The 56,100-nt window shown below is 69.1% G+C and carries 53 protein-coding genes (2 of these 53 cut by a window edge); 27 read left to right on the forward strand and 26 right to left on the reverse strand.

What is annotated here, in order from left to right:
- The 4 genes from DAT35_RS15130 to DAT35_RS15145 all read right to left on the reverse strand — a co-directional run.
- Positions 1 to 94: the 5' end (the start) of a YciI family protein gene (locus DAT35_RS15130; RefSeq protein WP_108067691.1), read on the reverse strand. Its footprint begins 308 nt before the window's first position; 94 of the gene's 402 nt are visible here — the first part of the coding sequence; the start codon lies at positions 92 to 94; the stop codon falls past the left edge of the window.
- A gap of 148 nt (positions 95 to 242) precedes the next feature.
- Positions 243 to 2,069, reverse strand: a complete 1,827-nt coding sequence (locus tag DAT35_RS15135) for a WGR domain-containing protein (RefSeq protein WP_108067692.1) — start codon at positions 2,067 to 2,069, stop codon at positions 243 to 245.
- Positions 2,070 to 2,145: 76 nt separating this feature from the next.
- Positions 2,146 to 3,387: a cytochrome P450 gene (locus DAT35_RS15140; protein ID WP_108067693.1), complete on the reverse strand. Its 1,242-nt coding sequence runs from the start codon at positions 3,385 to 3,387 to the stop codon at positions 2,146 to 2,148.
- Between the two features lie 202 nt (positions 3,388 to 3,589).
- Positions 3,590 to 4,228, reverse strand: a complete 639-nt coding sequence (locus DAT35_RS15145; protein WP_108067694.1) for an SRPBCC family protein — start codon at positions 4,226 to 4,228, stop codon at positions 3,590 to 3,592.
- Positions 4,229 to 4,338: 110 nt separating this feature from the next.
- On the opposite strand from DAT35_RS15145, the gene DAT35_RS15150 reads away from it, so the two are divergent.
- The gene (locus DAT35_RS15150; protein WP_108067695.1) at positions 4,339 to 5,832 is read left to right on the forward strand and encodes an HAD-IG family 5'-nucleotidase; all 1,494 of its coding nucleotides are present in this window, start codon (positions 4,339 to 4,341) and stop codon (positions 5,830 to 5,832) included.
- 14 nt (positions 5,833 to 5,846) lie between these two features.
- Here DAT35_RS15150 and DAT35_RS15155 read toward each other — a convergent pair whose 3' ends face one another.
- Together DAT35_RS15155 and DAT35_RS15160 are read right to left on the reverse strand one after the other, a co-directional pair.
- Positions 5,847 to 6,959: a phosphatase PAP2 family protein gene (locus tag DAT35_RS15155; RefSeq protein WP_108067900.1), complete on the reverse strand. Its 1,113-nt coding sequence runs from the start codon at positions 6,957 to 6,959 to the stop codon at positions 5,847 to 5,849.
- A gap of 86 nt (positions 6,960 to 7,045) precedes the next feature.
- Entirely contained in the window at positions 7,046 to 7,501 is a 456-nt protein-coding gene (locus tag DAT35_RS15160; protein WP_158501708.1) for a DUF2267 domain-containing protein, read from the reverse strand.
- A 155-nt stretch (positions 7,502 to 7,656) separates the two neighbouring features.
- On the opposite strand from DAT35_RS15160, the gene DAT35_RS15165 reads away from it, so the two are divergent.
- The 5 genes from DAT35_RS15165 to DAT35_RS15185 all read left to right on the forward strand — a co-directional run bounded on the left by DAT35_RS15165 (position 7,657) and on the right by DAT35_RS15185 (position 10,209).
- Positions 7,657 to 8,154 carry a zinc ribbon domain-containing protein gene (locus tag DAT35_RS15165; RefSeq protein ID WP_108067697.1) on the forward strand — a complete coding sequence of 166 codons (498 nt, stop codon included), beginning with the start codon at positions 7,657 to 7,659 and terminating at the stop codon, positions 8,152 to 8,154.
- A 96-nt stretch (positions 8,155 to 8,250) separates the two neighbouring features.
- Positions 8,251 to 8,517 (forward strand): hypothetical protein, encoded by a 267-nt coding sequence (locus tag DAT35_RS15170; protein WP_199242894.1) that lies wholly within the window; start codon positions 8,251 to 8,253, stop codon positions 8,515 to 8,517.
- A gap of 59 nt (positions 8,518 to 8,576) precedes the next feature.
- Entirely contained in the window at positions 8,577 to 9,245 is a 669-nt protein-coding gene (locus tag DAT35_RS15175) for a hypothetical protein (protein WP_108067698.1), read from the forward strand.
- Between the two features lie 86 nt (positions 9,246 to 9,331).
- Positions 9,332 to 9,610 (forward strand): hypothetical protein, encoded by a 279-nt coding sequence (locus tag DAT35_RS15180; RefSeq protein WP_108067699.1) that lies wholly within the window; start codon positions 9,332 to 9,334, stop codon positions 9,608 to 9,610.
- Between the two features lie 74 nt (positions 9,611 to 9,684).
- Positions 9,685 to 10,209: a hypothetical protein gene (locus DAT35_RS15185; RefSeq protein WP_108067700.1), complete on the forward strand. Its 525-nt coding sequence runs from the start codon at positions 9,685 to 9,687 to the stop codon at positions 10,207 to 10,209.
- 30 nt (positions 10,210 to 10,239) lie between these two features.
- Here DAT35_RS15185 and DAT35_RS15190 read toward each other — a convergent pair whose 3' ends face one another.
- The 5 genes from DAT35_RS15190 to DAT35_RS15210 all read right to left on the reverse strand — a co-directional run bounded on the left by DAT35_RS15190 (position 10,240) and on the right by DAT35_RS15210 (position 14,335).
- Complete coding sequence (locus DAT35_RS15190) at positions 10,240 to 11,466, reverse strand: trypsin-like serine protease (protein WP_233261488.1); 1,227 nt, start codon at positions 11,464 to 11,466, stop codon at positions 10,240 to 10,242.
- Between the two features lie 19 nt (positions 11,467 to 11,485).
- Entirely contained in the window at positions 11,486 to 12,082 is a 597-nt protein-coding gene (locus tag DAT35_RS15195; RefSeq protein ID WP_108067701.1) for a hypothetical protein, read from the reverse strand.
- 34 nt (positions 12,083 to 12,116) lie between these two features.
- On the reverse strand, positions 12,117 to 12,503 hold the full coding sequence (locus tag DAT35_RS15200) for a hypothetical protein (protein ID WP_233261489.1): 387 nt from the start codon (positions 12,501 to 12,503) through the stop codon (positions 12,117 to 12,119).
- Positions 12,503 to 13,408: a hypothetical protein gene (locus tag DAT35_RS15205; protein WP_108067702.1), complete on the reverse strand. Its 906-nt coding sequence runs from the start codon at positions 13,406 to 13,408 to the stop codon at positions 12,503 to 12,505. The genes DAT35_RS15200 and DAT35_RS15205 overlap by 1 nt, the downstream gene beginning before the upstream one ends.
- Before the next feature lie 99 nt (positions 13,409 to 13,507).
- Positions 13,508 to 14,335 (reverse strand): protein-glutamate O-methyltransferase CheR, encoded by an 828-nt coding sequence (locus DAT35_RS15210; RefSeq protein WP_108067703.1) that lies wholly within the window; start codon positions 14,333 to 14,335, stop codon positions 13,508 to 13,510.
- 230 nt (positions 14,336 to 14,565) lie between these two features.
- Here DAT35_RS15210 and DAT35_RS15215 point away from each other — a divergent pair, with 230 nt between their 5' ends.
- The 9 genes from DAT35_RS15215 (at position 14,566) to DAT35_RS15260 (ending at position 24,403) form a co-directional block, all read left to right on the forward strand.
- The gene (locus DAT35_RS15215; RefSeq protein WP_108067704.1) at positions 14,566 to 15,981 is read left to right on the forward strand and encodes a hypothetical protein; all 1,416 of its coding nucleotides are present in this window, start codon (positions 14,566 to 14,568) and stop codon (positions 15,979 to 15,981) included.
- A 323-nt stretch (positions 15,982 to 16,304) separates the two neighbouring features.
- Positions 16,305 to 17,954 (forward strand): DUF1592 domain-containing protein, encoded by a 1,650-nt coding sequence (locus DAT35_RS15220; protein ID WP_233261490.1) that lies wholly within the window; start codon positions 16,305 to 16,307, stop codon positions 17,952 to 17,954.
- Positions 17,951 to 19,285 (forward strand): DUF1552 domain-containing protein, encoded by a 1,335-nt coding sequence (locus DAT35_RS15225; protein ID WP_108067705.1) that lies wholly within the window; start codon positions 17,951 to 17,953, stop codon positions 19,283 to 19,285. Before DAT35_RS15220 ends, DAT35_RS15225 begins: the two co-directional genes overlap by 4 nt.
- A gap of 133 nt (positions 19,286 to 19,418) precedes the next feature.
- Entirely contained in the window at positions 19,419 to 21,560 is a 2,142-nt protein-coding gene (locus tag DAT35_RS15235) for a PD40 domain-containing protein (RefSeq protein ID WP_158501709.1), read from the forward strand.
- Positions 21,561 to 21,734: 174 nt separating this feature from the next.
- Complete coding sequence (locus DAT35_RS15240; protein ID WP_158501710.1) at positions 21,735 to 22,253, forward strand: DUF2378 family protein; 519 nt, start codon at positions 21,735 to 21,737, stop codon at positions 22,251 to 22,253.
- 26 nt (positions 22,254 to 22,279) lie between these two features.
- Entirely contained in the window at positions 22,280 to 22,855 is a 576-nt protein-coding gene (locus tag DAT35_RS15245) for a CAP domain-containing protein (RefSeq protein ID WP_108067709.1), read from the forward strand.
- 3 nt (positions 22,856 to 22,858) lie between these two features.
- Entirely contained in the window at positions 22,859 to 23,764 is a 906-nt protein-coding gene (locus tag DAT35_RS15250) for a cobalamin biosynthesis protein CbiG (protein ID WP_108067710.1), read from the forward strand.
- A 10-nt stretch (positions 23,765 to 23,774) separates the two neighbouring features.
- Complete coding sequence (locus DAT35_RS15255) at positions 23,775 to 24,122, forward strand: DUF4288 domain-containing protein (protein ID WP_158501711.1); 348 nt, start codon at positions 23,775 to 23,777, stop codon at positions 24,120 to 24,122.
- A complete protein-coding gene (locus DAT35_RS15260) occupies positions 24,119 to 24,403 on the forward strand; it encodes a hypothetical protein (protein WP_108067712.1) in 285 nt (94 codons plus the stop codon). The genes DAT35_RS15255 and DAT35_RS15260 overlap by 4 nt, the downstream gene beginning before the upstream one ends.
- 12 nt (positions 24,404 to 24,415) lie before the next feature.
- Here the strand turns inward: DAT35_RS15260 and DAT35_RS15265 are convergent, their stop codons facing one another.
- Positions 24,416 to 25,264 (reverse strand): dienelactone hydrolase family protein, encoded by an 849-nt coding sequence (locus tag DAT35_RS15265; RefSeq protein WP_233261491.1) that lies wholly within the window; start codon positions 25,262 to 25,264, stop codon positions 24,416 to 24,418.
- A gap of 191 nt (positions 25,265 to 25,455) precedes the next feature.
- Positions 25,456 to 26,268, reverse strand: a complete 813-nt coding sequence (locus DAT35_RS15270; RefSeq protein WP_108067714.1) for an FKBP-type peptidyl-prolyl cis-trans isomerase — start codon at positions 26,266 to 26,268, stop codon at positions 25,456 to 25,458.
- A 202-nt stretch (positions 26,269 to 26,470) separates the two neighbouring features.
- On the opposite strand from DAT35_RS15270, the gene DAT35_RS15275 reads away from it, so the two are divergent.
- The 6 genes from DAT35_RS15275 (at position 26,471) to DAT35_RS15300 (ending at position 32,677) form a co-directional block, all read left to right on the forward strand.
- On the forward strand, positions 26,471 to 28,903 hold the full coding sequence (locus DAT35_RS15275) for a PAS domain-containing protein (protein WP_108067715.1): 2,433 nt from the start codon (positions 26,471 to 26,473) through the stop codon (positions 28,901 to 28,903).
- 58 nt (positions 28,904 to 28,961) lie between these two features.
- Entirely contained in the window at positions 28,962 to 29,435 is a 474-nt protein-coding gene (locus tag DAT35_RS15280; RefSeq protein ID WP_108067716.1) for an SRPBCC domain-containing protein, read from the forward strand.
- 124 nt (positions 29,436 to 29,559) lie between these two features.
- Complete coding sequence (locus tag DAT35_RS15285) at positions 29,560 to 30,288, forward strand: hypothetical protein (RefSeq protein WP_146209722.1); 729 nt, start codon at positions 29,560 to 29,562, stop codon at positions 30,286 to 30,288.
- Positions 30,289 to 30,536: 248 nt separating this feature from the next.
- Positions 30,537 to 30,944, forward strand: coding sequence for a hypothetical protein (locus tag DAT35_RS15290; protein ID WP_108067718.1), 408 nt, complete (start codon positions 30,537 to 30,539; stop codon positions 30,942 to 30,944).
- Positions 30,941 to 31,495, forward strand: a complete 555-nt coding sequence (locus DAT35_RS15295; RefSeq protein ID WP_108067719.1) for a hypothetical protein — start codon at positions 30,941 to 30,943, stop codon at positions 31,493 to 31,495. Before DAT35_RS15290 ends, DAT35_RS15295 begins: the two co-directional genes overlap by 4 nt.
- 75 nt (positions 31,496 to 31,570) lie before the next feature.
- Positions 31,571 to 32,677 (forward strand): GNAT family N-acetyltransferase, encoded by a 1,107-nt coding sequence (locus DAT35_RS15300; protein WP_108067720.1) that lies wholly within the window; start codon positions 31,571 to 31,573, stop codon positions 32,675 to 32,677.
- 13 nt (positions 32,678 to 32,690) lie between these two features.
- On the opposite strand, the gene DAT35_RS15305 is transcribed toward DAT35_RS15300, so the two are convergent.
- A complete protein-coding gene (locus DAT35_RS15305; RefSeq protein WP_108067905.1) occupies positions 32,691 to 33,506 on the reverse strand; it encodes a GNAT family N-acetyltransferase in 816 nt (271 codons plus the stop codon).
- An 88-nt stretch (positions 33,507 to 33,594) separates the two neighbouring features.
- Here DAT35_RS15305 and DAT35_RS15310 point away from each other — a divergent pair, with 88 nt between their 5' ends.
- The 3 genes from DAT35_RS15310 (at position 33,595) to DAT35_RS15320 (ending at position 37,130) form a co-directional block, all read left to right on the forward strand.
- Positions 33,595 to 34,803, forward strand: coding sequence for a tetratricopeptide repeat protein (locus DAT35_RS15310; protein WP_158501712.1), 1,209 nt, complete (start codon positions 33,595 to 33,597; stop codon positions 34,801 to 34,803).
- A 75-nt stretch (positions 34,804 to 34,878) separates the two neighbouring features.
- Positions 34,879 to 35,508, forward strand: a complete 630-nt coding sequence (locus tag DAT35_RS15315) for a hypothetical protein (RefSeq protein WP_108067722.1) — start codon at positions 34,879 to 34,881, stop codon at positions 35,506 to 35,508.
- A 5-nt stretch (positions 35,509 to 35,513) separates the two neighbouring features.
- Positions 35,514 to 37,130: a TIM44-like domain-containing protein gene (locus tag DAT35_RS15320; protein ID WP_108067723.1), complete on the forward strand. Its 1,617-nt coding sequence runs from the start codon at positions 35,514 to 35,516 to the stop codon at positions 37,128 to 37,130.
- 28 nt (positions 37,131 to 37,158) lie between these two features.
- Here DAT35_RS15320 and DAT35_RS60685 read toward each other — a convergent pair whose 3' ends face one another.
- The 4 genes from DAT35_RS60685 to DAT35_RS15340 form a co-directional block, all read right to left on the reverse strand.
- Positions 37,159 to 38,973, reverse strand: coding sequence for an ATP-binding protein (locus DAT35_RS60685; protein ID WP_233261507.1), 1,815 nt, complete (start codon positions 38,971 to 38,973; stop codon positions 37,159 to 37,161).
- Positions 38,974 to 39,147: 174 nt separating this feature from the next.
- Complete coding sequence (locus tag DAT35_RS15330) at positions 39,148 to 40,779, reverse strand: sensor histidine kinase (RefSeq protein ID WP_108067725.1); 1,632 nt, start codon at positions 40,777 to 40,779, stop codon at positions 39,148 to 39,150.
- 169 nt (positions 40,780 to 40,948) lie between these two features.
- On the reverse strand, positions 40,949 to 42,277 hold the full coding sequence (locus DAT35_RS15335; protein ID WP_108067726.1) for an MFS transporter: 1,329 nt from the start codon (positions 42,275 to 42,277) through the stop codon (positions 40,949 to 40,951).
- Between the two features lie 38 nt (positions 42,278 to 42,315).
- Positions 42,316 to 42,792, reverse strand: coding sequence for a hypothetical protein (locus tag DAT35_RS15340; protein WP_146209723.1), 477 nt, complete (start codon positions 42,790 to 42,792; stop codon positions 42,316 to 42,318).
- Between the two features lie 320 nt (positions 42,793 to 43,112).
- Between DAT35_RS15340 and DAT35_RS15345 the strand changes: the two genes are divergently transcribed.
- A complete protein-coding gene (locus tag DAT35_RS15345) occupies positions 43,113 to 44,174 on the forward strand; it encodes a HAMP domain-containing sensor histidine kinase (RefSeq protein WP_158501714.1) in 1,062 nt (353 codons plus the stop codon).
- Positions 44,175 to 44,231: 57 nt separating this feature from the next.
- Here the strand turns inward: DAT35_RS15345 and DAT35_RS15350 are convergent, their stop codons facing one another.
- The 5 genes from DAT35_RS15350 to DAT35_RS15370 all read right to left on the reverse strand — a co-directional run bounded on the left by DAT35_RS15350 (position 44,232) and on the right by DAT35_RS15370 (position 51,874).
- Positions 44,232 to 45,221: a type VI immunity family protein gene (locus tag DAT35_RS15350; protein WP_233261492.1), complete on the reverse strand. Its 990-nt coding sequence runs from the start codon at positions 45,219 to 45,221 to the stop codon at positions 44,232 to 44,234.
- A 131-nt stretch (positions 45,222 to 45,352) separates the two neighbouring features.
- Entirely contained in the window at positions 45,353 to 46,540 is a 1,188-nt protein-coding gene (locus DAT35_RS15355) for an aromatic ring-hydroxylating dioxygenase subunit alpha (protein WP_108067730.1), read from the reverse strand.
- Positions 46,537 to 48,243 carry a GH3 auxin-responsive promoter family protein gene (locus DAT35_RS15360; RefSeq protein ID WP_233261493.1) on the reverse strand — a complete coding sequence of 569 codons (1,707 nt, stop codon included), beginning with the start codon at positions 48,241 to 48,243 and terminating at the stop codon, positions 46,537 to 46,539. The genes DAT35_RS15355 and DAT35_RS15360 overlap by 4 nt, the downstream gene beginning before the upstream one ends.
- Positions 48,240 to 49,013: a hypothetical protein gene (locus DAT35_RS15365; protein ID WP_108067731.1), complete on the reverse strand. Its 774-nt coding sequence runs from the start codon at positions 49,011 to 49,013 to the stop codon at positions 48,240 to 48,242. Before DAT35_RS15365 ends, DAT35_RS15360 begins: the two co-directional genes overlap by 4 nt.
- An 8-nt stretch (positions 49,014 to 49,021) precedes the next feature.
- Entirely contained in the window at positions 49,022 to 51,874 is a 2,853-nt protein-coding gene (locus DAT35_RS15370; protein ID WP_108067732.1) for an FG-GAP-like repeat-containing protein, read from the reverse strand.
- Between the two features lie 231 nt (positions 51,875 to 52,105).
- Between DAT35_RS15370 and DAT35_RS15375 the strand changes: the two genes are divergently transcribed.
- Entirely contained in the window at positions 52,106 to 52,744 is a 639-nt protein-coding gene (locus DAT35_RS15375) for a hypothetical protein (RefSeq protein ID WP_108067733.1), read from the forward strand.
- A 325-nt stretch (positions 52,745 to 53,069) separates the two neighbouring features.
- On the forward strand, positions 53,070 to 54,635 hold the full coding sequence (locus DAT35_RS15380) for a S8 family peptidase (protein ID WP_108067734.1): 1,566 nt from the start codon (positions 53,070 to 53,072) through the stop codon (positions 54,633 to 54,635).
- Between the two features lie 78 nt (positions 54,636 to 54,713).
- On the opposite strand, the gene DAT35_RS15385 is transcribed toward DAT35_RS15380, so the two are convergent.
- From DAT35_RS15385 to DAT35_RS15395, 3 genes are all read right to left on the reverse strand, one after another.
- Positions 54,714 to 55,103: a hypothetical protein gene (locus DAT35_RS15385; protein WP_108067735.1), complete on the reverse strand. Its 390-nt coding sequence runs from the start codon at positions 55,101 to 55,103 to the stop codon at positions 54,714 to 54,716.
- A gap of 123 nt (positions 55,104 to 55,226) precedes the next feature.
- Positions 55,227 to 55,718 (reverse strand): CinA family protein, encoded by a 492-nt coding sequence (locus DAT35_RS15390; protein ID WP_108067736.1) that lies wholly within the window; start codon positions 55,716 to 55,718, stop codon positions 55,227 to 55,229.
- Positions 55,718 to 56,100: the 3' portion of a GRAS family protein gene (locus DAT35_RS15395; RefSeq protein ID WP_304466050.1), read on the reverse strand. The gene runs 682 nt beyond the window's last position; only the last 383 of its 1,065 coding nucleotides appear in the window; its start codon lies beyond the right edge, outside the window; the stop codon is at positions 55,718 to 55,720. Before DAT35_RS15395 ends, DAT35_RS15390 begins: the two co-directional genes overlap by 1 nt.

Here is a 56,100-nt window from a genome sequence, read left to right on the forward strand (position 1 = left end):
TGGACTGCTCCCGCTGCGCCGGAGACATCGCGTGGTAGGCCTCGGGCGTCGAGTCGCGGAAGATCAGCATGTAGGAGGAGGGCTTTGCTTCCATGGGAGACCTCGCAAGCTTCGAGCGGGAACAGGCGCGCGTCGTCTACACCGAACGAGGCGCGCCCGGAAGTCCACCGATCGGACCCCACTGCCCTCGTGCCATCCACCGGTCACACGCATTGTGCGGACACCGGTGGGATGTCCGCGAATCAGGCGGCGTGGGCCGCGAAGAGGGTCCGCAGGCCGGCGATGAGCGCGTTGCCGGGGTAGGGCTCGCCGAGCGTGTCCAGCGCATCGCGCAGTGCGCCAAACAGCGCGCGCACGTGATGGCCCTCCTTGCCGTCCCAGTTGAGACGTTTGGCGAGGTATCCGCTCTGCTTCTCGAACTCCGTCAGCGACGCGTCGTACGGCGCCGCCGTGGGGATGTTGATGCGCAGGAGCAGTCCCAGCAGCGCGATGACCTCCTTGAAGTCGTAGCGCTGCGCCTTGAAGTCGTAGAAGTCCTCGAGATGAATATCGTCGGTGTCGAACCAATACCGGATGTAGTTGACGGCGCGCTGGGCGCTGTCCTCCACGGCCACGCTGAGTTGCGAGTGGAGCTCCGGGTCGACCTGCGTCACGAGTGAGTTCTTGACGATCGCCTTTCGGAGGGTGGTGCTGTCGAAGCGCCGCGTGGGCAGCGTGCGCAAGAACGTTCCGTCAAAGGTCAGCTCCTCGAGCTTCGGCAGGCGCGTGAGTACCTCGGGGAAGTCCCACATCAGCTCGATCTTCTGCCAGCCGCCAAAAGAGGCCCGAACGTAGGAGTACGGGTTGTTGGTGAGGTTCACCGTTCGCAGCTCGACGCACCGGGCGAGCGACTCCGGGAGACGCCAGATGCAGTTGGCCTCGAGGTTCAGGAAGCGGAGCTTCGTCAGCGCGCCGATGGACTCGGGCAGCGTCTGCAGGCCGTTGCCCCGGAGGCGGAGCTCGCGAAGCTCCGTGAGGAGTCCGAGCTCCTCGGGCAACGTCCGGAGCTTGTTGTGCGTGAGGTCGAGCTTCTCGAGGCGGCGAAAGCGGAAGAGCTCCTCCGGCAGCGACGTGAGGTCCTTCCCTGCCAGGGAGAGACTCTTGACCTTGTCGGGTTCCTCGAGCTTCTTGGCGACGAGCTTCCGGAACGCGCCCCGGACGCTGGTGAATTCGGGCCGGGAGATGGGCTTGCCGGCGGCCAGGAGCTCCCGCGCCTTGCGAAGGTCGACACGCTCGTCTTTCACCACCGCTGGGACGAACACGCCCTTCGCCTCGTAGGGGTCCTGCCTGTCTTCGACGCCGCCCGAGACGGCGTAGACCTTCGCACCCCAGCCGAGGTACCGGTGCGCGTCGAGCTGGCCCCCGGCCGAGATGGTGTGCTCGGTGGCGATGGTACGGGCCAAGAGGTTGCCACCGGCCGCGAAGCAGCCGTGGTTGTAGACGCCGACCATGTCCCCGGTCGTGACGTCCCCGTCGACCCGCATCAGGGAGCCGCCGGTCGCGATTCCCAGTGCGGTGAGGTTGCCGTGGACCTGCAGGAATGGCCCGAAGTCGTTCTCGTAATTGAGGAGGCAGCCCTCGATGGTCAGGTTGCCGCGGACGATGAGCCCGACGAAGGGCGGGTCGTCCTCATCGGCCAGGGCGAGGAGGCCGCTGCGGTAGTCGAGCCACAGGTTGTGGGGCACGACGACGTCCCCGGTGAGCACCAGGACGCGATCGCTCTCGGAGTAGCCGGCGGCCATCACCTCGCCCTTCACCTGCTCCCAGGTGAAGGTCTCGAAGGCGAGGTCGCTGGCGTAGTAGCCCTTGTCGACCTTCGCCGCGACGGTCTTCCGAGCGAAGGTCGCCGCGGCCTCTTCCGAGGGGAAGGTCTTGGACTCACGCTTGCCCGCCGTGCCCACCACTCCGTGATGCAGGTCGAGGCTCGCGCCGTGCTGCTCGTACGACCAGAACTTGCGAACCGCGCCCTCGAGGCCAACGAGCCGCAGAGCGGGACGGTGGCTGACCACCGGGAGTTGAGGTGCCTTCATGAGCCCAGGGGACTACCATTGAAGCGCTCACACCACGCAATGAAACGCTTCGCTCCGCGGTCCCCCGGGAACCACGTCAGCCCACCGAGACCTCGAGCCGGGTGATGGCACGCATGATGGGGTGCGGCTGGAACACCGGCTCGCCCGACAGCCGCATGTCCGGGAAGCGCCGCACCAACGTGCCGACGACGATATCCAGCTCCTGGCGGGCGAGCGCGGCACCGAGGCAGAAGTGCTGGCCCGCGCTGAAGGCGATGGTCTGGCTCACGTCGCGGCGGATGTCGAAGCGCTCCGGCTCCGGGAACACCTCGGGGTCGTGGAGCGCGGCCGGGATGAAGGGGATGACCATCTGGCCCTTGCGCAGCTTCTGGCCAGCGAACTCCAGGTCCTCCTTCGGGAACTTCGGAATGCCCCCCTTGCCGAAGATGTCATAGCGCAGGGTCTCCTCGAGGGTGTTGCGGATGAGCGAGGGGTCCGCACGCAGCAGGGCGAGCTGCTCGGGATGCCGCAGCAGGGTGTAGAGCGCCCAGTTGGCCGCGTGCACCGTGGTGTCGGACCCGGCGGCGATCAACGCCTGGATGAGGGAGAGCAGCTCGTCCTCGGTGAGCTTGCTTCCGCCGTCATGCGCGGAGATGAGGGTGCTCAGCAGATCGTTCTCGAGCAGGTGCTTGCGGCGCTCGGCGATGACCTCGCGAAGCATCCCGAGCCACCGCGGCATCGGGGCGATGGTCGCGAAGAGCTCCTCGGTCCTGTTGAAGAGGATGGAGCCGCGAATCACCGCCAGCCCGAAGGCGCGGAACTCGGCACGCATCGCGTCCGGAATCTTCAGCATGTCGCTGATGACCCGCATGGGCAGCGGCTCCGTGATGGCCGTGAGGTCGACCCGGTCGCCCCGCACCTTGTCCGCGATGATGTCGTCGACCGCGCGTTGGATCTCCTCGCGCATCCGCTCGGCGGCCCGCGGGCTGAAAGCGCCACTGACGAGCCTGCGCACCCGCGTGTGATCGGCATCGGGCAGGCTGAAGAGCCCGTTGTCCATCATCTTCTTGTACTCGGCGTGCTCGGGAGGCCACTGCACTTCGTCCTGGGCGAACTCCCAGACCCGGTAGTCATTGCTGAAGCGGCGATCCAGGAGCAGCGCCCGGACGTCCTTGTGCCGGGAGAAGACGATGGCATCTCCCCGCGTCTTCCAGCGGTAGACGGGCGCTTGCTCTCGCAGCCACTTGTACGTGGGATAGGGGTTGGCGACGAAGGTGGGGTCGTCCAGGTCGAGGATGAAGTCGGGCCCGAACTCTCGAGTCGGTGTCTGGCTGAGCATGGCGACGGAGCGTATCGCCCGGACGCTCACGTTGCACGGGTTTAGCGGCTTTCCCCAGAATTCTCTGGAGATGACTCATTCTCTCAAGAGGTAACAGGGAGCAGCATGTCTGTCTTTCATGGGGAGAGCGCCCATGGGGTGGGAGCGCTCATGGGGTGGGAGCGCTCATGGGGTGGGAGCGCTCATGCCGCATGCCCGGGGCTCAGCGCGCCGAGGCCCGATCCATGGCCAGCTTCTGCGCCCGCCTCTCCACCGCGCGCACCGTGTCCATCACCGCGTCCTTCTGGCCCAGTCCCGCCAGGAAGCCCGGAATGGAGCCTCCGGGCTCCACGGTGAAGCGGTAGACGAAGTGCACCTTGCCCTCGTCACTCGCGGTGAAGTGCCAGCTGCCCTCGTTGTGGCGCAGCCGCACCACCCCGCTGCGCTCCGGCATCGCCTGGTTGGCCGGCGACCACCTCTGGCGGAACTCCCCCGTCCCATCCGCCGCGGCCAACTGCACGTCCTCCACCTGGAGCACATAGTCGCGGTTGGAGATGACGGGCAGGTCCAGGCGCGTGTACGTCACGCGCTTGCCGCCCTCCCTGGAGAGCACCCGCGACTCCTTCACGTACGGCATCCACACCCGAAAGTTCTCGTGGTCCCGCAGCGCCGACTGGATGTCCTGGAGGCTCGCCGTCAGCACTCCCTCGGCCCAGACCTCCCGGCCTCCGGGAATGTCCGGACGCGGGCGCGCCCGGATGGCCACCTCGCCCGTGGACACCGTCTCCCAGTTCTCGGCACCGCCCACGCCTCCCGCCACCAGTGCCACCACCAGGGCCGTCAGGCCCGGCAGAGTCCTCATGTTCGGCTCCCCTCACGATTTGGCGGGGATCCGGCCGGCCCCCGCCCTCCAGCAACACCCACACGCCAGAAGCATCGACTTTTGGCACCGGCCAGGGCACGAAGGTAGCCATGATCGGCCACCTGACAGCCCCCCCACCGGAACGTGGGCTCTTCTGCAATCGAACCCTCAACATGAGGGCCATCAAAGCCATTGGTTATGACATGGATTACACGCTCATCCACTACCGAGTGGAGGCGTGGGAACAACGAGCCTATGAGCATATGAGAAATCGGCTCGTGGCCCTGGGCTGGCCGGTGGCCCACCTCACGTTCGACCCCCTGCTCGCCATGCGGGGCCTCATCATCGACACGGAGAAGGGCAACCTCCTCAAGGCCAACCGCTTCGGCTTCGTGAAGAAGGCGCTCCACGGCACCCGGCCCCTGGGCTTCGAGGCCCAGCGCGAGGAGTACGCCCGCACCATCATCGACCTGTCCGAGCGCCGCTGGGTGTTCCTCAACACCCTCTTCTCGCTCTCCGAGGCGTGCCTCTACGCCCAGGTGGTGGACCTGCTGGACGCCGGCAAGCTGCCGGGCCCCATGGGCTACACCGACGTCTACGAGCACGTGCGTCGCAGCCTCGACGCCACCCACATGGAGGGCGCGCTCAAGGCGGAGATCATCGCCGACCCGGCGCGCTACGTGCTGGCCGAGTCGGACACGGCGCTGTCGCTGCTGGACCAGAAGCACGCGGGCAAGAAGCTGCTGCTCATCACCAACAGCGAGTGGGCCTACACGCTGCCGATGATGCACGCCGCGTTCGACCCGTACCTGCCCGGGGGAATGACGTGGCGCGAACTGTTCGACGTGGTCATCGTCAGCGCGCGCAAGCCCGAGTTCTTCACCACGCGCTCCTCGCTCTTCGAGGTGGTGACGACGCCGGGCCAGGAGGGCCTGCTGCGGCCGCACTCGGGGCCGCTCAAGGCGGGAGTGCCCTACTTCGGCGGCAGCGCCACCGAGGTGGAGCGCTTTCTGGGCATGAGCGGGGATGAAATCCTCTACGTGGGCGACCACATGTTCGGCGACGTGCACGTCACCAAGAACGTGCTGCGCTGGCGCACCGCCCTCATCCTGCGCGAGCTGGAGGACGAAATCCGCGCCATCAACGCCTTCCGCCCCACCGAGGTGCGGCTCGCCGAGCGGATGGAGCACAAGGAGCGGCTGGAGGCCGAGGCCTGCCAGGTCCGGCTGGAGCTGCAGCGGCGGCGGCAGGGCTACGGCCCGCGCTCGCCCACGCCGCCCGACGATGCCCTCCACGCCCGCGCCGCCGAGCTGCGCCAGCAGTTGGAGCAGCTCGACGCGGAGATCGCCCCCATGGCCCGCGCCGCCAGCGAGCTGGCCAACCCCATCTGGGGTCTGCTCACCCGGGCGGGCAACGACAAGAGCCACCTGGCACGCCAGGTGGAGCGCTACGCGGACATCTACACGTCGCGGGTGAGCAACTTCCTCTTCGCCACGCCCTTCGTCTACCTGCGCAGCCCGCGCGGCAGCCTCCCGCACGACCCGACCACCCCGGGGGGCACGCCCGTCTTCCCGCCCAGCGCCGCGGAGACGGCCGTGCCCTGAGCCCGGGCGGCGGCTCATCGCCTCGGGCCCGTCGACGTCGGCGAAGGCAGGGGGGCGCCCCAGGGCTCGGGGGCATACGTGGAGTCGGACACCGGGCGCGTCACGGTCTCGAACCGCGCCGCCGCCCGGCTCCAGCACCGGGCGAGCCCCAGCACCACCAGCACCAGCGGCAGCGCACACAGCAGGTCCGTCGTGTAGTGGAAGCGCCCCACCAGGGTGGCCACGATGAGGCCGATGCCCGGCAGCAGCATCGCCCGGAAGACGCGCCGCTCGAAGCGGAAGGCATACGCCAGCACCACCAGCGTGGTGCCCGTGTGCCCCGAGGGAAAGCAGTCCTTGGCGAAGGGCGGCGCGCGCATCGCCGAGTCCAGCAGGGGCGTCAGCCACAGTCCCTTCAGGGGCTCGGAGAAGGCGTCGAGCAGGAAGTAGCGCGGGCCGACGGCCGGCACCAGCGCGTAGCTGAAGTAGTTGAAGGAGAAGAGCAGGCTGAGCGCCAGCAGGTACTCGTCGAAGGCGTCCCGGCGCCCGGTGAAGTAGAGCACCACGCCCAGCGCCACCGGCCAGATGAAGTGGCCGTAGTAGCAGAGCATCAGGACCTCGGTGAGCCAGGGGGGCACCAGGTGTCCGAGCGCCACCGAGGCCTTCACCCCCAGCAGCTGCTGCTCCGCGGCGGCGAGCTGGGCGTCGCGCAGCACCGGCGTGATGGCGTTCACCAGCGGCGCGAGAAACTCATGGCTGAGGCCCAGCACCGGCAGCAGCCAGAAGGACGCCACGAAGGAGAGCAGCCGGTTCCGGGGGAAGGAGGCCTCCAGGGTGCGCAGCACCAGGGGCCCCAGCGCGAAGAAGGCGAAGTGCGCGGCGGCCCTCGTGGAACCGGGAGCCCAGCGCGCCGGCCCCACGAGCGCCAGCGCCGCCAGCGAACACGACACCAGGATGACGACGTCCACGCCTCGCAGGTGCACGTCCCGCACGCGCCAGAAGGCTTGCAGCCTCGAGCCCCAACCCCTCGCCCTCACGTCCACACCCGGGTCCGCGGCGGCCCTCGCGGGCTTGTCGCCCTCCGCGCTCCGCGCCTTGCGCCCCGCGTCGAGAATCTCCTCGTCCAGTACCTGCAGAGGATGTCCCATGACTTCGCCCGCCACGTCGTTAGTTAGCTAGTATTAACTAACTAACTCCGTCGCAGAGTTGGAATCAAGAGGGGGGGGCGCCCACCCTACTGCGTGCGCCGCCAGAGGTCCTGCAGGTCCTTGGAGAGGTTGCTCTCCACGTCCTCGGCCTCGCCCTCCGAGATGTGCTCGCGCAGCCCCTGGAAGACGGCACGCACGATGGGCTCCACCTCGGAGACGTCCTTGCGCAGGTCCTCCGCCACCGCCCGGAAGAAGTCCTCCCGGCTCTTGCCCAGCATCCGCCGGGGCTTGCTCCCGTCCTCCTTGGGAAGGAAGTCCAACAGCTTGCGCGGCAGCTGCGCCTGGAGGTCCTTCGCCTCGCCGGGCTGGATGCGGTGCAACAGGGCATTGATGACCGACACCGCCGCACATTCCGCCAACCCCGCATCCAGCTTCCCCACCTCGCACAGGTGCTTGATGAAGGCGGCGTAGGTGGAGCCGATGTGGGATTGGTGGCGCTTCTCGCTGCGACTCTGGGGACCGCCTGTGGGGGTGTCGGCCATGTCCCTTCTCCTGGGTAGGGGTGTTTGCTGAAAGGTGGGCATGCCCCGGGGAAGAGGGGGGGTTGGGTGATCCTCAGGGTCATCCGGCCGGTGAGCGGGCGGGCAACCTGGCCGATCAGCAGGCCATGTCAGACCCCCCCAGTATGAGTGGTGCCGTGAGCCACTCGACCACCAACGGCGCGATGCGAGTCCTGGAGCAGGGCAGCCTTCTCGGCGGGGCGGATCTGATGCCTCTTCTCAACGGAAACGGACGGAAGAAGCGCGCCCGCAAGCCGGGAGCCGCACCGAAGAAGGTGGGGTTCGCCAAGGCGCTGGCGCTGGTGGTGCAGTACGGGCGGCAGACGGCCAAGGAGGTGGGCAAGACGGCGCTCTCGCGCTGCCCCCGCTGCGGGCACGTGGGCCCCACCGAGCAGGACTTCGGCACGCGCATCATCCGCGGTGAGCGCCGGCCCCAGTCGTGGTGCCGCAACTGCCGCAAGGTGCACCTGCCGCCGCTCAAGGCCCTGCCGGACGCCTCCGGCCGAGACGTGAAGGCCACGCGGGTGGACACGGCCAACGAGAAGCCCGCCAAGGCCCGCCGCTCCACGAGCCCCTCGGACGGCCTGCTGTTCCCCCCCGAGGCGATGGCGGGCCGCAAGCGCCGGGACTCGTGAGGCCAGGCAGCCGTCCGAGGCCCTCGGCCGCTCCCCGGTAGGATGACGGCACCGCCCCACGCGCTCATTCCTCCTGGGAAGCAAGAAGGAGGACCTATGGCGGTTCGAACCGACACCGTGGGCATCAAGAACCGGCGCCAGGCGGACGCGCACTCCGCGCGCTCCGGTCCGCAGACCAGCAAGGGCAAGCCCCTCCCCTTCCAGGATGAGATTCCCCTGCTGAGGAGGGAGCGGCTGTTGGCCCGGGCGCGGCTGGGTCCGGCGGCGACCCTCCACCTGCCGAAGACGCTCCGCCTGGAGACCTCGGTACGCGGGCGCAAGAAGCCGCCCAGCCAGATGCACATCAAGCGCCACGGGGGTTGAGCCGGACTCCGGCAACAATTCCGAGACGTGCGCGGCGCGCGGTCTATGCTGGGGGGAGAATGAGCGACGCGCTGTTCTCCTCGGAGTTCGAACCCGCCGACACGCGGTACTTCTGGCGACTGTGGTTCGCGGACCTTCTGGATGTGGCGACCTCGGCGTTGCTGGGCTGGGCCGTCCTGCGCGCGATGGACGTGGACCGGACGCCACGTGCGCTCGTGGAGGCAGGAATCGTCATGTGGCTACTGATGTCCGTGGCGGGCGGGCTGAGCGGGTGGACGCTGTGGCGGGGGGTGATGGGCCTGCGGCTGGAGACGGACGGCGGCACACCGGGCCCCGCACGAGGGCTGGCCCGCGCCTTCCTGGCGCTGGTGGACCTGCCCATCTCCCCCTTTCTGCAGCGGCGCTATGCCGATCGCTTCCTGAAGATCCAGCCGGAGTCGGTACCGCCGCTGACGAAGAAGTGGCAGCGCGGGCTGGGCTGGCAGGGCTTCTGGCTGCTGATGGTGTTCGCGTCGGTGTGGTTCATGGTGATGCCCACGAAGCGCGAGGCGCTCACCTACCTGAAGAAGCTGGACGGATGGCGCTGCTGCCATGGGAGGACTCCTCCCTCGCCCTTCAAGTGCTCGACGTCGTTGTCGCGGGCGGTAAGCGCGGCGGAGGACGGAGACGCGCAGGCCCAGGCGGTCGTCGCGGACTGCCCGGTGGCCTCGGCCAGGATGGGGCGCTGAGCCTGCGAGCGCCCGGCCCGGAGGTGGTGGGGCGGGGGGATGGAAAAACGGCCCGGGCGTCCTTACCTCCGAGTCAGGAGGCCACCATGGCAGTCAGGACGCTGGTAGCAGGCATCAAGAACAAGAGGCGGGTGACGAATCCTCGCGAGGCGCAGCCCCACCAGGAGACCGCCGGACGGGTCAGGGGACAGAAGACCCTGCCTCGCGACCAGGCAGCGGCCCTGCGGCGCCAGAAGCTGATGCGCAAGGCGACGCCCGGTCCCGCCATGCTGGAGCCCGTGGAGCTCGCGTCTCCCAGCACGGACGTGCGGCCCGGCAAGAAGACCGTCACCCGGCGCAAGACGAAGCGCGGCAACGGCGTGTAGCCCTCTGGTGGATGGACCGGCCCCCTGGCGGATCCGGCCGGCCATCCCTACCTCAGAAGAGGAGAGAGGTTCCCATGCCAGAGAAACCCAAGCAGTTGCGAGCCAAGCGCGCCAAGGCCGAGGGCACGACCATGGCGTTGAAGGTCTCGGACACCGGCCGCGCGCCCACCGCCAAGAGTGCCCATGCCCTCAAGAAGAGCCGGGGTGTCGTCGGCCGCGCCCGATTCGAGGATCGGTCCGTGGACGAGCACCGTCCGCCCGGCAAGGGAAAGACGGCCCAGAGCATCCAGCTCCCCGTGCCCGAGACCGGTAGCAGCACCTCGCGCCGCAAGACGATTCCGGACGAGGCCGCCGCGCAATACCGCCACGGGCAGCACACCCGGGCCCGGGTCAAGAGTCCCACCGCCCTCCCTCACGACAAGCATCCCGAGAGCCTCGACGAGGAGCGTCCCAAGCGGTCGCTCAACGAGGCGAAGCTGCGCCATGAGGTGCGCAGCAAGCGCGGCTCGCCCGTCAAGGGACGCAAGAAGCCCCCGAGCGAGATGGACATCACCCACCGGGGTGGGCCTCGCAAGCGCATGCCCATCCACGGCGGCTGAGCAGCATTCCCCGCCCCCGAGGGCCTCGCGTCAGGGAGGCCCTCCTCGGGGCACACGAGGGGCCGTCACGTCCCGGGCCCTGGCGCGGGACGAAGGCCGCCGCGAAGCTCCCCGGCCCAGCGCCCACGCTCCCAGACTCCACACCCAAGAGGGCCCTCCCGGTGCTCCGGTACAACCGCTCGCCTCCTCCTCGGACGGAGGCGGCGCGCAGGGAGTGAAGCAGCGGCAGGCCTCCTCGCCCTCCGGCTCCAGGCGCGCGCACACCCCGCCCGCTCCACACTGCGCATCCTCGGAGCAGGCAGCACCGTAGGCTCCTTCCTGCAAGGCGTGCTGGAGGCAGCGGCCCGGGCCTCCTTCCGTCACACGCTCGCAGGCGAGCCCCGCGGGGCACTCAGCGTCGCGCGTGCAGGTGGCGACGCACAGGGACTCGAGTGACAGCACCGGGGCCGGGGGCTCCGGGTGCTCGGCGAGGAAGGGACGGAGGAAGTCCTCGAGCAGCGCCTCCACCCGGACGTTGAAGGCCTCCTTCCGGCAGGCCACGTCGCCGCTCGCGGTGATTCCCACGAGCACCTCGCGCCCGTCCGCTCCGCGCGCCAGCACCGGCCCGCCGCTGTCCCCCACACAGCTCATCGCCGGAGCGGGCCCCGCGCGGAACGCACCCGGCTCCACCTCCGTCACCCCCATCCCGCCCTGACGCCGCTGGCCGGAGGGAACACCGGCGTCCTTCGTGTCGCCGAAGCCCACCACGCGCACGGGCTGCCCCGGCTCCAGCGCTCCCCAGCCTGGCTCGGGCAGTGGCAGCGGCGACACGTCCACCGGCGTGGCCAGGCGCAACAGCGCCGCGTCCTGGGCATGGGTCGTCCGGTCGTAGCGCGGATGCGCCACCGCTCGCGCCACCCGGACGAAGCGGCCTCGCGCTCCGGGCTCCGGCGGCAGCCGCTCGCCGAGGAAGACTTCGTAATCGCCGTCCTCGCCGAAGACTTCCAGGCAGTGCGCCGCCGTCAACACCACGTCCGGGGCGATCAGCGCCCCCGAGCACAGCAGCGTCAATGAATCTTCCGTACAGCGCGCCCGGCGGGCGATCAGCGCCACCACCGCCACATCGTCCGGCGCGTCCGTGCCTCCCACCACGGCATCCACTCGCGAAGCGGTGGCCGGGTGGGGCTCGGGTGGGGAGGAGCTGGGGGCACAGGCCGCGCAAAGCATCCACAGCGACAGGACCCGGAGCCCCCAGGTGCCATGCGGAGAAGAGGCCACGCTCACAAGCCCCGCGCTCTCACGGGGACCGCGCTGTGCTCACCGCGCCCCGCTCTTCTTGAAGCGCCGCTTCCGCCAGCTCCGCCGTCTCCTCGCGCAGCCTGCCCAGCCGCTCCCGGTGACGCGCCAGCTGCACCTCCAGCCGCTTCGCCTCCGCCGCGTCCCCTCGCGACTCCGCGTCCTTGCGCTCCTTCTCCAGACGCTCCAGATCCCTCCCCAGCAGCTCCGTGATGCGCACCAGTTTCCCGTGCCTCCACGCCGCCGTCTGCGGCTTCTCCGGCTCGATGGGATCGTTCTGCTGCGGCGGGGGGTTGGCCACCTCGGGCTCCGGCACCACGTCCCCCGGCCCGATGGGCACCACCGTCGCCCGGCCCCCCTCCATCATCTCCACGTGCGGCTCGGCCTTCGCCACCTCGGCCTTCACCGGCTCGGCCTTCACCGGTGCGGAGACCGGAGGCACGGGCACGGGCGCGGGCGTTGGGGCCGCCACCACGTGCGAGACATCCTTCACCGGCGGCCCCTCCGCCGGTCCAGGCCAGAAGAAGCGCAGTGCCAGCGCGGCTCCCAACAGCAGGACCGCGGCGAGCGGTGGAACGAATCGGACCCGGTTGTTCATCGCTCGTCCATTCTCTCCCGAAAAGGACCGCTGCTCACAGGCGCAACCTCCACCCGTCCGGATGTTGCTCCACGCGCAGGAGCAGGGGTTGCTCGTGCACCTGCCCGTCCCGGGCGATCCGCGCGCGCACCACCACCGCGTTCGGGTCCCGCCCATCCACCTTCGCGTCCAGCACCTCCACCAGGGAGAAACCGTGCTCGTTCAGGTCGTCCACCGTCTCACGGCAGGTGTCGGCCGCCTTGCCAATCAGCAGGGGACCGAGCACCGCGCAGTCCCGCGAGGGCAACGCCTCGAAGAAGCGCTGCACCGTGGTCCGCGCGGCCTCGGTCTTCCTCGACTCCGAGTTGCAGGCGAGGGCGGCCAGCAGGCCCAGCCACATCGCGGCGCGCGGCACCGCCCTCACCGTCAGGAAGCGTGGCATCAGTAGCAATTGGGGGCGTAGAGCTCGTCGTCGCTCGCCGAGGCGAACTGGTCGTCGCAGTAGGCGCTCGCCAGCGCGTGGCCGTTGCGCACGCAGCCGTCGTGGTTGGTGGCGTCCAGCGTGTACTGGGTGTCACCGCCACAGCCACCGCCGCAGCGGCCGAAGCAGATGCCCATCACCTTCGGGCGGCTCCAGTGGTCCGGCTCGCCGCACAGCCAGGTGCTGCCGCTCAGGTAGTACTCGTCGCCGCTGCACGTGGTGTGGTCGCCGAGCTGGGCGATCTGCTGGTTGATGGTGGCGTCGAAGCCGCCGTGCTGGCAGTCGTGCTTGGCGTACGAGTACCAGTTGTAGACGCCGCCGCAGCTGCCGGTCCACGAGCCGTTACACTTCGCGTAGCTGCACAGCATGGTATAGCCACGGCCCTGCTCGCCCATCACCGTGCGCTGCAGCTCCACCGTGGTCGGGTGCTGCGCCCACAGGCCCACCGCGCGCCGCAGGTACTTCGCCTCGGCCGTCGCCGCGTCACCCGCGGGCAGCTGCTCGTTGAGCGCCGCGTACAGGCCCGACAGCAGCGCCCGATCCCCATCCAGCATCTGCGTGCCCTGGCCGCTCTCCTCCGCGAAGCCGTCCAGCGACGACACGCCATTCACCGCGTCCACCAGGCCCGTCAGCGTCATGCCGTTCTGCCGCACTTCAACCCGGTAGACGCCCTGCTCCACCTGCTTCGAGGAGAAGCGCGCCTCGACGCCCTCCTGCGTGAAGCGGCCGGACACCCCGCCGGCCTCCTGCGTCAGCTCGAGCCCGTCCGCCGCACGTGCGGCGTCCTGCGTTCCCACCGGCCCGCTGCTCTGCCCACCACAGCCCCACAGCATCACTGCCGCGACTGCGCCCAAGAATTTCCGCATATACTCACATCCCTCCCGCGCCGGTCTTTCCCGGAAACGCAGAAAACGAGAGAAATTCGCGTTTAGAGGAACTGTCACATTCCATCAAGTCTAGACGCGTCAAATCCCCGTGTCGGCCCGATGGAAGAGCGGTAGCGCCCCGGCGGCGCGAGTGAGTCCCATGGAGTCCTCGGGGAGGGACTCGTGGGCGCCAATGGCGAGCAGTCCCCCGGGAGCCAGTCGCTCCAGGAGCCGCGCCAGCACCTCGTGTTGCACGGGCGGCGCGAAGTAGGTGAAGGCCACGTTGCGGCAGAGCACCAGGTGGAAGAGGCCCTCGGGCATGCGCTGGCGCAGGTCCTCGCGGCGGAAGTCGAGCCCCTCGCGGAACTCGGGCCGCAAGCACAGCTCTCCCCCCTGGGGCGTGAAGGCCGTGTCCACCCACTCGGAGGGCAGCTCGCGCAACGTGGCGCGCTGGTAGCAGCCACGGCGGGCCCGCTCCAGCAGCGCGCCATCCGCGTCGGTGGCCACCACCTCCAGCCCAAAGTCCGGGAAGCGCGGCCACAACCCCAACCGGAAGAGGACGGCCACGGTGTAGGGCTCCTCGCCCGAAGCACACCCCGCGCTCCACACGCGCAGGACGCGCTCGCCCCGGGCGCGTGCGGCCTCCAACACCCGAGGGAGGAGCGGCTCGCGGAGGGCCTCGAAGACGCCGTGGTCCCGGTAGAAGCGCGAGATGGTGACACGGCACAGGGCATCCAACAGCGCCCGCTCCGCGGGGTCCGCCTCCAGCCGCTCGAGGTAGGCGGCCAGCCCCGGCACGCCGAGCTCCTTCATCCTCCGGCCCACACGCTTGCACACCTGCCCACGCACGCGGCGGAAGCCCTCGTAGCGCAGACCCAGGCGCGGCGCGGCCCACCGCAGCAACTCCAGGCACTCGGCATCCGTCACGTGGCACCTCCCCGCGGAGTCTCGCACGCGGGTCGGAGCGAGGCCGACAGCAGAGCAGGTTCCCCGAGCCCGGAAGCCCTCAGTCCGGGACGGCTGTTCAAGGCCCGACGTGCGCACCTCCCGTCCGGACAGGAGGTATCAGACCTGTAACCCAGTCACTGTTGAAACCTCGGCGGGCAATCCCCACCTTCGCCCGACGGGTTGCCGGCACGGGCCGAAGGAGGCATTTCATGTCACGAGACTGGAAGCGGTCGAGCAGGCACCTGGAGTTCGTCCTCGCGATGGCCGTGCTGACGAGTTGTGGCGTGGCCCCCCCGGCCCGGGCCGAGCAGGAGCTGGAAGCCCGGGACTCCCCCCTCCGCCACGAGCACAACGACGACGAGGGCGACAACGGCGGAGACACCGGCACCGGGGACGAGCGCCTCCAGGTGCACACGGTGCGCAGCGCGGAAGACACCGACGCGCCCGTGGCCGTCGCGCACGACGCGCCAGGCAACGTGCTGACGCTCGGCAACCATCGCACGCCCATCGACTTCGGGCAGGGCGCCCTGGGTTCTTCCGCGGGAGCGCCCGTCCTGGCCGTCTCCAAGTGCACGCCCGATGGCCAGCTGTCGTGGGTCCGGATCCTCGAGGCCCCGCCGCTCGCGGGCACGAGCCCCTTCGTGCGAGGCCAGGCGCTCGCGGTCGAGAGGCAAGGCACCCTCCTCGTCCTGGGGACACAGAGCGGTGGGTTGGAGATCGGCGGAAGCGTGCTCCCGCCCGGGGCCTTCCTCGCGAGGCTGGACGCGGAGGGGAATCCCCTCTGGGCGCGCGCCCTACCCACCAGTGCCACGAAACTGGCCGTCGACAAGCGGGGCTACATCACCCTCGCGGGGATGCTGGTGGGCCAGGTGGACTTCGGCAAAGGCCCCCCCGTCACCGGCACCGGCAATCCCTATCTCGTCCAGTTCGACGCCACGGGCGCACCACGCTGGGTCTTCGTCGATTCCGCGCGAGGCTTGCCGATGGACCTCGCCCTGGACGACTCGGGAGACCTGTACCTGTCCGGAGGCCGGTTCCTTCCGCCCTCGCTCCGCCTCACGCCCTTCCTCACCCACATCTCCTCCGAGGGCAAGCCTCTCTGGACACGGCAGCTCGAGGGCGCCCTGGGCCTGGCCATGAGCGTGGCGGCCCAGGGCGGCCACGTGGTGGTGTCTGGCTATTTCACGGGAAGGTTCGTCTTCCGCGGGGCGCCCCTCCTGGCCCCCACGAGCCGGGGCTTCGCGCTCACCTACGACCGCGACGGAGATGAGCGCTGGGGCGTCCTGCTCGGCAGCACCTGGGGACTGGTGGCGATGGGCCCGGACTCGGGCGTGGTGGTGGCCGGCCGCTACACCGGAGGCGAGGACTTCGGCCTCGGACTCGGCCCGCTGGAGGGCTACCCGGGCGCGACCAACCTGTACGTGCTGCGGCTGCACCGCCTCACGGGGAAACTCCAGGGGGTGCACACCCATGCCTCCGCGTCGGCACTGCCCGTGGACCTGTCCGTGGGGAGCGAGGGAGAGGGAGCCCTCACGGGTACCTTCCGGGCTCCCGTGGACCTCGGCACCGGCCCGCTGAACCCGCTCCCGGGCGGCAATGCCTTCCTCCTCCAGTGGGAGCACTGAAGCCGGGGCGAGGTCAGTCGAGGAACCGGCGCTCCCAGCGGCGCCTGTTCTCCGGGCGGAACCCCAGTACCGCGCACGCCCCACCGTGACGCCAATCCCGACCCATGGGCGGCACTCCGCTTCCGTTCCCGGGCACACGTATTCCCATCCGTCCGATGGCTTCCCAACGCGGCTCCACCCCGCCGTCGGGTACGTCTGTGTTCAGGCCGACGAACACATGGATTGGTGGCGAATTTGCTCAGGACCTCTCATGAGCCCGCGCGAAGAGGAGGTCCGACGTGCACAAGGTTGTCTCACGCGGCTGGCGAACGATGTTATCGGGCATGGCCTGCGTGCTCCTGCTCGCTGGCTGTCGTGGCAACTCATTGCCTCGTGCGAAGGTATTGCCCGAGAACCCGCCGGAAACCCAGACACCGCCAGACCCCGAGAACCCGGCCTGCCAGGGCCCGAACGACCCCGGCCGCGTCACCCTGCACCGGCTCAACCGCGCCGAATACGACAACACCGTGCGCGACCTGCTCGGCGACACCACGCACCCGGCGAGCGACTTCCCCATGGATGACCATGGCTACGGTTTCGACAACAACGCGGACGTACTCAGTCTGGGCCCTCTGCTCATGGAGAAGTACTCGGCCGCGGCGGAGACGCTCGTCGAGGCCTCCTGGACGCGGATGCGCGTCTGCACGCCGGACCCGGCGGATCCCCTGCCCTGCGCACGGCTCACCCTGGAGCGCTTCGCCCGCAGGGCCTGGCGCCGGCCCGTCACCCAGGCCGAGGTGGACCGGCTCATGGCCTTCCTCCCGCTCGCCCTCTCACGCGGAGACACCTCCGACACGGGCCTGAAGCTGGCGATGCGCGCGGTGCTCCTCTCGCCGCACTTCCTCTACCGCGTGGAGTTGGACCCGGACCCCACCTCGACGGCCTCGCACCCGCTGAACGACCATGAGCTCGCGAGCCGGCTCTCCTATTTCCTGTGGAGCAGCATGCCGGACGACGCGCTGATGACGGCGGCGGACGAGGGATCGCTACACACGCCGGAGGAGCTGGAGCGGCAGGTGCGCAGGATGCTGGAGGACCCGAAGTCCGATGCGCTCGTGGACAACTTCGCGGGGCAATGGCTGTACACACGCGCGCTCGAGAGCGTCCACCCCGACCCGCTCCTCTACCCCTTCGACGACGCGCTGCGAGAGGCCATGCGCCAGGAGACGTGGCTCGTCTTCCGCGAGTTCCTCCACGGCGACCACCGTGCACGCGACCTGGTGGACGCGGACTTCACCTATGTGAACGATCGGCTCGCCCAGCACTACGGCCTGCCTGTCCCGGGCACGACCGAGATGCAGCGCATCAGCCTGGCCGGACACCCGGAGCGCTCGGGCCTGCTGGGCCAGGGCTCCATCCTCTCCGTCACCTCGCACCCGGATCGCACCTCGCCGGTGAAGCGCGGGTTGTGGGTGCTGGAGCAGCTCATGTGCAAGGCCCCCCCTCCGCCTCCGCCCAACGTGGAGGGCCTGCCGCCCCCGGTGGACCCAAAGATGAGCATCAAGCAGCGCATGGCCCAGCACCGCACCGACCCGTCGTGCTCGGGATGCCACGCCATGATGGACCCCATCGGCTACGGGCTGGAGAACCTCAACGCGGTGGGCGCGTGGCGGCAGAACGAGGAGGTGAGCGGCGCCCGGGTGGACCCGAGCGGCGAGCTGCCCGGAGGCATCCCATTCAAGGACGGCATCGAGCTGCGCGCCATCCTCAAGGCGGACCCGGCACTGGACCACTGCATCGCCCAACACCTGTTCACCTACGGGCTGGGACGCGGGCCGGTGCACGCGGATGCCTGCACGCTGGAGAGCATCTCGAAGGAGACCGAGGCGCGAGGGGGACGGCTGTCGGACCTCATCCTCTCCATCACCCGGAGCGAGGCCTTCACCCACCGCCGGGGAGAGGCGGAGGACACCAACGTGGAGGGGTCGCGATGAAGAACTTCAAGCTGTCACGGCGAACGTTGCTCCGAGGCATGGGGACGCTGATGGCGCTGCCCCTGCTGGAGCAGATGGTGCCCTCGGTGGCCCGGGCGGCCGAGCCCACCGCCACGCCGCGCCGCCTGGCCGTCTTCTACGTGCCCTGTGGCATCAACATGTCCCAATGGACGCCGGGGAACACGGGGCGCAGCTGGACGCTCTCGCCCACGCTGCAACCCCTGGCGCCGGTGAAGGACGACGTGCTGGTGCTCTCCGGACTGTCCCATGAGCCGGGGCGGCCGGACCAGTTCGGCCACCACGCCGCGGGCACGGGCGCCTTCCTCTCGTGCGTGAAGATTCACAGGACGGACGACGCGGCCGACGTGCGCGCCGGCACCTCCATGGACCAGATGGCCTCGAAAGCCCTGCGCCAGTACACGCGCCTGCCCTCGCTCGAGCTGGGCATCGATGGGGGCGACGGGACGGGCTCGTGCGATGCCAACTTCTCCTGCGCCTATGCGCGCAACATCTCCTGGGCGGGGCCGACGAGCCCTCGGGCCAAGGAGACGAACCCGCGCGACGTGTTCGACCGGCTCTTCGCGAGCTTCGACCCGGACGCGACGCGGGCGCAGATTGAAAAGCGCAAGGCCTACGAGCAGAGCATCCTGGACTTCGTGCGCGAGGACGCCCAGGCACTGAAGCAGCGGCTGGGCAGGAGGGACAACCAGAAGCTGGAGGAGTACTTCACCAGCGTGCGCGAGCTGGAGCTGAGCGTGGCGGCGCTCGACCAGCAGGGCCCGCGGTGCTCGAAGGGTCCGCGGCCCGAGCCCACGGGGGACATGCGCGTGAAGACGAAGGTCATGTGCGACCTGATGGTGCTCGCCTTCCAGTGCGACCTGACCCGCGTGGCCACCTTCATGCTGGGCAATGGGCGGAGCGACCGGGTGTATGACTTCCTCGGGCTGACGAGCGGACACCACACGTACTCGCACCACCAGCACGTCCCGGAGAACCTCGCGGCCCTGGCGAAGATCGACCACTGGGAGATGGAGCAGTTCAGCTACCTGCTGCAGCGGATGAAGTCGGTGCAGGAGGGGGACGCGACGCTGCTGGACAACTCGTTGGTGTATTTCGGCAGCGAGGTGGCGGATGGCAACTCGCACGGGCACTCGGACATGCCGGTGGTGCTCGCGGGGCGCGGCGGCGGCACGGTGACGCCAGGCCGGCACGTGCGCTACGGCGGGCAGCCCATCGCCAATCTCTTCATCTTCATGTTGCAGTCGGTGGGCGTCGGCGTGGACCGCTTCGGCGACGACGGCACGAGGCCCTTGGACAGCCTGAAGGAGTAACGCCGGACGCACCCCTGGTGAGCGGACCCCCGGGAAATCCCTTACACGCGAGGGTGCCAGCGCCCCCTGGTGTCTTGATGCATGAGAGGAAGCCCAAGCCGTGTCAGAGCCGGGAAGTAACACTCTTTGGCTCATGACAAAGCGCATCTGGACACTCAGCACGATATTGGCATTGGCCACGCTCACCGGCTGCCCTCGCGGCAATGGCCCGGATGATGGCCACGACGAAGGTGTGACCCGGGACGGCGGTGGAACCGATGGCGGCGGCGAGCCCGACGCAAGCACGGCCCCGGACGCCGGAGTTACGGAACCGGACGCGGGTGACGTGGCTCATGACGGCGGAGCCGATGGCGGCGAGGGAACGGGCGTCGACGGAGGCCCGGGTGATGGCGGCGGCCTGGGCGATGCCGGAACCCCGGACGACGCGGGCACGACGGACGCTGGCAGCATCGCCACCCTGCGCTCACTCACCCTCGCACCCGACGACGTCCAGCTCGTCGCCAGCGGGAACACGAGCGCCACCCAGGCGTTCACCGTCACCGGAACCTACTCGGACGAGCACACCGAGGATGTGACGGACCAGGCCGCCTTCAGCCTCGACGACACGCGGCTGGGCGCCTTTCTCGGAGCCACCTTCTCCTCCAACACCACAGTGGGCGGCCACAGCACCGTCCGCGCTCGCGTGGGCACCCTGTCGGTCTCCGCGCCCCTCACCGTGAAGCTCGAGCAGAAGATCGCGGACTCCAACTCCGGCTCCTCGCCCCTGCCCTCCCAGCCGGAGACGCGGTTCAACGGAGCCGTGGACACCGAGCGCAAGCCGCGGATCGTCTATCCCAACACCGGCGTCATGGTTCCCCCCAACCTGGAGCAACTGGAGATCCACTTCCTGCCCGGGCCCGCCACCAACACGCTGTTCGAGCTGTCCTTCAAGAACGCCTTCACCGACGTGCGCGTCTACCTGCGCTGCTATCTGCCGGGTGGCTTCTCGCTGCCCTCGGGCGTGAGCCGCGGCTGCATCTACACGCCCTCGCAGCAGGTGTGGAGCTTCGTGGCCGAAAGCAACCGCGGGGGCCAGCCCGTCCAGCTCGCCCTGCGCGCCACGGACGACTCGGGCACGAGCACAGTCGGCGTCTCCGACCCCATTGCCCTCCACATCTCCGGCTCCAGGCTGGAGGGCGCGCTCTACTACTTCTCGCTCGGGTCGGGCATTGGCATCCAGCGCTACGACTTCTCCGCTCCCTCCGCCCCGACCTCCACCACCGTGATGACCCCCAACAACATCAGTGGGACCAGCGTGAGTTGCGTGGGCTGCCACGCGGTGAGCCGCGACGGCAAGAAGATGGCCATCTCCGCCAACGGGCAGAACGATGGCCGGCTCGCCCTGGTGGACCTGTCCACCTTCACCCCCTCCACCCGGGTCCCCCTGGCGCAGGGCGGCACGAAGATGAGCATCTTCGAGTCGTGGAATCCGACCGGCAGCAGGTTCGTCGGCGCCTATGGCGACTCCGGCGCCACGCGCTTCAATCTGCTGCTCTTCAACGGGGACACCGGTGCCTTCGAGGGAGAGATCACCAACACCGGCACCTTGGCCAATCCCGCCAGCCACCCCGACTGGAGCGCGGACGGCAAGGTGATCGCCTTCACGTCCATTGGTCTCAAGGGGACGCTCCAGCGCAGCTACAAGGGCTCCATCCAGATGGTGCAGGAGCAGCCGGGTGGCACCTGGAGCGCTCCGGTGACGGTGGTGCCGCCGCTGAGCGGAAAGCACCGCTATGCGCCGGCCATCGCCCCCGACTCGTCCTTCCTCGCCTATGACGAGTCCACCTGCCCCGACGGCGCGGGTGAGCTCCACATGGACTGCAACTCGGAGGCAGATCCCTCCGCGAAGCTGTGGGCCGCGAAGCTGCAAGCCAGCGCAGCCCCGGTGGAGCTGACGCGCGCCAACGCGCCAGGGCTCATGGACGGAGCCATGACGAGCCTGACCAACGGCTATCCGAAGTGGAACCCCTTCGTGACGCGAGGCCCGGAAGGCAACGGCCGGTTGATGTGGGTCACGTTCGCTTCCACCCGGATGTATGGCCTGCGCGCTCCCAAGAACAACACGGCTAGCGCTGAGAACCCCAGGAGCGCCCTCCTGTGGATGGCGGCGGTGGACCCGGACAAGCTGGACCTGGGACTGGATCCTTCCTTCCCGGCCTTCGCCTTGCCCATGCAGAACCTCGCCTCCACCAATCACCTCCCCCAGTGGGCCAGGTCCACTGGAAGTGGCAACTGAGCCACTGAGCTCCGAGGTGGCGCGATGCGTCAGGACCCGACCCCACCCGAGGCTCCTGCTTCGGGTGGTGTCGAGGTCCATGCATGTGTCAGTCTTCCGGGCCGCGTGAGCCTGCCCCCGAGGTGATTCATGCCCCCTGCCGCAGCCCCCTTGCTCCAATCCGATCCCCGACGGATGCGCTACGCTCCCCTGGAAGGTCTGCTCCGGGGCCTGGGCATCGACGAGCGTTCCGCCGAGATGCGGGAGATCGTCCGGCTGAGTGGTGGAACGGATTACGTGCCCTCGGAGATCGCCGTGGAGCGCTTCGCCGAGGTGCTCCACTTCCTGGCACGCCAGCACTTCGGGACACTGCCCGCGTCCGAGGGACTCTTCCACGTGGGCGAGTGCCTCTTCGAGGGCTACCGCAAGACGCTGCTGGGACAGATTCAACTCGCCGCGTTGCACCTGCTCGGCCCGGAGCGGCTGGTGCGCAAGATTCCCGAGTTCGTGGGCCGCAGCAGCAACTTCGGCGAGCGCACGACGGAGCGGCTGAGCGCGAACGAGTACCGGGTGCACTTCCGCGGCGTGCCCCTGCCCGGCGACTATTACAACGGCATCCTCCACGCCGCCCTGCGCATCACCGGCGTGCACTCGCCCCAGACGAGCTGGAAGCAGACCGGCCTGGAGGACATGACGTTCGAAGTGCGCTGGTAGAGTGTTGGCTCCCCCAGGAGCCCCTCATGACCCGACCCACGTACCGCCTGCTCGCCCTGTCCCTCACCTGCCTGGCGTTGGGAGCCGCCGGATGCGGCGACAGCGAAGACGGGACGACGCCCGGCACGGACACCTCCGCCACCTCGCCCCTGGCGACCGAGCTGCTGGCGGCGCACAACCAGGCGCGAGCGAACGCGAAGCCCACGCCCCAACCGGCGTTGCCCCCACTCACCTGGTCCACGGACGCCGCCAAGGTGGCGGAGAAGTGGGCCGCCGAGTGCAGGTTCGAGCACAACAAGGACCGGGGCAACTACGGGGAGAACATCGCGGCCGCGGCGCCCGCGGGCTCACGGACGAACACGCAGGTGGTGCAGGACTGGGTGTCCGAGGGGGCCAACTACACGTACGCGGACAACAGCTGCGCATCGGGCAAGGTGTGCGGCCACTACACGCAGGTGGTGTGGCGCAACACGACGCAGGTGGGCTGCGCGACGGTCACCTGCACGAAGAACTCGCCCTTCGGCGCGCAGTACCCCCAGTGGCAGCTCTGGGTGTGCGACTACGCGCCTCCGGGCAACTACGTGGGACAGAAGCCCTACTGAGGCATGCGGTTCGATGCCTATCTGATGGTGGACTGGAGTGCCTCCAGCACCCCGAAGCGAGGCCGGGACAGCATCTGGTGGGCGCTCGCGGCGTGGACGAAGCGCGGACTCCGCCTCGAACGAGCCGAGAATCCCCCGACCCGCTCCGAGGCCCTCCAGTCCATCGCTGCCCGGCTCGCACAGGCCGTGGCAGACGGAGCCAGTGTGCTCGTCGGCTTCGACTTCGCGCTCGGCTACCCCGAGGGGACGGCGGCGGCGCTCGGGCTTGAAGGCGAGCCGTGGAGGGCGCTCTGGAACGAGTGGAGCCGCCTGGTCACGGACACGCCAGACAATGGCAACAACCGCTTCGAGGTGGCCTCCACCCTGAACGCGCGCATCTCGGGAGGAGCCGGCCCCTTCTGGGGCCATCCCCGGGGCTACGCGTCCGCGAACCTCGGCGCGACCCGGTCCTTCGCCTACCCGGTGCGAGGACTCGCGGAGAAGCGCCTCGCCGACGCACGCACGCCCCGGGCCCAGCCTGTCTGGAAGCTCTGCGGCATCGGCTCCGTGGGCAGCCAGACGCTGCTGGGGATTCCCCGCCTGCGCCAGCTCCTCGAGGACTCCCGGCTCGCTGAGCACATCTCGGTCTGGCCCTTCGAGACGGGCTTTGCCCTGCCCTCGCGTTCATCGCCCAGGGGACGGCTCATCCTGGCGGAGGTCTACCCTTCCCTCCTCACCGTGCCGTCCATCGAGGGCTTCGTGAAGGACCAGCTCCAGGTCGAGGCTCTCGCGCGCCACTTCGCCGCGCTCGACGCGGACGGACGCCTCGCCGAACTGTTCAATCCCTTACTGAAACTGGAGCCCGCCCGGTTGGCCGCCATCCTCGAAGAGGAAGGATGGATTCTGGGCATCACTCGAGCTGGATCGTGACGGAGGAAACGTGTCCGAAGAACGTCCCAAGCATTTCTACATCGCCGTCCTGCTCTACGAATCCACGTCCGAATCAGGCGACAAGGAACCGATGTATCAGGAGTCCTTCGTCCTGCTCCAGGCTACGAACGAGGAGGAGGCCCGCGCTCGGGCCCTGGAGCACGCACGCCGGCAGGACATCCGCTACGAGAGTGCAGAGGGAAAAACCATCCGCTGGTCCCTCAAACACATGGTGGATGTCAGTCCCGCCCTGGACGACAACTTGAAGGATGGCTCCGAGCTCTACGCACGGCACTTCAAGAACTACGACGCCTACCGTGCCTTCGAGCCACTGCTGGGAGGGACGGTCGACCCATGAAGCGATTTCTCCATGTGATCGCGGCGGCCCTGTCCCTCTGCGTCACATCCGCTGAGCACGGACTGCAGCTCATCCCGTCCGCATCCGCCGCTGGCTGTGCCGCCAACGAGAACCTCGTCGAGCCAGCCATCTCCTTCATTGGCAGATGCCGCAAGGGAAGCATCACCAGGGAGTTCCCTCGCGAACTGCTGGCTGTGCCCCTCGGCGTCATCAAGCATGGAGAGTCAGCCGTCCACAAGAAGGCATGGAAGCTGCTCAACGACAACCGCTTCGCCAAATAGGTCCAGGCGGGCTCACTTCCTCAGGTGGTCGGCAAGGAATGTCTTCACCTGCTCCCACGCGGCGGCGGCGGCCTCGGCGTTGTAGCGCCCCGGCGCCGATGGGTTCGCGAAGGCGTGCGGCGCCTCGTACTTCAACACCTTGTGCGCCACCCCCGCATCCGCCAGCGCCTCGTCGAACTCCTCCACCGTGTCGTTGGGAATGGACTCGTCCTTCGTCCCGAAGATGGCCAGCACCGGCGCCTTGATGGACTTGAGCTCCGCCGTGTCCGTCACCGGCCGCCCGTAGTACATCACCACCGCGTTCAGCTCGGGAATGCTCATCCCCGCCCGGAGCGACCACGCCCCCCCGAAGCACCAGCCGATGACCGCCGTGTGCGTGGCCTGCACCCGGTTGGACGTCACCAGGAAGGCGTGCGCCGCCCTGAGAATCTCCTGCGCACGCTTCGGGTCCACCGTCTTCATGAGCGCCATCGCCTCCTCGGGCGTCGTGGCCACCTTGCCGTCGTACAGGTCCACCGCCAGCGCCGCGTAGCCCAGGGCCGCCAGCCGATCCGTCCAGTGCATGATGTGCTCGTTGAGTCCCCACCACTCGTGGATGACGAGCACGCTCGGAATGGGCGTCTCCGCCTTCTCCGGCAGGCTCAGGTAGGCCCGCGCGCCCGCCACCTCCACCATGTGTCCCTTGCGCTGCGGCGCCGCATCCGCCTTCAACTCGTGCAGTGCCTCGAACTGCTTCTCCGTCAGGCCACCGAACTCCCCGTGCCGCGCATCCAAGTGCCCGGCCCCCGCGCCCTGCTTCGTCGCACAGCCACTCAGGGTGAGCAGCACCGCCGCCACGGCCAACGTCATCCTCGTGCTCATCTGCGTCCTCTCTTCCGGGCCTCTTCCCCACGCACGTCCTGAAGCTCCCGGCGTAGCGCGACTCTCCCCGTGTACGCCAGGGGCCGCGCCCGGCGGAGGGCTCCGGGTGCAAGAAAGACGACGGGCCACCGGGTGCCCACCCCGACGAGGGGAGGAACCCGATGGCCCGTAGTGGACAGGCTCGCGTCCGACTACTTCTTGGCCGGCTGGCCGCCCGGCTGCGCCGCGGGCTGACCCGGCTTGGCGGGCTGACCCTGGGGCTGGCCCTGCGGAGCTCCCGGCTGGCCCGGCTGCGCCGGCGGGGCCGGAGGCGGCTCGTTCTTCTGCACGTCCAGCAGCTCCACCTCGAAGACGAGCGCCGAGCCACCCGGGATGCCCGGCGTGCCGCGGTCGCCGTACGCCAGGTCGGAGGGGCACACCAGCTTGGCCTTGCCGCCCACCTTCATCTTCTGCACGCCCTCGGTCCAGCAGCGGATGACGCCGTTGAGCGGGAACTGGGCCGGCTCGTTGCGCTTGTACGAGCTGTCGAACTCCTTGCCGTCCGGCAGCGTGCCCCGGTAGTTCACCTTCACGATGTCGCTGGCGCCCGGCTGCGCGCCAGTGCCCTCCTGCAGCGACTTGTAGATGAGGCCCGACTCGGTCTTCTCCGCGCCCGGCTCCTTGGCGGCCTCCTCCAGGAAGGTCTTGGACTTCTCCTTCTCCTTCGTCGCGCGGGCCGTGGCGCGAGCACGCGCCAGCTCCGGCAGCTTCGGCCCGAACGCCTGGATGTCCACCGCGGGCTCCTTGCCCGTCACCGCCGCGCCCAGGCCCGCCTTCACGTACTCGAGCTCCTCGGGCGTCATGTCGAACACCTGGATCTGCCGACCCAGGGTGAGGCCGAGCGCATAGAACGTCTTCTGATCGTCCGTCTGCGGGTTGGCACCAGCGCCACCACCCCCACCGCCGCCCTCCTTGGTGCAGCCGGCCACGGTGAGCATCAATGCCACCACCAGAATCTTCCGCATGTGTCCTGCCTTTCTTTCCAACCAGGGCAGCGAGCGCTGCCCGTGCCGGCGCCCTTATACAAAGGGGCGGCCCGGCTGGGGAGCAGAGCGTCCTTATCTTTTCCGGTGAACCGGGAATCGGGGGCCCAGGCCCGCCGCGCTCCTCCGCGCCCTCCGGGTGGAGAGGAGCCTGCCCCGGTACGGACCGGGAGGCACTCGGGGCATGGATATCGACGTGCGGCGCGTCCTGGACTCGTTGGGAGACCCATTGTTGGCCCTGGACCGCTCGGCGCGCATCCTCCACGCCAACGCGGGGATGAAGGAGCTGCTGGGCTGGTCCGGACGGGAGCTGCTCGGCCATCCGCTCACCCAGGTGATTCCCGGGGGAGTGCCCGGGTTGCCCCAGGAAGGCTCGACCGCCCCACCCCCGAGCCGCAGCCCGGAGCCGCACCGGCCCCTGCCCCCGCCGTCCGTCCGGGTGAGCGCGCTGCGGCGCGATGGCCGCCCCCGCGAGGTGGAGGTGCGGCTGTCGCCCTGGCCCGGTGGAGAGGCGGAGGGGCTGTGCATCCTCTCCTTCCACCCGTTGGACGAGCAGGTGGAGTTCGAGCGGCAACTGGGACTGTGCCACCGGCTGCACCTGCTGGAAGCCGCGCTGACCCAGGTGTTCTCCCAGGCCCTGGACGAAGAGGAGGCGGCGTACGCCGTGCTCCGGGCCTGCGGGGAGATGGAGGGCTGGACGCTGGGCACGTACTGGCGGATGGAGCAGGGGGAAGGCGTGCTGGTGCCCGCCACCCTGTGGACGGCGACCTCCGGGCTGAGCGAGTTCGTGGACGTCACCCTGCGGCACACCTTCGCGCCCCTCGATGGCCTGCCCGGCCTGGCCTGGGAGCACCAGGAGCCCGTCTGGAGTCCCGATGTGACCCACGACGAGCGCTTCCTCCGGGCGGACGTGGCGGCGCGGCAGAGGCTGCGCGGAGGGCTCTTCTTCCCGGTGACGGGCGGCGACGGCCGGAGGTACGGCGTGATGGAGCTGCTCAGCCGCGCCCCTCGCCAGGAGCACGACGCGGACGAGGCCATCGCCAGCACGGTCGGCCATCACCTCGGGCGCTTCCTGGACAGGCTCTCCCTCATGGAGCAGGAGCGCACGCGCGACCAGGCCGTGCGCAAGCTATGGGACGCGGACCTGCTGGGGCTGTTCATCAGCGACACCCACGGCCGGCTGATGGATGCCAACACCACCCTGCTGCGGATGCTGGGCTACTCCCGGCGGGACGTGAGCGAGGGGCGCCTCACGTGGTCGGTGCTGACCCCGCTGCGCCAGCGCATCACCATCGAGCGATTCCTGCGCCGGCTGCGCTCGGATGGCTTCTTCCAGTCCTTCGAGGGCGAGCTGCTGCGCAAGAACGGCTCCAGCATGCCGGTGCTGCTGGGCTCGGCGGACCTGAGCGACAAGCGCGTGGTGACGTTCGCGCTGGACCTGACGGACTGGAAGCCAGCGGAGGGCTCCGAGTCCCGGCAGACGGAGGACCGGCTCCACACCCTCATCTCCTACGCGCCCGTGGTGCTCTTCGCGCTGGACCGCGAGGGCGTCTTCAACCTGTCCGAGGGCCACGGACTGGAGGCGCTCGGACTCAAGCCCGGGCAGGTGGTGGGCATGTCCGTGTTCGACCTCTATCGCACCGAGCCGGCCCTGATGGCCGTCGTGCGCAGGGCACTCGGTGGGGATGAGTTCTTCTCCCTGAACACGCTGAGCACCGGGAGGGTGTACGAGACGCACTGGGTGCCGCTGAAGGACGCGGAGGGGCGGCTGGCGGGCACGCTCGGGCTGGCGGTGGACGTCACCCAGCGCGAGCGCGAGTCGCGCTGGCGGGCGCAGCTCTTCGAGGAGGCGGAGGAGGCGCGAGCGGAGGCGGAGCGGGCGGTGCGGGTGCGCGACGAGTTCCTGACCATCGCCTCGCACGAGCTGAAGACGCCCCTCACCTCGCTGGGGCTGCAATTGCAGACACTGCTGAAGCGGGCGCGCCAGGGCGGGCGGCCCGAGGACGCCGAGACGGAGCAGCGGCTGGAGAAGGCCCAGCGGCAGGTGCAGAAACTGGCGCGGATGATGGACGACCTGCTGGACGTGTCGCGCGTGGCCGAGGGGCGGCTGCGGCTGGAGCTGAGCGACGTGGACCTGGTGCAGGTGGTGCGCGAGGTGATGGAGCGCCTCCAGGAGGAAGCCCAGCGGACGGGGACGCCGCTGGAGCTGCGGGGAGAGGAGCCGGTGGTGGGCAGGTGGGACCGGGCGAAGCTGGAGCAGGTGGTGACCAACCTGCTGTCCAACGCGATGAAGTACGGGGCTGGGGCACCGGTGGAGCTCCACGTGCACTCCAGCGGGGCCATGGCGCTGCTGGAGGTGACGGACCATGGCATCGGCATCGCGCCCGAGGACGTGGCGCGCATCTTCGGAAAGTTCGAGCGTGCGGTGCCAGTGCGCAAGTACGGCGGCTTCGGGCTGGGGCTCTACATCGTCCGGCAGCTGGTGGAGGCCCTGGGCGGAGTGGTGGACGTGGACAGCACGCCGGGCCAGGGCTCCGTCTTCCACCTCGTGCTGCCGCTGGCGGGGCCCAACATACGGCTGTCCTCCCCTCCTCCCACGCCCGCGGGCCTGCACTGACGGCGAAGGAACCCGCCATGATGCATGAAGCGCCCCAAGTGGGCCGCGAGGAGCACACATGACGCAGACCGTGAGCGGAGCAGTGGGTGTGGCGCGGGTGGAGGTGGAGGTGACGGTGGGCGCGCCGCGGGAGCGCGTCTGGCGAGCGCTGGTGGACGAGGCGAGCCAGTGGTGGCCCCGGGACTTCTACGTGGGCCGGACACCGAAGAGCTTCGTCATCGAGGCCCGCCCGGGAGGCCGGGTGTACGAGGACTGGGGCGATGAAGCGGGGGCGCTCTGGTACACGGTGCTGGTGGTGGAACCGCCAGCGGTGCTGGAGCTGGCCGGGCACCTGACGCCGTCCTTCGGAGGGCCCGCGACGACGACGGTGCGGCTGACGCTCAAGGACGAGGGCGCCACGACGGTGGTGCGGGTGGAGGACGCCGTCTTCGGCCGCGTGGACGAGCACACCGTCCCACGTCTGCGCGAGGGCTGGCGCACGCTGATGGGCGCGGGTGGACTGAAGACATGGGTGGAGGGCCGCGGCCCGTAGCGCCCGCCCGCTCGCCCTCCGAGCCAGCCACCCCGTCCCCTGGTCGCATGGCCTCGCCTCCCACATGTGGCCACCGTGCACGAGCGGGGAACCGCACGAGGGTACCCCAAGCAAGGGGGCACGGATGAGGGTACGAAATGGGGTGGGCGCGCTGGTGCTGCTCGCGGGGCTGCTCGCTGGAGCGGAGGCGCGGGCTGGAGCCCAGGAGCAGCACGGCTGGGACTTCACGGCGGAGGCGAGCACGGACTTTCCTCTGTCGTTGGGCGGGCGGCTGGGCGTCGAGTCTCCGTGGCGGCTGCGCCTGTCGACCTCGCTGGGCTACCTGCCGCGGCTGTACCTGAAGGGAGTGAACGAGGTGGCCGTGGGGCTGGGCGCCTACGGACGCAATGAGGCGAACCTCATCGAGGATACGCTGCAGAGCTCGCTGGTGTGGCGCACGCACCTGGGCTGGCGGCCCTTCCCGAACGCGGGCTTCTACGTGGACGCCGGCTACGGCCTGCTGTCGCTCGGCGGCAACACGACCCCGGAGGCGGTGCTGGTGGCGCGCACGGGCATCACGCCCCCGGAGGGCGAGACCGCGCTCAACCGCGAGTACCACGTGCGCGCGGTGCTGCACATGCTGGACGCGGAGCTGGGCTGGCGCTGGGGCCTGGGAGCGGGATGGACGGCGCGCACCGCGCTGGGCGCCGCCTTCACCCTGGACTCCAACAGCCGCGTGGAGCCCCGCTTCGAGCCGAGCCTGCCCCTGGTCGTCACCGCCTTCTCACGCCTCGCCGAGAACCGTCTGGACAGGAACCTGGAGAAGTACGTGCAGTTCCCCATCATCTCCCTCTCCCTCGGCTACGCCTTCTGAAGTGTCACCGGGGTGACCGCCGAGGACAGGTGGTCTATCATGACCCGTGACGTTTCCCAACTTGATGGGTTACAACTTGACACCCGACATCCACCTATGGCTAAATCAGGAATAATCGTATTTGGCCTTAATAGGGGTGGACTGTGCGCACCTGGAAGGTCTTATTCGGTGGATGGGCGCTGCTGTGCGCCGCCGGGTGTGGGCATGCAGAGGCGGCACGACGGGAGCAACCCGGGGAAGGGCTGGGGGTGGCGTGTGCCCGGGGGGACGAGGGGGCCTGCGAAGCGGACGAGCTCGAGGAGGGCACGCGCGTCAAGGGAGGCACGGTCTCCCTGCGCATCTGGGCGCTCATCGCGAAGGGAGAGTTCGTGGAGGCGCAGGCGCTGATCGCCGAGTCGACGGCGGCGGGGCTCATCGAGCAGCAGCAGGCGGCGCGGATGCTGGAGCGCATCACGCTGCTCAGCACTCGGCTGGGGCAGATACCGGCCACGCTGCAGCGGGTGCAGGACTTCCCGTCACAGCTGCGCGAGCACTCGCTCTTCCAGATCAAACAGCTCCTGGAGAACAAGGACTACACGCTGGCGACCCAGGCACAACTGAAGCTGGCCGAGAAGCTCATCGAGCAGCAGGACCGGTTGATGGGGAAGGTGCAATGACCCGAACGCCCTTGCACCCGAGTGTGGAAGAGTTGCTCGAAGCGCTTCGCGAGGCCCGGCGGGGAGGAGGTGCCGCCGAGGCTCGACTGGAGCAGGTGAAGCGCTACCGCGAGCTGGTCGCGAAGTCCCCCACGTTCACTCCAGCCCTCCTGGAGCTGGGCCGGCTCCTGGAACTCACGGACGAGCCCGGGGTGGACGCCGAAGAGGCCTTCGCGGAGGTCCAGCGGTTGCTGGAGCAGGCCGTCCAGGTTTCGGCACGAGAAGCGAACGCCGTGGTGGAGCTGGGGTACTTCCTGGACACCATCCGGAACGCCCCCGAGGAAGCCACGAAGCTGTACGAGGAGGGCGCCGCGACAGCGCTGGAGACGCTGGAGGACGCGTGGGCGGGGCTGCTACGCGCCTGGGTTCACGAGCGGACGAAGGAGTCACTGGAGAAGGCGCTGCGGCTGGGTGAGCAGGCGGAGAAGCTCTTCCCGGACTCGGGCCGCATCCAGCTCGAGGTGATCCGAGTACGTCAGCTGGCCATCGCCGATGGCGTGCTGAAGCCCTGAGCGGACTGGCAACCAGGGCCCACGGTGCCCCCTCCGCCCACCGGGAGCCCGCCTCGCGTAGTCTGCGAGGTGCCCATGAGCCTCCTGAGACGCGCCACCCGTGAAGACAATCCCCGGCTGCTCGAGCTGTTCGGCGCGGTGCCGATGCAGGGCGAACTGGTGCTCGCCACGCAGCGCTCACCGGACTTCTTCAGCCTCTACGACATGCAGCGAGGGGACGCGGAGCTCTGGGTGCACGAGGTGGAGAACGGGCTGGACGGAATGGGGGCCATCCTCGTGAGGGACGGATGGCTGGAGGGCCGGCCGTGCCGGGTGGGGTATCTCGGAGACCTCCGCACGCGCTTCTCGGCGAGACGCAGCCGGGGCCTGGCGCGCTTCTACGGACCCGTGCTGGAAGAGACGGCGAAGCGGCTGGGCGTGGACGTCTTCCTCACCTCGGTGATGGCGACCAACGCGGCGGCACTACAGGCGCTGGTGAAGCGCAAGAAGAAGCGCGAGGCCCAGCCCCACTATGCGCAGCTGCGGCGCTTCTCGGCGGTGTCGGTGCACTTCACCCGCCGGCGTAGACCGAAACCCGGCCGCTTCCACGTGCGGCGCGCCACGCCCGGGGATGTGCCGGCCATGGCGGCGATGCTGGATGCGGACCACCGCGCACGCCCCTTTGGCTACCGGTACGACCAGGGAGAGTTGCAGCACCGGCTGGAGCGCTGGCCGGGCTTGAGCGTGGGGGAAAGCTACCTGGCCTTCGACGGAGGCGGCGAGCTGGTGGGGTGCACGTCGGTCTGGGATCCGGACGCGGTGAAGCGCTACCGGGTGATGGCGTACCGGGGCTCGATGCGATGGGTGAAGTGGGGCTATGACGCGATGGCCACGGTGCTGCGCGCGCCGAGATTGCCGGACCCCGGCAATGACTTCCGTTACTTCTACCTGTGCAACACCAGCATCGCGGGGGAGGACCCGGCCATCCTGCGCGCGCTGGTGGAGCAGGTGTACGCGGACCAGCACGGCAAGGGGTATCACTTCTTCTCGCTGTACCTGGACGAGAGCGATCCACTCCACCCAGCGTTGGAGGGCTTCTTCCAGCGGAGGCTGGACTTCCACCTCTACGCGGTGACTCCCGCGAGCCTGGCGCGCGAGCACTTCCCCGCGGGGCGCACCGGCTTCGAGATGGCCCTGGTCTGAGGCCCCGCTCCGCTCAATACGACGCGAAGGGTGGACGCATCATCACGAGCTTCGGGTACGCGCAGCGGAAGCCCGCCTTCTCGTAGCTGCGCTGCGAGGCCGTCAGGGGCTCCGTCGAGGCCGTCACCACATCGCATCCCCGCTCCGCCGCCCACGCCATCCGCGCCCGGATGAGCGCGACCTGGAGCCCCCTCCCCCGAAACGGCGGCACCACCCCATCCGCTGACAGCAGGGCCACTCCGTCCGTCGCCGACACCACGCCCACGCCTCGAGGCTCACCCTCCTGCAGTGCGAGGAAGCAGGTGTTCCCCTCCGTGCGCACGAGCCCCAACCCACCGGACAGCTCCAGCTCGGACCCCGCGGGCCGCCCCAGGTAGGACAGGAAGAAGAGCTCGGCCCAGCTCCGCTCCTCCTCCGGGTAGATGGGCCGCACCTCGATGCCCGGCGGAGGCGGCGGCAGGGGCGAGGGCGTGCGCCACCACACCTGGAGGAAGCGCTCCACCCGGTAGCCCCGCGCCCCCAGCTTCCCCGCGAGCGAGGGCTCGCAGAACGGATTCAGCTCGATGCGGACGGCGCCGCCTCCCTGGCCCAGGAGGTTCTCGATGCGATCCAGGTCATCCATCCCCACCATGCCCTCGAGCCCCACGCCGATCGCCGCCGAGTACGGTGAGCGCACGCCGAGGAAGATGGCCCGCCCCCCCGCGATACGCAGCGAGGGGACACCCCGGCGCGCGGGGAACGGCGTCCGGTCGATCTGCTCCGCCTGGGCGTTCTCGATACGCCGGGCGAGCACGCGAGGGTCCACCCACGGAAGGGACACGGCTGTCATGGAGTCCTCCTACCCCGAGTCTGCTCGCAAGCACCCCGGCGGGTCGAGCGTGCTTGCGAGGGTGCGTCCGGCATCTCATGCTTCGCCCATGCCAAGACTCCGAATCCTGGGGAGCCTGCTCGCCATCCTCCTCACCGGCTCGGGCTGCCTCACGGGCCGTGCCCCTCCGCCCGAGAGCGGCTCGGACGCCACCGAAGCGCTGCTGGAGCGGGCGCGCCTCGGCCTGCGGGGGCCGGATCGGGAGGCCACACTCTCGGACCTGGAGACGCTCGCGCGCGAGTTGGAGTCCCGGCTCGAAAAGAATCCCCGGGATGCCCGGCTGCACGGACAGATGGCGCGCACGGCCTTCTTCCTGCACCGGGAGGACAAGGCCCTCAGGGAGGCCGAGCTGGCCCTCGCGCTCGCGCCGGACCAGCCCGAGCCCCACTACATCAAGGCCTTCATCCTCGGAGGCAGGAACCAGGCCGAGGCAGCGCTCGCCGGCGCCACCCGCGCCACCGAGCTGGATGCGCGGCAAGGCCGGTACTGGCAACTGCTGGGCACACTGTACCTCCAGCTCGACAGACCCGGGGAGTCGCGGGCGGCCATCGACAAGACGCTCGCGCTGGAGCCGGGGAACGCGCAGGCGCTCTTCTTCCTCGGGCTCCTGCACATGGACCAGGGCAGGCCCGACGAGGCGCTGGCCGCCTACGAAAAGGCATGCGAGTCCGAACCCGACTTCGCGATGGCGCACTACAACGCCGGGCAGCTCTACCAACTGCGCGGCGAGGCGGCTCCCGCGCTGGAGCGCTTCCAGAAGGCGGCGGAGCTGGAGCCACAGGACTGGAGGACACGGGCCAAGCTGGTGCAGCTCCACCAGGCGCTCGGGCACAAGGCCCAGCGGGACACCGAGCGCGAGGCGCTGCTGCTGCTGCACCAGGCGGGCAAGGTGGACAAGGACTACTTCGTCCGCGAGCAGTTCAACGAGGCGGGCCGCACCGTGATGGCGGTGGAGAACTTCGAACTGGAGGGCGACTGGGCCCGGCGCTACGAGTTCCAGGTGTACGCACCGGGCCAGGAGCGGCCCACGCTCGTCATCTCGCTGGGCTCGTACGCCTTCGCCAACGCGTTCGCGCGAGAGAAGGACCCCACGGGCCCGCGGCTGTTCCACCTCGACGGCTACCACCCGGACAACGCGCACGACACGTATGGATTCTTCCAGGGCGAGCCCTCCTACGACGAGACGCGGGAGATGGTGCTCTCCATCCTGCGGGGGCAGCTCAAGCCCATGTCCTCGACGAAGCCCGGCCAGCCGTGACGCGGAGGACGGGTGCTGGGGGTTTGGGCCCTGGCACCTGCTCGATTACGCTGCGAGCCCCCAAGGAGATGACCCATGTGGGCTCGCGCATTCTTCGAGGAAGCCACCAAGGCAAGGGCTGCTGACGAGGTGAAGGCCATCGAGGCCCGGACCGCCGCCGAGGTGGTCGTGGCCGTCCGTGCGGCCTCCGGCAACTACGGGCACACGAACTACCTCGTGGGCTTCGGGCTGTCGTTCCTGACCCTGGTGACCCTGCTCTACCTGCCCACCGAGTTCCCACTCGAGATCTTCCCCGTGGGCATGCTCGCCTCGTTCGGCCTGGGGGCGTTCGCGAGCATGAAGCTGACCGGCCTGCGCCGGCGGCTCACGTCGAGCAAGCTGATGGAGGAGAGCGTGCGGACCATGGCGCGCTCGGCCTTCGTGGAGCTGGGTATCTCGCGCACCTCGGGGCGCACCGGCATCCTGGTGTTCGTCTCCACGCTCGAGCGGCGCGTGGAAGTGGTAGCGGACATCGGCGTGGACACCGCCGCCCTGGGCAGGGAGTGGGAAGAGGCGCTGGCGAAGCTGTCCGCCGCGGTGGCCTCCTCCGAGTCCCCCGAGCCCTTCTTCGAGGCGATGCGTCTGCTGGCGCCTCCGCTGGAGCGGGCGCTGCCGCGCTCGGTCGACGACATCAACGAGCTCCCCGACGCCCCCCAGGCCGCGTGAACCCCATGAGACGCTCTCTCCCATGGCTCGCCTTCGCCGCGCCGCTGCTGCTGGCGCTGGCCCTCGGGGCGCCGCAGGTCGAGGCCCGACCGGGCGGTGGCAACACCTACCGGGGCTCGAGCTCCTCGCGTGGCTCCTCCAGTAGCTCCAGCTCCTCGCGCGGCTCCTCCAGTAGCTCCAGCTCCTCGCGGAGCTGGTCCAGCAGTTCCTCGCGGAGCTACTCCAGCTCCTCCTCCGGAAGCAGCTACTCGTCCAGCAGCAACTCATCGTCCTCCGGCGGCCTCTGTACGGTGCTGATGGTGCTGCTGCTCGTTGGCCTGGTGGTGGTCATCGCGATCAACTCGTCGACGAAGGAGCAGCCCGCCGAGTGGAGCACGACCCAGCCGCAGCGGAGGCCACCAGGAGAGAGCCCGGCCCAGGTGCGGGCGAAGCTCATGCGGCTGCGCACGGTGGGCCCGCCCGGGCCGAACGGCCGGCCGGTGCCCTTCGACCCGGACTTCTCGTTGGTGCCCTTCGAGGACTTCGTCTACGCGCTGTACGCCCGGGCGCACGAGGCACGCGGTGACAACCGACTGGACACGCTGGCCGCATACCTGAGCGAGCCGGCGCGCAATGCCCTGCGGCGCATCAGCCAGCCCGCGCAGGTGGAGACCGTGGTGGTGGGCTCGATGCAGTACCTCCTCGCCTCCGACGTGACGCCGTCCAGCGAGCGGGTGTCCGTGAGTCTGCGCTTCGAGGCCAACTACACGGAGGTGGCCGAGAACGGCTCCGAGCAGAGCTACTACGTCTCCGAGGTCTGGACGCTGACGCGGGCCACGGCGGTGAAGTCGCGCGCGCCCGACCAGGCGAGGGTGTTCAAGTGCCCCCACTGCGGCGCGCCCCTGGACGGAATGCGGGGGAGCACCTGCTCGTACTGCGAGCAGAAGGTGGACACGGGCGAGTTCGACTGGGTGGTGAAGAGCGTGAAGGTGGAGGAGCGCGAGGCCCGAGGCCCGCAGCTCGGCGGAGACACACCCGAGGAGGGCACGGAGCTGCCCACGGTGAAACAACCGAAGGTGGACGGGCGCCTGGCGCAACTGCTGGTGACCGACCCGGAGCTGACGTGGGACGCCTTCACGCAGCGGCTGGAGCTCATCTTCCAGGAGCTGCAGGTGGCCTGGTCCAACCGCGAATGGGAGCGCGTGCGCCCGTACGTGAGCGACAGCCTCTTCCAGACGCAGCTCTACTGGATGGACGCCTACCAGCAGGCGGGGCTGAGCAACGTGACGGAGAACGCGCGCATCACCCACGTGGAGGCAGCGCGAGTGGTGGTCGACAAGTACTACCACGCCATCACGGTGCGCCTGTTCGCGACGAGCCTGGACTACACGGTGCGGGACTCGGACGGGAAGCTGGTGGGTGGCAGCCGTTCACGCGAGCGCCAGTACAGTGAGTACTGGACGCTCATCCGTGGCGCGGACACCCGGGGCCGTCCGAGCACGGACAAGCACTGTCCGTCGTGCGGCGCGCCGCTGTCCATCAACATGGCGGGCAACTGCACGCACTGCTCGGCCCGGGTGACATCCGGCGACTTCGACTGGGTGCTCAGCCGCATCGAGCAGGACGAGTCCTACCAGGGCTGAATTCCCCTCCCTCCTCCGGGCGCTGGCTTCACGTCTCGGCCCGGAGGTGCTCCTTGCCACCCCCCGCGACCTCGCGCCGCACGGGCAGCTCGAGGGTGAAGGTGGCCCCCTCTCCACGGCCGGGGCTCTCGCACGAGAGCACTCCGCCCAGCTCCTGCGCCGCCAGCGCACTGGTGTGCAACCCGAAGCCGTGCCCGTCCTTCTTCGTCGTGAAGCCATGCGTGAAGAGGCGCGGAAGATGCTCCGGGGCAATGCCCACCCCGTTGTCGGACACGGAGGTGCGCAACCACCCTTCCTCCCCCGGCTCCACCCGGATGGTGAGGCATGGGTCCGCACGGCCGCTCTCCTGCATCGCATGGCGCGCGTTGCTCAGCAGGTTGAGCAGGATTTGAAGCAGCTTGTGCCGGTCCACCCAGACGGGCGGAACCTCGGCGTACTCGCGCCGGACCTCGATGCGCAGCCGCTCCATGGAAGTGGATTGCAGGCGCAGCGCCCCGTCGAGCAGCTCGGGCAGGAACACCCGCTCCACCAGCCCGGAGAAGCGTGCGTACTGCTGCTGCATGCCCACCACGGTCCGGATGTGCTCCACCCCCTCGCTCAGCGTCCGCAGCTCCGCCAGCACGGCGTTCCGCTCCCTCTCGAGCTGGGCGGTGACGGCCTGGAGGTAGACCGGGAGCTGCCGGCCCCGCGGGTCGGAGGTGAAGAACGTGCCCGGGTCCGCCGCATGCTCGCGCAGCAGCGCCACCGCCTTCTCCAGGCCGGACACTCGCATGCCACGCAACCGCTCATCCAGGAGGTTGGCTGACACATTCACGCTGTTGAGCGTGTTGCCCACGTTGTGCAGCACCCCCGTGGCCACCTCCGCCATGCCCGCCTGACGCGAGGCATCCACCAGGCCGCGGTGCAACTCGCTCAACCGCGCCTCGGCCGCCTTGCGCTCCGTGATGTCCCGCGAGAAGACGGTGAGCTTCACCACCTCCCCCTCTTCACACAGCACGGGGCTGACGACGATCTCCATCGTCACGGACTCCCCGCCATGCGCCACGGCGGGCAGCTCCTCCCTCACGGTCTGTCCGGCCCGAGCCCGGGCGAGCAGCTCCATCCACCGGGCCTGACGCTCGGGAGGAGATCGGCCGTAGATGAACTCGCCGCGCGGGAGGTCCTGCCCGAAGAGCCGCCGGAAGTAGAGCCGCGCGGCCTTGTTGATGATGATCAACCGCCCTTCCAGGTCCAGCGAGCACACGGCGTCATCCGTGCTCTCGATGATGCTGACCAGCTCGCTCTCGCTGTCACGCAGCGTCCTCAAGGCCCGCTGGCTCACCGCGTGCGACTCGGTCCTCGAGGCCAGGAACAGCCCGCTCACCATCCAGCCCGACAGCTGGAAGAGCGCCGCGAAGCACCTCAACAACCCGTCCGTGCCACCGAGGCCGGAGCCGAACAGAGGGAGGGCCGCGTTCAAGGCGACGAGCGAGCAGAAGAACCCTCCGAGCCGCCACCCCAGCAGGTACACCGAGGCTACCGGGACCACCATGCTCGCGGCGTGCGTGGCCATGGCCACGGACTCCATGCGGAACGTGCTGAAGAGGTGCCCTCCCACCAGCGCGGTGCACACGAGCAGCGACGGGAGACGGGTCGAGGACCCCCAGCGCAGCAGCGCCAGTGAGACCAGGAGGACCCCAGCGCAGAGCCCGCCCACGATGCTCAGGCTCCACGCATGGGGGGTGAGCCACGCGAGGCCCACGAACACCCCATCCAACCCGAGCAGCAGCCAGCACATCCCGACGAGCATCCGGGCCCGGCTGAGCTCGATGGCATCCGCCCGGAGCAGGCGCACCGAGAGCACGGCGTCCAACCGGGTCCGGATCCACGACCAGACGGTCCGGCCCAGAGACCTCCGCTCCTGCCGCTCCGGGCGGCCGGACCTGCCTGGCCACCCCTGGGAAGCACTCGACATGGCGCGGACTATGCCCCAACCCAGCCCGCGGGGGAGCACCACGCGAGCGCGGGGCCTCGCGCCTCAGGAAACCAGCGCGCTGCTCGACTCGAGCGTGCGCTCACCCATGGGCAGCAGCAGCGAGAAGGTGGTGCCCTGGCCCTGAGCGCTGCGCACCCTCAACTCCCCGCCCATCTTCCGAACCAGCGAGTGGCTGATCGACAGGCCGAGCCCCGTGCCCGAGCCCGCCGGCTTGGTGGTGAAGAAGGGGTCGAAGATATGCGGCAGCACCTCGGGAGCAATCCCGTGGCCGGTGTCCGACACGTCGATGCGCACGTGCTCGCCCTCGCGCACGGTGCGCACGCGCAGGATGTGCCGCCGCGAGGCGCTGGACTGCATGGCCTGGATGGCGTTGATGATCAGGTTGAGGAACACCTGGCCGAGCCGGCTCTCGCTGGCGAACACGGCGGGCAGTTCCTGCGCGTAGTCCTTCTCCAGCGTCGCCGTGCGCTTGAGCTCCGACCAGGCCATGCGCAGCACGAAGTCCAGGCTCGCGTTGACATCCACCGGCGCGAGCGCCTCGTCCGAGGCGTGCGAGAAGGAGCGCATGTCGCGCACGATGTCCCGGATGCGCGTGCACCCGTCGAGCGACTCGGAGAGGACCTCCTTCGCCTCGACGAGCACGTCCGCCAGGTGCGCCGGGAACCCGGGCACCGCCGCCAGGCTCCGCTCCAGCTCCTCGAGCCAGCCCTGCAGGTAGCTCACGTTGGAGAGCACGTAGGCGATGGGGTTGTTGATTTCATGGGCGATGCCCGCCGCCAGCGCCCCCACCGAGGCGAGCCGGTCATTCTGGATGCTCTGCTGCTCCAGCCGGCGCTTCTCGGTGAGGTCATGGCCCACGACGAGCAGGCGCCGGGACGAGCCCACCTCCTGGAGCGTGGCGGCGATGTCCAGCACCACGCGCTCGCCCTGAGCGGACCACAGCCCCTGCTCCAGCCGCACCGTTCCGCGCGAGCGCAACGTGTGGAGCGCCCGGCGCAGGGGCTCGCGCTCGCTCTCCGGGGCCAGCTCCTCGAAGGAGGTGCCCAGCAGCGCCGGAGCGTCGCGCCCCAGCAGCCGCGCGGCCACCGGGTTGGACTCCACCACCCGCCCCGCCTCGTCGAGCAGGAAGACAGCGTCGCCGGAGGACTCCATGAGCTGGCGGTCGCGCTCCTGGGTCTGCTTCACCTGGAGGCGCAGCCTCAGCAGCAGCTCTACCTGCCGTTTGAGCGCGAGCAGGCTGCGGCGCTGGTCCTCGCTCAGCGCGCGGGGCTCGAGGTCGATGACGCAGAGCGTGCCCAGGGTGAAACCCTCCTCGGTCCGGATGGGGGCTCCGGCGTAGAAGCGGATGAAGGGGCCCCCCGTCACCAGCGGGTTGGAGGCGAAGCGCGCGTCCTTCGTGGCGTCCTCGACGACGAGGAGCTCCTCCTGCTCGATGGCGAAGGTGCAGAAGGAGATGCAGCGCTCCGTCTCCGTCACCCCCGGCAGGCCCACGTTCGCCTTGAACCACTGCCGCTCACGGTCCACCAGGCTGATGAGCGCCATGGGGACTTCACACAGCCTGGCGGCCAGCTGCACGAGGTCGTCGTACTCGGACTCGGGTGGAGTATCGAGGATGTCGTAACGCTGGAGTGCCTGGAGTCGCTGCTCTTCGTACAGGAGGCCCGGGGGAAGCATACGGGCTTGATTTGCATCACCTCCCCGCGAGCGGCAGTGCTCGCATGCCTCTCTGTGGAGAGCGCAACACTCGCGAAGTGTGTCCTTCAACACAGGCAGAGCAGCTGGATTGAAGTTAGCTACCTGTGCTGCACGGGGAACGACAGAGCAGACTCGCCAGTGAGAGCTGTCAGCCGAAGCGGTGGGTGCGTTGCGTGTCCCGCATGAACGCGTAGACAAGCAGCGAACAGAAGATGCAGCCGGACACGTACCAGAAGAACCAGCTCTCGTGGCCCCGGAGCTTGAGCCACGTGCCCAGGTATTCGGCCGTCCCGCCGAAGATGGACACGGTGAGCGCATAGGGCAGACCCACGCCGAGGGCGCGGATGCTCGCCGGGAACAGCTCGGCCTTCACCACCGCGTTGATGGAGGTGTACCCCGAGATGATGACCAACGCCGCCAGCACCAGCAGGAAGGCCGTGAAGGCGTCCCGGGTGCGCGTGAGGGCGGTCATGAGCGGCACGGTGCACAGCGTCCCCATCACGCCGAACCACATCAGCACGGGCCTGCGGCCGACCTTGTCGGAGAGGAGGCCGAACACCGGCTGCAGCAGCATGTAGATGAACAGGGAAGCGACCGAGATGAGCGTGGACTGATCCCTCGTCAGGCCCACCGAGTTCACCAGGAACTTCTGCATGTAGACGGTGTATGTGTAGAAGGCGAGCGTGCCGCCCATGGTGAGGCCGACGACGAGGGCGATCTCCTTGGGGTGCCGCAGCAGCTCGCGCATGGGCCGGTGCACCGTCTTCCGGGCCGCCTCCGCCTGGAAGGCCTCCGTCTCCACCATGTTGCGGCGCATGTAGAAGCCGAAGACGGCCAGCGCGGCGCCGCACAGGAAGGGGATGCGCCAGCCCCACGCCTCGAGCTGTGGACCGGTGAGCACCAGCCGCTGCAGCACCAGCAGCGTCACCGTGGCGAGCAACTGGCCCATGATGAGCGTGACGTACTGGAAGGAGCTGTAGAAGCCGCGGTGGCGGGAGGTGGCGACCTCGCTGAGGTAGGTGGCGCTGGTGCCGTACTCACCGCCGAGCGAGAGCCCCTGGAGCAGCCGCGCCAGCACGAGCACCACGGGCGCCAGCACACCAATCTCCGCATAGGTCGGGCACAGGGCGATGACGAGCGAGCCCAGGCACATCAGCGTGACCGACAGCGAGAGCGCGGCGCGGCGCCCGCGCAGGTCCGCGTAGAGCCCCATCACCCAACCTCCGATGGGCCGGATGAGGAAACCGAGCGCGAAGACACCGGCCGTGTTGAGCTGCTCGACGATGGGGTTGTCGCTCGGGAAGAACGACTTCGCGAAGTACAGCGAGAAGGCCGAGTAGATGTAGAAGTCGTACCACTCGATCAGATTGCCGACCGAGCCACCGAAGATGGAGAGAAGCCGCTCTCGCACACCGCGCTCGACGGAGGCGGCCTCTCGCGGTGCGACGGACGAGGACTCGAGGCTGGAGGGGTTCAAGGGCGTGCCCTTATATCAAACCCTCGAACCCCACCGGCTCAGACTGGGAACAGGCGCCCGCGCAGGTCCTCGAGCCCACGAGGCGAGCACAGCTCGGGCGAGAAGAGCACGTTGAGGGCACGCTGGGTGAGCTCGGCAGAGGGCGCGGCGACGAGCACCCGGCCACACTCCTCGAGCTGCTCGCGCCGCAGGCCGATGTCGCCGTACAGCTCGGCGAGCTTCATGCGGTCCTCGACCGACAGCTCGCGCTTGAGCTCGGCGGTGAGCTGACGCAACTCCACCGTGGTCCCATCCGGGCGCTGCACCGAGGGCTCGACCGAGTCGTCGTCCTCGTCCTCGGACAGGAGCGGCCAGATGTCCGTCACCGACGCGGGAGCTTCCACCAGCAGGTGCCCCACGCGCCGGGCGCACCCCTGGCACGAGGCCCCACCGAAACGAGGCAGGTTCAGGGCCGGAGATGCTTCAGAACCACAGAGCAGACAGGTAGCCACCGCCGAGGAGGTCGAGGATTCCATGGGGCTTACCCGTAACCTCGACTCCTGGCGGAGGCCAGCTTTCATGCTGCTCCCCCGCTGCCTGCCCGTCTGGCCAGCCACCAGGGCGACGAGACGCCGAAGGGAATGGACTGGCTGCGACCCTGCCGGCCCGCTCGGCCGCCCTTCGCGCGGGAAGGGCAGCCCCCGCGGTGTGGGCAATGGAAGCAGGAATCGCCATCTTCCTTTGAGGCCTGGTGCCCACAGGAGGGCAAGGGATGGCCTCACTCGGCGAGCTGCTCTGTCAACATACCGATGAGCTCGTGCAACGATGGTACGAGCGGTGGCGTCAGGAGGGACCCGTGATCCCGGATCTGACGGAGGCCGTGCTCAAGGACCATCTGCCTCTCCAACTCCGGACCATTGGCGAGGCACTGCGCAAGGGAGGCGCCAAGGAGTCGCCCCGGGAACTGTGGGAGAAGCACGAACGGCTGGACCCCGAGCAGCGCGTACGCGATGAGATGCCCATCGAGGAGATGGTGCGCGAGTACGCCTACGTCGTCGAGACGATCCGCAACTGGCTCGAGGATCGGAACGAGGAGGTCTCCTTCCAGGAATATTCGTTCTTCTCCCTCGCCATCTTCGAGCTCGCCGCCGAGTCGGCGCGACGGTACGCGAAGTTCCAGGCGGAGCAGGTGGCCCGCGAGCGCTCGGAGTACGTGGCGGGCATCGCGCATCAGTTACGCACGCCTGTCTCCACGCTCAACCTGTACGTCCAGCAATTGGATCGCAAGCATGGAACGCCGGACGCCCAGAGCGTGGAGCGGCTCCGCCGCACGGTGAGCCGGCTGGGCAGGCTGGTCGACGGCATCCTCCGCCTGGAGCGCTTCAAGCCCGACGAGCTCCCCGTCCATCCGGAGACCCTTGCCCCGGCCCAGGTCATCAACCAGCTCGTCGCCGATTACGGGCACGATGCCACCCGCAAGGGCTTGCGGCTCGACATCTCCGCCAACCGGTCCGCGCGCATGCAGGCGGACCCGGACCTGCTGGTGGACGCGCTCGGAAACCTCATCCAGAACGCCATCAAGTACACCCAGAAGGGCTTCGTTCGCGTCACCCTGGAGGAGCGGAAGGACGAGGTGGTGTTCAAGGTGGAGGACTCCGGCCCCGGCATCAGCCCCGAGCGCCAGCGGGAGCTCTTCCGGCCCGTGCAACCCGGGCAACCCGGTGGCGTGGGGCTGGGCTTGAGCATCGCCTTCCGTGCCACGGTGGCACAGGGTGGGAAACTGGAACTGGAGAGCCAGCCGGGCCGGGGGAGCACCTTCATTCTGCGTCTGCCCTGGACCGTGCATGCCCGCGAGGGGCTGACCGAGGCACGCGTGGAGGCGCCCCAGGAGAGCGACGCTTCATCGACTGTTCATTAGCCATGCGTCGCTCACGGCGGGCCAGGCAGCCGGCGTCGGTACGCTTTGATGTCCGCGTCAGTCGCGGAAACGGCGCCACCATCCAAGTGCCTCTTCCTCAGTGAAGCCCATGAAAGAATTCCCGGCGGCCATCCAGGTGACGGGAGATGACCTCGTCAGCGGTTCTAGCAGTGGCCCGAGAGCGTGCGCGAGCTCCCGATAGGCAGGCAGGGTCAACCCCTGCTGCAGGTCGCCCGACTCAGGCCACTCCCCAAGTGCGACGACCACGCGGTCACCGTCGAGCTCCTCGACGGTCGTATCCTTGGAGCGCAGCCGCTCTCGAAGACCGTGTGTTCCTCCGAGCTTCTCGAGCACTGGCGGAGCGAAGAAGTTCAGCCAGTGGGCCCCATCCACGTGGAAGCCCACATCCTCCTCCCAGAGCCAGGCAGGGCGCAGGTCGATACCTGGATATCGAAAAGCCGCGGTACGAAGGGAGCCATCCGTGGACCGCAAGGGCCAGTAGAGTTGAAGGGAGAGGCCCGCGTGACCCGTGGTGAATTGAAGCTGGGAGGCCATGGTGCGAGCGAGCTCGACCACCCGAGCAGGCCCATGGGACTCCAGGTACTCGGTGGGAACCGTCGCCGCGAGCACACTCACCTTGTTCTGGGCGGGCGTCCGCCATGGGATGCGCGCTCGATACCGGAAGCTGAAGCCGTTCCGGGCGTTTCCTCCGTTGAGGAAGATCTGCGTTTCGTAGCGTCTCTTCTCCACTCGATTCGCGTAGACCTCGGTGTAGTCGTCAGCGAAGCGCCAATGGCGCTCGGGCCGGAGGCGCTGGCGGATTGCACTCCATCGCTCTGGAGAAAGAGGGGCCCCCTCATCATCGTCGATGAACGCCTCGTCGATCGTCTCGGGGCCCTCCCCAACAGCCTGCATATAGCTGTCGAGGGCAAGACCTACGCTCGCGGCAATGTCCGGATGATCGTACGGCAGGTAGAAAGCGAGCCGGATGACCTCGCGGGCGAGCAACTCTTCGCCGTGCGCGGAGTCCACAGGGGGAACGCCCACAGGGCGAATTCGAGGATAGTGGCGTGTCATTGAGGTAGGCGCGTAATACCCAACTGGGGAGTAACAACGGCTGGCTGGCACTCAATGGACAAAGGCTTGTAGCTCAGAAGCTGCTCCGAGCCGCACGAAGCTCAAATCCAGAAGACGATGTCGCGCTCCTCGTCGCTCGGTCCCGGGCCGTGTCCGCCCTCGCGCAGCCAGAGGCGGTACGCCTCGATGTCCGCGTGGAGCAGATCCGCCTCCGTGCCGGTGAAGACGCCACCGCCAGGGCCGTCGAGCAAACCCTCGCGCTGCACTTTCATGATGTCCACGTCCTGGAGGATGACCTGCGTGGTGTACCACTTCACCAGCGGCTTGAGCGCGCGCGCCACCAGCGAGCGCGGCAGGTCATACGGCAGCCGGTAGCTGATGGCCGTGTAGACGAGGCTGTCCGTGGGACCGATGGGTGTCACCTGTGAGTTGATGGCGAAGCCGCTGCGGTCGCCCCACATGTAATCCACGCGCGTGACGTTCGGGACGAAGTAGTGGTCCGTGTGGACCATCGGCAGGCCCTCGGGGTTGAAGATGCGGCCGAGCCCCGTTACCGCGTCCTGCTCCTGCTTGTACGTGACGAGCACGCTGCCCTCGAAGCGCTTCACCGTGGCTGGCACCCGCTTGCGTGTCTTGCGGCGGAACCAGCCCTCGTGGACGACCACCGTGTGCGGCACGTCCATGAAGTTCTCCACCAGGTTGGTCACCCCGTTGGGGAAGCGCGTCACCATGAAGTAGACGGTCCACCTCGGGTCGCCCCAGTACGGCACGCGGAAGGCGGGACGGCGGGCGCGCTTCGAGTCCCCGCCCATGAAGACGAAGACGAGCCCGTCCTGCTCCAGCGTGTCGAAACGCTGCAACTTCCCGAGATCGCACGGGCGCACCTGGAGGCCCGCGCTCGCGTGGCCCCGCGCATCGAGCACCTCGCCGCACTGCTTGGGCCCGAGCGAGGGCACCTCCACCACCGCGCCCGAGGCGTCATACACCCAACCGTGGTACGGGCAGCCGATACGGCCGTGGAAGACGGCTCCGGCGGACAGGCGCGCGTTGCGGTGCAGGCAGCGGTCGCGCAGCGCGACGGGCCGGCCGCGCTCGTCCCGGAAGAGGACCACGTTCGTCCCGAAGAGGGTACGCGCCAGCGGCTTGTCCGGAGTGAGCTCGGTGGAAAGACAAGCGACGTACCAGAAGTCCTTGAGGGCGCCACAGCGGGCGAGGTCCGCCTCGGCGTCGAGCTCCACGGCCGGCGCCGTGACGAGCGCGAGGTTCTGGGCTTCGTGTGGGTTCCTCATGGGTGCTTCGTTCCTTGCTCGGAGAACCAGGCCGTCCAGCCTGCCTGGCGATGAAGGTCGGTGGGCTTGATGTCCCCCGCGCGCTGCCCGAGCTCGATGCAACGCGCCTCGTAGCGGCGGGTGCCCTCGGTGACGCGGATGGCGCGCACGGGCCCGAGCTGCCCGAGCTCGCGGGCATAGCGATAGTGGTAGCCCTCGCAGAGAGCGCGCTCGAGCGCGTGAGCGGCCTCCTCGAGGCAGGCGTCGGGCGCCTGTGTCTCGAGGAAGAGCCGGTAGGCCGGAGGCGCGTGGGGCTCCCACTCGGGAGCCATCATGGCGAAGACGGGACGCTGGCCTCCGAGCACCGCGGGCAGCAAGGCATCGAGCACGGTGGAGACGCGGGTGGCGGCGAGCTTCTCGCCGACGAGATCGCTCACGGAATCCGCGCGGCCCATGAAGCGGAGGCAGGGCGTGGCATCGTGGAAGCCCTCGACGCGGACGAGGTCGCCGATGCGGTAGCGCAGCAGGCCTCCCGAGGTGGAGAGCACCACGGCGTAGGTGCGCCCTCCCTCGAGCTCATGGGCGAGCCGGGGGCGTGCATCGGGGTGCTCGGGGTCGAGGAACTCGAAGAAGTGGCTGCGGACGGCGAGCACCGGCGCGGGCGCGCCAAAGAGGGGGAGCGTGACGACGCCCTCGGTGGCGAGCAGCCCCTTGCCCTGGACCTCGACGCCCTGGAAGCGGCGGCAGGCGGGAGCGACGGAGTGCGCGGCCTGGGCATCGGTCCACATGCTGAGCAGCGCGAGCCGTGGCCAGAGCCGTCTCCCCTGGAGACCGGAGCGCAGCACCTCGCGCAGCAAGCGGGCCCGCTCGGGCCGGGGAGCAAAGTGCATCCGGGAGAGCACCGGGCCCAGTGCCTCCGCATCCGCCACGGGAGGCCTGCACAATCCGCGCTCCAGGTCCTCGGCCAGACGCTCCCCGTGCCGCTCCAGGGCGTCCATCAGGAGCGTGAGGAAGCTCGGGTTCCACACACTCAGCAGCGCGAGGTCCTCACACGCCACGAGGAACCACAGCGTCACGTACCGGCACGACTCGACATCGGGCAGGTGGCCCACGGCGCCGGGCACGGCGAACACGCGCGAGAGCAACGGTTGCAGGAAGCGCGGGAAGTACGCCGAGTCCTCCACGCTGCCCACGGGAATGCCCCCGGCGGTGCGCCCCTTCTTGCGGCCGATGGGCGAGATGGACCAGTAGCTCGGGCCCTCGCGGACGGCGGGCCGCGAGTGGAGCAGGTCGAACAACATGGGCGCGAGCGCGCGGTGGAACTCGTCGAGCAGCCCCCGGGTGACGGGAACGTACTTCGACGCCCCCGAGGAACCTCCCGAGGGCTCGAAGCGAACCACCGGCTCGCGGGTGAGGACACGCGGAGTGCCCGCCTTGAGCGCCTCGATGTCCGCGAGCACCGAGTCCGGTGTGGAGAGGGGCACGGCATCCTGGAACTCGAGCGCGGTGCGGACCCGCGAGAAGCCCGAGACTCTCGCGGCCTGCGCGGTGTCCCGGGTGGCGCGAAGGACGCGGGACAAACACTCGGCCTGGGCCTGCTCGGGACGGGAGAGCGCCTGGCGGAACAGGAGCGCCGAGGGAGCCTGGGCCGCCATGAGGCCCGCCAGCATCCGGCGCGACGTCAGGGAGGCGCCTGGTGCGGCCTCGAGGCCGGGCAGCGTCATGCCCTCGCCCTCACGCCGATCAGCTTCAGGCCCCGGCGCGTCCACAGGCGGAGCTGCTTCATCGTCAGCTCCGTCAGGGCCCACATCAAGTCCCTCACGCGGACCTCCGCCAGGCACACCAGCTCCTCGCCCTCCACGTGCCCGGGGTTGCTTCGCGCGAAGAACGCGATGTGCGGATGCGCCGCGGCCTCCCGGTCGATGGGGGCCACTCCATCACGCACCCGGTAGTGCGTGCCCGTGAAGCACACCGTCCCGCGCGCCGGGTCGTATTGCGTGCCGAACCAGCGCGTGGCCAGCGAGCCGAGGAAGGACACGCGTCCGGATGGAGCCTCCCAGTCGTGGCGCGGCACGGTGCGCGGGAAGTGGTTCACCGCCAGCAGGTACGTCTTGTAGCCCGCGCTCAACAGCAACCACAGCAACGGCCGCAGTGGGCGGCGCAGCTTGCGCGCGAGCAGGAAGCGAGCGAAGCGTACCTGCAGCTCCTTCTGTCCCCAGTAGTCCGGGTGGATGACGGTGTCGCCCGAGAAGACGACCTCTACCACCTGCCCCTCCACCTGCTCCTCGGCAACGCGCACGGTGCTGAAGCCCACCAGCTCGCCCGAGCGCCGTGCAGACAGGAGAACCACATACTGCTTCTCGGCCAGGTCCCTCGCGAAGCGCTCGGCACTGACACCCGCGTAGCACACCTGCATCAGCGCGAGCATCTGCGCGCGTTGCCGCTCGGTGAGCGACTCGCACGGGACGGTGGCACCCTTCAAGGCGGAGAACATCGGAATCCCTATCGGCTGCCCTGCAGGCCCGCGGTGACGGCGCCCTGCGAGATGACGTGGTAGCGATCGGCATCGAGTTGCACGGTCTGGACCTCGCCGCCGTACCAGTGGACGGTGGCCGTCACGGGGCCCGCGTGGTGGCCGAGCCCGAAGTGCAGGCGCGGATCCGCCGAGGCGCTCAGCCCTCCCATCAGCCCCACCTCCTGGACCTGCTCCACGCGCCGACCGCCTTCCTCGTAGGACACGACGACGCGCGTGCCCACGGCGCTCCGGCTGGTGCGTTGTCCGTCTCCCACGAGCGCGAGGCCCACGAAGTGCGCCGCGTCCCTGCCCGCGCCCTCGCGCAAATTGTTGCGGTAGACGGACACGGGCCCGTGCTGGTTGGTGATGACGGCATCCAGGTCCCCATCGTTGTCCAGGTCCGCGAGCAGCACGCCGCGCGAGTTGTCCGGGTCGTCGATGCCCAATTCCTTCGCCACATCCACGAAGTGACCGGGGTCCTCGTCGCCGAGGTTCAGGTACGCGCGCCGGGGCTCGTTCGGGTAGATGACGCGCCCGCGGATGTCGCCCCACTTGTCCGCGTACGTGTGCACCTCGGGGCCGGACTGCATCAGCTTGTGATTGACGTACCAGTAGTCCTTGCGGCCCGAGTCATACAGGTGGTCCAGCCGGTCATCGAGGTGGCCGTTGGCCTGCACGATGTCGGGCCATCCGTCATTGTCGAGATCCCCCGCCGCCGCGCCCCAGCCGAAGCGCCGCTCGTTGAGCGCACCGCGGAAGGTGGCCTCGTCCTTGAACTCGGGGACGAACGGGTCCTTCCCCGGCGACACCATCCACAAGAGGCTGCCCTCGGCCTGCAGCGAGTGGTGCACGTTGGAAACATAGACATCCAGCCACCCGTTGCGATCGAAGTCCGCCACGGTGGCGTTCATGCCCTTGTAGGTGTCCTTGCCAATCTCCCCGAACAGCTTCCCCACGATGCGGCGGAAGTGTTTGCCCTGCTCGTTGAGGTAGACCTCGTCCGGGCCGAAGTCGTTGGCGATGTAGAGGTCCGTCCAGCCGTCCTGGTTCAGGTCCACCGTGCTGACGGCGAGCGACCAGCGCGTCTCCTTCAGCCCCATCGCCGCCGAGTCCAGCTTCTCGAAGGTGCCATCCCCCCGCGCGCGGTAGAGCACGTTGAGGCCACCGTTGTCGGCGTTGTGCCAGCCATTGTGGAAGAAGCGGAACATGCGCCGGTCTCCGGGGTACTCGGGCGGCGGCAGCCGGAAGAAGTTGAAGGGCGTGGGTGTGGCGTAGTCCGGCAGGTGCGTGGTGAGCGCATTCGCCACGAAGAGGTCCAGGTGCCCATCCCGGTCGAAGTCGAGCATCGTCACGGCCATGCTCACCGAGTGGTCCCCGACTCCGGCCGGGGTGGTGACGTCCTCGAAGGTGGCCGAGCCCGTCTCACGCAGCATGTTGCGGAGCAGCTTCGAGGGCCCGAAGGCCACGGCGATGGCCAGGTCCTGGTCCCCATCTCCGTCGTAGTCCACGAAGGTGCCTCCGGCGGCAGCGCCATCGGTGGTGTAGTTCGCGGCGATGCGCTCCAGGGCGGGCACCTTCACGCGCTCGAAGCGGAAGTCACCCAGGTTGCGGTAGAGAGCGGCGCGGTACGCGTCCGACTTGAGCGGGTTGGTGAGGAAGAGGTCCAGCTTCCCGTCTCCGTCGAAGTCGCCAGCGGCCACCGCGTCGCCCACGCTCAGCACCCACTTGGACACGTGCAGCACGCGCGGGTCCACGCGCGTCAGCACATCCCCCATGGTGGAGCCGAGCCCCGTGCGCGAGGCCTCCATGCGCTCCATGTGGAAGGGCAGCGGGTGGTTCAGCGCCCCGGGTGACACGGCGAGCGAGAGGCCCGCGGCCAGGGCGACCCCGAGTCCCCCCACCGCCGCCAGCCGTTTGAGGGGCCCCGGCGAGAAGAGACCGCGCAGGTACTCGCGAGGCCCGCGCTGCCACAAGGCGCGCCCGTGCAGGAAGAGGAAGCGCGCCGTGGCGCACGTGAGGGCCGCGTAGAAGAAGGTGAAGACGCTCTCCTTGAGGTGGAGCACCAGGTCCACCAGCGTGAGGGCGAGCGCGAGGAGCACCTGTCCGCGCGGCGTCTTCGGAGACGTGCCGGGGTCGGTGATCATGTAGAAGGTGAAGATGAAGAAGGCCGGCGCCCCCAGCGTGCCGAGGAAGAGCACCTCGGGCGGCAGGTGGTGGCGAAGGATGTATGCGCGCAGGCCCGTCTGCAGCGCGTAGAAGGTGAGGAAGCTCAGCACCAGCCACGTGCGGCCCACGCGGAAGAAGAAGAGCACCAGCGCGGCCATGAGGATGAAGGCCGAGAGGGCGATCTCCCCGTTGGCCCACTGGTAGGCCGGCGCGGCGGTGATGAGCTCGCGGGTGAAGAGCAGCGAGGTGGCCACTCCGAACATGGACGGGTTGAAGACGTGGCGGCCCTCGAAGGTGAGCACGTACTTGGAGCCGATGGTGAGCCATACCGGCAGGAACAACAGCCAGCTCGAGTGTGAGTAATTGAGCAGCAGCGCCAACGAGCAGCACGAGATGTAGCCGCTCAGGGGCACCACCTTCTCGCGGCGCAGCAGCCAGCCCAGCCCCGCGTCCAGCGCGCTCCCGCTGACGACGATGGCCGCCATCTGCCATGGGCTGCGGTTGAAGCCGAAGAAGGAGAAGCCCAGCACGCCATAGAGCGTGAGGATCGCCGCGAAGGGGATGCGCGGATCACTCCACCGCGGCCACACCCAGCCCCAGCGTTCGACGCGGGACGCCGTGTGCACCGCGGTGCTCAGAGGCACCGGGTGTGTCACTTCCTGCTCAGCTCTCATGGGATGCGCCTCCGAGCGCGCGCCGAGCCTGCCGCGCCCCCGCTCTCATTGTCCAGGGCGGGGGGTTTGCATGTCTGGTGAATCCCATGTCTCCCTCCTCTTGCGCGGCCCCGACTGCAAACTCCGGGCACACCTCGAATCCGCGCACGGGCGTGGTTCACCCCCGGCCCGCCTGCGCACCGGGTCCCTCTTGCGCTACCCTGCGCGCGCCCCCCGCTCGCGCCGTCCCCGATGCTCTCCCCGCTCTCTCGCGTCCTCATCCTCGCCCTGCTCGGACTGTCGGCGCTGCTCGGCTTCCTCTTCTGGCACAAGCAGAACGTGCGGCGCTCCCGCGGCGGCCGCATCTCTCCGCCCAAGCTCGCCTGGCTCTTCTACGCCATCTTCCTCTGGTTCCTCCTGTGCCCCCTGGTGGCGCTCGACTCCGCCGTGAGTCCCCACCTGCGCGTGGTGCTCGGCGGCTTCGGCGCCTGCATGTGGATGCGCGGCGTGGCCGAGCTCTACATGCTCTACGTCTCCCACAACTGGCGGCCTCCCTACGGCATCGGCCACGACGTGCTGTGCATCCTGCTCGTGCTCGGTGGCCTCTCCTGGTTCCAGCTCCACCGCGACGGGCCGCTCTCCCGCATGGACGCGTGGGCGCTGTCGCTCGTCGCCCTCGTGCTCGTGAGTCTCTTCGTCGAGGTCCTGTACGCCACGCTCTTCTTCCAGGCCGTGGAGGGGCACACCACCGGCGAGGAGGGCATCTGGTTCGCCGACGAGGAGCAGGCCCGCTTCCGCCGCATCAACCGCATCACCCTGGCCTGCAACATCCCGCTCTACGCCAGCCTCGGCGGGTTGATCGCCATGGCGCTCGGACTCGGCGCCCCCTGACGCTCCCGGGTGGATCAGCCCGCGCGCATGACGCGCCCCGTCGAGAAACCGGGCCGTAGAAGCCCTTCTTCTCGGCGGCGGTGCTTCCCCTCACCCGTTCAGAACAGGAAATCTGGATCTCTTCGTCAACTTCCCCTACTCAAGAAACTCTGCTAATAATGGCATCAACGTAAAATTCTACAATTCCGGCACGCCGCCCCTGTGGCGGCGAACCCGTATGGCACGCTGTCGGTGTGACGGCAGTGGGGAGGCTCCGGGCTATCCCCCCAGCCCGTAGCTCGCCGACATCGCCGTACATCCCCTCCACCCGTAGGAAGGACGGACGATGAAGGCCTCTTCTCTGAAATCCCGCGTGACTCGCACCCTGATGATGGGCTTGTGCCTGATGGCGGCTCCCGCCGTACAGGCCAGCGGCGTCAAGGTGCTGGAGCCGCGGTTGTCCACCGTGAAGCCCACCAGCCCCGAGCTCGATCCGGAGACGCCGGTGCAGCGCCTGGTGGTGAAGTTCCACGAGGGCACCCGGGTGCGTCAGCGGGGCAGCGGCATGCGGGTGATGGCCTTGGAGCGCAGCCTGGACGAGCGTGCGCGCATGAGGCGTCACAGCCTCTTCGACAGCAAGCTGCGCGCGGACTTGCAGATCGCCCTGATGCTGTTGGATAGCCTGCCGCGCATGGGTCCGCCGGAGCGGCTCTTCCGTCAGGACGAGTTCACGCTCGCCGAGCGCAAGAGCCTGGCCGAGGACCGCAGCGGCAAGGAGATGGCGGACCTGGACCTGTACTTCGAGGTGCCGCTGCAGCCCGGCACCCTCGCCCGTGACGTGAACCCGGTGGTGATGCAGCTCAACGCGCTCGACAGCGTGGAGATCGCCTACGCCGAGGCCGCCACCGAGCCGGCGGTGTTCTCCCTGGGGGAGAGCGACGGCGCGTCGGCCTCCACCACGTACGAGAGCCTGCAGGGCTACCTGGACATGGCTCCCGGCGGCATCGACGCACGCTACGCCTGGACGGTGCCGGGGGGCACGGGCGCGGGCGTGAAGATCGTCGACGTGGAGGGAGCCTGGAACGGCTCGCACGAGGACCTGCCGCCCTTCTTCTACGAGGGGGGTATCCAGTTCATCGACTCGGTCTGGCGCAACCACGGCACCGCGGTGATGGGGGTGATGGCGGGCAAGGCCAACGGCTACGGCATCACCGGCATCGCCCACGGGGCCCAGGTGGGCCGCGAGGGCATCGCCAACCAGAGCATCGCGAGCGCCATCACCCGCGCGGCGCTCGCCGCGGGCCGGGGCGGAGTCGTGCTGGTGCAGCTCCAGGCAGTGGGGCCTCGCACCAACAAGAGCTGCGCCTGCAACGCGAGCCAGTGCAACGAAATCCCCCTGGAGTTCTGGCAGGCCAACTTCGACGCCATCGCCCAGGCCACCGCCGCCGGTGTGCACGTGGTGGAGGCCGCCGGTAACGGCAGCGTGAACCTGGACGCTCCCGAGTACCGCGGAGCCTTTGATCTCTCGGTGCGTGACTCGGGCGCCATCCTCGTGGGCGCTGGCACCGCCACCACCCGCGCGCCCATGTGCTGGGCCAACCACGGCAGCCGCGTGGACGTGCAGGGCTGGGGCGAGAAGGTCGTCACGCTGGGCTACGGCGACCTCTCCGCCGCCGGAGAGAACCGGTGGTACACGGCCAGCTTCAGCGGCAGCTCCAGCGCCGCTCCCATGGTGGTGGGCGCGGTGGCCGATCTCCAGGGCGTCGCCAACGCCGCGGGCAAGGGCCCCATCGACCCGCGCGCCCTGCGCGAGCTGCTGCGCGCCACCGGCACGCCGCAGGCCTCCAGCACGAAGCAGATCGGCCCGCTGCCCGACCTGCGCAGTGCCATTCCCCAGGTGCTCGCGCGCTGAGCACTCCCGTGCCTCGCGGCGCCCACACGGGCCGCGGGGTGCGGTGGACGGTGGCTGGGGCCCTCGTGGGCTCCAGGCCTACGCGGTGAGCGCTTCCTCGTCGCCGTGGATGAGCCAGCGCCGCGCCGCGCTGTCCTCGGCGAAGCGGCGGAGGATCTTGTCCGTCCCGCTCTCGCGCGCCACGCGGTTGAGTTGCAGGGCGGACAGTGGGCTCTCCACCATCTCGGCCACCCGCACCACGCCGTTGTGGAGCCCGAACTGCTGCACCTCCTTGAGCATCTCCGCGACCGCTGGCGAGGAGGGACGGAAGGTGCGCATGTCCGCCTTGATCTTGATCGCCCCTCCGGCGAACCCGAGCGTGGCGGCCTTCAGTTCATCCACGAACCTCAGCATCTCCTCTGGCCGGATGAGTCCGTCCAGAACGAGTTCGATGATGGCGTGCTGCTTGTCGACGTCGATCCTGTACACGAGCAATCTCCTTCCGTGTGGGGGGAGCACGGGTACGAAGGAAGGGGACAGATTCAGGAGGAGTCCAGCCTAACATCCCACGCCCTGGGATGAGGATCCCCCCCGCCCTCGGGTGTCCGGTAGTCAGCCCCTCTCCAAGAGAGAGAGCAGCAGTTCCAATCCCCGCGCCGCCGCCGAACGCCGGATGGCCGCCCGGTCACCCGGGAAGACGTGCCGCTCGAGGAGGACCGTGCCCCCCCGGCGGATCACCGCGAGGTGGACGAGCCCCACGGGCTTGGCCGCCGAGCCACCGGAAGGGCCGGCGATGCCCGTCTCCCCGAGCGCCAGGTCCGCATGGGAACGGGCCAGTGCACCCTCGGCCAGGGCCCGTGCCACCTGCTCGCTGACCGCCCCGTGGGCCACCATCAGCTCCACCGGCACGCCCAGCTGCTCCGTCTTGGCCTCGTTCGAGTAGGGGACGAAGCCCCGCTCCACCACGGCCGAGGAACCCGGGATGTCCGTGAGACACGCACAGAGGAGGCCTCCGGTGCTGGCCTCGGCCAGTGCCAGCCGGACGCCCGCGCGCCGGCAGGCCTCCAGCACACGGCGCGCCCGCTCCTCCAGTCCTGCGTCCATCAACCTCTCGCTTCCGCGGTGGCACAGATGACCGGCACCAGCATCTCCTCCCGGTAGCCCACCCCCACATAGCCCGGACCCTGGCGGACGTGTACCGAAGGGTGCGGAAAGGACCAGGAGCCCTCGAGCAGCAGGGCCGACGCCGGGGAGAAACCCGCATGGCGCAACCGTTCCAGCCACGTCTCCACCCGCTCGTGGCGCTCGTAGCGCTGTGAGTCGTCCACCACTCCGAGGATGTCCTCCAGCTCCCGGCCGAAGAAGAGCTTGATGCCGTTGCGCTCGCGCGGGGGCAGGTCCAGCTCGTCCACCAGGTCGAAGTTGTGGGAGAAGTGGTGCCAGACGTTGTGGAAGCGCTCGGGCAACGAGTCGGTGGCATGATCCG

It is taken from the genome of Vitiosangium sp. GDMCC 1.1324 (genome assembly GCF_003044305.1).
Taxonomy (GTDB): domain Bacteria; phylum Myxococcota; class Myxococcia; order Myxococcales; family Myxococcaceae; genus Archangium.

Bases quoted from the DNA above. Each gene is read 5' to 3' on its own strand.
- DAT35_RS15390 (WP_108067736.1), bottom strand. From the start codon at position 55,718: ATGGACGCAGGACTGGAGGAGCGGGCGCGCCGTGTGCTGGAGGCCTGC.
- DAT35_RS15170 (WP_199242894.1), top strand. From the start codon at position 8,251: ATGGCGGTTCGAACCGACACCGTGGGCATCAAGAACCGGCGCCAGGCG.
- DAT35_RS15175 (WP_108067698.1), top strand. From the start codon at position 8,577: ATGAGCGACGCGCTGTTCTCCTCGGAGTTCGAACCCGCCGACACGCGG.
- DAT35_RS15245 (WP_108067709.1), top strand. From the start codon at position 22,280: ATGACCCGACCCACGTACCGCCTGCTCGCCCTGTCCCTCACCTGCCTG.
- DAT35_RS15280 (WP_108067716.1), top strand. From the start codon at position 28,962: ATGACGCAGACCGTGAGCGGAGCAGTGGGTGTGGCGCGGGTGGAGGTG.
- DAT35_RS15380 (WP_108067734.1), top strand. From the start codon at position 53,070: ATGAAGGCCTCTTCTCTGAAATCCCGCGTGACTCGCACCCTGATGATG.
- DAT35_RS15365 (WP_108067731.1), bottom strand. From the start codon at position 49,013: ATGTTCTCCGCCTTGAAGGGTGCCACCGTCCCGTGCGAGTCGCTCACC.
- DAT35_RS15260 (WP_108067712.1), top strand. From the start codon at position 24,119: ATGAAGCGATTTCTCCATGTGATCGCGGCGGCCCTGTCCCTCTGCGTC.
- DAT35_RS15195 (WP_108067701.1), bottom strand. From the start codon at position 12,082: ATGAACAACCGGGTCCGATTCGTTCCACCGCTCGCCGCGGTCCTGCTG.
- DAT35_RS15135 (WP_108067692.1), bottom strand. From the start codon at position 2,069: ATGAAGGCACCTCAACTCCCGGTGGTCAGCCACCGTCCCGCTCTGCGG.
- DAT35_RS15150 (WP_108067695.1), top strand. From the start codon at position 4,339: ATGATCGGCCACCTGACAGCCCCCCCACCGGAACGTGGGCTCTTCTGC.
- DAT35_RS15185 (WP_108067700.1), top strand. From the start codon at position 9,685: ATGCCAGAGAAACCCAAGCAGTTGCGAGCCAAGCGCGCCAAGGCCGAG.
- DAT35_RS15355 (WP_108067730.1), bottom strand. From the start codon at position 46,540: ATGAGGAACCCACACGAAGCCCAGAACCTCGCGCTCGTCACGGCGCCG.
- DAT35_RS15205 (WP_108067702.1), bottom strand. From the start codon at position 13,408: ATGCGGAAATTCTTGGGCGCAGTCGCGGCAGTGATGCTGTGGGGCTGT.
- DAT35_RS15305 (WP_108067905.1), bottom strand. From the start codon at position 33,506: ATGACAGCCGTGTCCCTTCCGTGGGTGGACCCTCGCGTGCTCGCCCGG.
- DAT35_RS15235 (WP_158501709.1), top strand. From the start codon at position 19,419: ATGACAAAGCGCATCTGGACACTCAGCACGATATTGGCATTGGCCACG.
- DAT35_RS15270 (WP_108067714.1), bottom strand. From the start codon at position 26,268: ATGCGGAAGATTCTGGTGGTGGCATTGATGCTCACCGTGGCCGGCTGC.
- DAT35_RS15240 (WP_158501710.1), top strand. From the start codon at position 21,735: ATGCGCTACGCTCCCCTGGAAGGTCTGCTCCGGGGCCTGGGCATCGAC.
- DAT35_RS15315 (WP_108067722.1), top strand. From the start codon at position 34,879: ATGTGGGCTCGCGCATTCTTCGAGGAAGCCACCAAGGCAAGGGCTGCT.
- DAT35_RS15300 (WP_108067720.1), top strand. From the start codon at position 31,571: ATGAGCCTCCTGAGACGCGCCACCCGTGAAGACAATCCCCGGCTGCTC.
- DAT35_RS15360 (WP_233261493.1), bottom strand. From the start codon at position 48,243: ATGACGCTGCCCGGCCTCGAGGCCGCACCAGGCGCCTCCCTGACGTCG.
- DAT35_RS15375 (WP_108067733.1), top strand. From the start codon at position 52,106: ATGCTCTCCCCGCTCTCTCGCGTCCTCATCCTCGCCCTGCTCGGACTG.
- DAT35_RS15145 (WP_108067694.1), bottom strand. From the start codon at position 4,228: ATGAGGACTCTGCCGGGCCTGACGGCCCTGGTGGTGGCACTGGTGGCG.
- DAT35_RS15220 (WP_233261490.1), top strand. From the start codon at position 16,305: ATGGCCTGCGTGCTCCTGCTCGCTGGCTGTCGTGGCAACTCATTGCCT.
- DAT35_RS15200 (WP_233261489.1), bottom strand. From the start codon at position 12,503: ATGCCACGCTTCCTGACGGTGAGGGCGGTGCCGCGCGCCGCGATGTGG.
- DAT35_RS15275 (WP_108067715.1), top strand. From the start codon at position 26,471: ATGGATATCGACGTGCGGCGCGTCCTGGACTCGTTGGGAGACCCATTG.
- DAT35_RS15330 (WP_108067725.1), bottom strand. From the start codon at position 40,779: ATGCTTCCCCCGGGCCTCCTGTACGAAGAGCAGCGACTCCAGGCACTC.
- DAT35_RS15285 (WP_146209722.1), top strand. From the start codon at position 29,560: ATGAGGGTACGAAATGGGGTGGGCGCGCTGGTGCTGCTCGCGGGGCTG.
- DAT35_RS15295 (WP_108067719.1), top strand. From the start codon at position 30,941: ATGACCCGAACGCCCTTGCACCCGAGTGTGGAAGAGTTGCTCGAAGCG.
- DAT35_RS15215 (WP_108067704.1), top strand. From the start codon at position 14,566: ATGTCACGAGACTGGAAGCGGTCGAGCAGGCACCTGGAGTTCGTCCTC.
- DAT35_RS15310 (WP_158501712.1), top strand. From the start codon at position 33,595: ATGCCAAGACTCCGAATCCTGGGGAGCCTGCTCGCCATCCTCCTCACC.
- DAT35_RS15320 (WP_108067723.1), top strand. From the start codon at position 35,514: ATGAGACGCTCTCTCCCATGGCTCGCCTTCGCCGCGCCGCTGCTGCTG.
- DAT35_RS15225 (WP_108067705.1), top strand. From the start codon at position 17,951: ATGAAGAACTTCAAGCTGTCACGGCGAACGTTGCTCCGAGGCATGGGG.
- DAT35_RS15340 (WP_146209723.1), bottom strand. From the start codon at position 42,792: ATGGAATCCTCGACCTCCTCGGCGGTGGCTACCTGTCTGCTCTGTGGT.
- DAT35_RS15155 (WP_108067900.1), bottom strand. From the start codon at position 6,959: ATGGGACATCCTCTGCAGGTACTGGACGAGGAGATTCTCGACGCGGGG.
- DAT35_RS15250 (WP_108067710.1), top strand. From the start codon at position 22,859: ATGCGGTTCGATGCCTATCTGATGGTGGACTGGAGTGCCTCCAGCACC.
- DAT35_RS15370 (WP_108067732.1), bottom strand. From the start codon at position 51,874: ATGAGAGCTGAGCAGGAAGTGACACACCCGGTGCCTCTGAGCACCGCG.
- DAT35_RS15265 (WP_233261491.1), bottom strand. From the start codon at position 25,264: ATGAGCACGAGGATGACGTTGGCCGTGGCGGCGGTGCTGCTCACCCTG.
- DAT35_RS15160 (WP_158501708.1), bottom strand. From the start codon at position 7,501: ATGGCCGACACCCCCACAGGCGGTCCCCAGAGTCGCAGCGAGAAGCGC.
- DAT35_RS15180 (WP_108067699.1), top strand. From the start codon at position 9,332: ATGGCAGTCAGGACGCTGGTAGCAGGCATCAAGAACAAGAGGCGGGTG.
- DAT35_RS15140 (WP_108067693.1), bottom strand. From the start codon at position 3,387: ATGCTCAGCCAGACACCGACTCGAGAGTTCGGGCCCGACTTCATCCTC.